We start from the raw sequence: 45,076 nt of genomic DNA, 5'->3' as shown, positions 1-45,076 counted from the left end.
ATGGCTGGGGTACCAGGATTCGAACCTGGGGATGCCAGGATCAAAACCTGGTGCCTTACCGCTTGGCGATACCCCAACAACAAAGAAATGGTAGCTACGACGGGATTCGAACCTGTGACCCCAACATTATGAGTGTTGTGCTCTAACCAACTGAGCTACATAGCCATTGTTAATTTCTTTAATCGTGAATTTTGCAACGTAGGAAGGGAAGTAGATGGCTGGGGTACCAGGATTCGAACCTGGGAATGCCAGGATCAAAACCTGGTGCCTTACCGCTTGGCGATACCCCATCCGGGAAATTCTACTATTGATGATTTAAGATGGCTGGGGTACCAGGATTCGAACCTGGGGATGCCAGGATCAAAACCTGGTGCCTTACCGCTTGGCGATACCCCAATCTTAAATTCAATACTACCGAGAAGGAAAATGGTGCGGGAGACAAGACTTGAACTTGCACACCTTGCGGCGCCAGAACCTAAATCTGGTGCGTCTACCAATTTCGCCACTCCCGCAAATAAATGGTGGCTATGACGGGATTCGAACCTGTGACCCCAACATTATGAGTGTTGTGCTCTAACCAGCTGAGCTACATAGCCATCTTTTTTTTGCTTAACCTTCATCGGCGTTGCGGGGCGCATTATGCTAATTACAGACCCTACAGTCAACAGCTTTTTGCACTATTTTTCAGAAAATGCGTCTGTTTGTTTGTTGAATAATCATTTTGTCGATAAAGCCAGCAAAAAACAACCCTTGATTTGAAATAAATCTGATTTTGACTGTTAGTCTGTTCAAAAAATAACAGGGAGAAATAACCATATTTTGCGAAATTTGATTTTAAATGAAGCAGAGATTATTTGAGAAAATACACATAGATTTTAAATTGTACAATGCCATGGTGAAGGGCCAGCATATTTTTTGATATTGGGTCTCTCAAAGCAAAAAAGCAGGCCTAAACCTGCTTTTATTCATTCATTGAAGAGAGGAAAATTAATTATCAAACAACTTTTGCAGTAATTCGCCATTAAGCATTGCTCGCTTAGTTAAAGCGAATGCGCCAATCGCCGAATTATGGACTAATTGGGAGGTAACAATCGGTAAGTTCTCACGGAAGCCTTTGAGTGCTTGAGTATCAATACAGCTTTGGATAGCGGGCAGTAAAATTTGCTCAGCTTCTGTAATGTCCCCTGCAATCACCACTTTTTCTGGGTTGAACAAGTTAATGGTAATCGCAACGGCTTTACCAATTTGTCGGCCAACGTGTTGAATAACCTCAGTAGCTAGGGGGTCATTTTTATTTGCAGCTTGGCAAATAGAGGAAATCGTGCAAGTTTCCGCGGTTAGCGTGCTGGAATAACCTTGTTCTAAGCGCTGTTTAACGCGTGCTTCAATGGCTTGGTTAGAGGCAATGGTTTCTAAACAACCAAAATTACCGCAGTGGCACAGTTCACCAAGGGGGTCGACTTGAATGTGGCCAATTTCCCCTAAATTACCGCGATGGTTGAGCAAAATCTCTTTATTGATCACAAGGCCTGCTCCAGCACCTCGGTGAATGCGTACTAATAAAGAGTCTTCACAATCCCGCGTAGCACCAAAATAGCTCTCAGCAAGCGCAAGGCTGCGAATATCGTGCCCAACATAACAGGTGATATTGAAATGTGCTTGCAGGTTATCAATCAGGTGCCAGTTGTCCACTTTGATGTGGGGCATATAGAAAATAATGCCGCGATTTGGATTGACCAAGCCAGGGAGAATTATTGAGATAGCGATCAGTTCTTTGATGCGACGGTGATTTTGCTCGATAAAATCTTCGAGGGCGGCAATCAATTTTTGCTCGACAGCTTCTTGAGAAGGCTCAGAGATAGGGTAGTGGCCATCCACAATCATTTTTCCGCCTAAGTCGTACAATGCGATAGTGGCATCATAGCGGCCTAAACGGACACCAATGGTGTGGAAGTTTTTGTGTTCAGAAACAATGGAGATAGCGCGACGGCCCCCAGTGGAGGCCTGCTGGTCAACTTCTTTAATTAAACCGCGTTCGAGTAGCTGGCGAGTGATCTTCGTGACACTGGCTGGGGCAAGCTGGCTTTGCTCCGCTATTTGAATTCTTGATATCGGACCTTGTTGGTCTATCAAGCTATAGACGACAGCACTATTGAGTTGTTTGACGAGGTCAATATTACCAATTTGCTTTAGCGAGTGGCTTTGATTCATTAGCTAGTTACTCATTTTGTAGACTTCCTTTCCGTTTACGTAAGTCGCGAGAATAGTGAAGTCGTGGTTAAATGCGGTCAAATTCGCAATTTTACCCGGAGCAATTGACCCTAAAGTTTCATCAACTCCGATGGCTCTTGCTGGATAGAGCGTTGCCATTCTAAGTGTTTCATCCAATGCGATACCGACATGTTCTACGCTGTTTCTGACTGCTTCAATCATCGTCAGTGACGAACCGCTGAGTGTGCCATTTTCATCAACACATAATCCATCACGATAGTATATGGTTTTACCTGCGAAGATAAAATGATCCATTTCACCAGTTTGAGGATCAATTCCTGCTGGTGCTGTTGCATCCGTCACTAAAATTAATTTATCACCTTTCAGATGCTTACTGTTTCGAATGTTAGCCCATTGGACATGCAGGCCGTCGGCAATAATGCCTGCATACACTTCTGGTGTATCATAAATGGCGCCAACTAAACCTGGACCGCGGCCTGAAATGTATGGCATCGCATTGAAAAGGTGAGTTGAGAAACGGATACCGGCTTTAAAGCCAAGTTTCGCTTCTTCATAGGTCGCATTTGAATGCCCCGCTGAAATCACAATACCCGCTGCTTTTAATTGGCGAATATAATCGAGGTCGACCATTTCAGGCGCTAAGGTGATTTTTGTGATGGCATCGGCGTGGGAGGCCAAATAATCAATCATTTGAGCGGAAGGCTGGCGAATAAATTCAGGGTTATGAGTCCCTTTTTTGATCACATTAATATAAGGACCTTCTAAATGTAGGCCAAGGGCTTGGTTTTTGTGATCTTTTAAATATTCAGTCATGACGTCAATGCCATGTTTCATCAGATCATCAGAGCAAGTGATCAGCGTTGGTAGGTAGCTAGTGCAACCTGTGCGCTCATTGGCTTTTTGCATGATGTCCAAATTTTTCAACGTGACATTTTCTTTATTGTCATTGAATTGAACACCACCGCAGCCGTTAACTTGCAGATCAATAAAACCAGCAGAGAGAATTGCGCCTTGCAAATCGTGTTGTGGAATATTTGCAGGCAGTTCAGAGACAGGGCAAACCTCTTTGATGATTTCACCATCAACGATGACAGCATGGTTATCCAGTCTTTCATGACCTGTATAAATAATGCAATGAGTTAGTGCATACATGGTTTTAAACTCCTGACCTCTGGAAAAATGGGTCACCGACTAGCCGTCGCCAGTCGGGTGATTGATAAATATAATCTTAGTTAAACTTCTCAATAATTTCAGATTCTAGTTGTTTGAAATATTTGAGGGTTTTGACTTTTAATTCGAGCGTTGCAGGTTCATCACACACAATCAGTGCTTTCGGGTGCATTTGCACGCAGCTCACTGTCCACATATGGTTGATGGAACCTTCTATCGCAGCGTGAACTGCATTCGCTTTATTTGCGCCAGTCGCTAACACCATTAATTCTTCTGCGTCCATGAGTGTGGCAACCCCTACCGTTAACGCAAATTTTGGCACTTGGTTGATATCATTATCAAAGAAGCGTGAGTTTGCTTGGCGTGTTTCTGGCGTTAACGTCTTAATACGGGTACGAGAATTCAGTGATGAACCTGGTTCATTGAAAGCGATATGGCCATCATTTCCTACGCCGCCCATGAACAAATTGATTTTGCCGTAAGATTTAATTTTATCTTCATAACGTTGGCATTCCGCATCAACATCAGGGGCATTACCATTGAGTAAGTTGATGTTTTCAGCTTGAATATCAACATGGTTGAAGAAATTATCATGCATGAATGTGTGGTAGCTTTGTGGATGATTAGCTGGGATGCCAATGTATTCATCCATATTAAACGTCACGACATGTTTAAAGCTCACTTTACCAGCTTGATATAAAGCAATCAGTGCTTTATAGGTTGCAAGTGGGGTACCACCTGTTGGTAAACCGAGAACGAACGGGCGTTCAGCCGTTGGGTTGAATGCGTTGATTTTATCGGCGATATATTGCGCGGACCACGTGCCGACATCATGCGCATTGTTTAATGGGATTAGCCTCATGTTTCAATTACCTCTAATAAGTCTGTGAAATCTTTCATATATATGTGTATCCCTGATGTTATGCATTAGATATAGGAATACTCGTTATACTACAAATTTATTACGCGTTGGTGTTGGTATACAGTGCCGTTTAAATGGTTAGCTCCGCATTTTAAACGCGCTGAGAATATACAGGTTAATGGCCTAAATAAGTTATTTTTAATCATAAAATAAGTTTTCAATAATAGCTACTAATTTAGTCAGATCATGAACTCTTTCGTTGACATTTATCACAAATCGCACCTATTTATTTTGCATCGCGAAACAATTAATTTAGACTATGAAATTGATACTCTCAATAACCTAAATTATGATTTAGGTGTGTGAACAAGAAGATCCCGTAAATGGGGCAAAAATAGGGCGATAAAGGGGGAGTTTGTGAATATTCTTAGCTACTTACAGCGGATTGGTAGGGCACTTATGGTGCCAGTTGCTGTACTACCAGCCGCAGCAATCCTAATGGGGATTGGCTATTGGATTGACCCAGATGGTTGGGGCGCTAATAGTGCAATCGCGGCGTTACTGATTAAATCCGGTGCGGCTATTATTGATAATATGTCCGTGCTATTTGCAATTGGTGTTGCGTATGGGATGTCTAAAGATAAGGATGGTGCTGCGGCACTGACCGGTTTTGTCGGCTTCTTAGTGGTGACAACACTGTGTTCTCCTGCATCTTATTCCATGATTATGAATGTTCCTCTGGAAACTGTTCCAGCGGCATTCGGTAAAATTAATAACCAGTTCGTGGGTATCTTAGTTGGGGTACTTTCTGCTGAATTATACAACCGCTACAGTGGTGTTGAATTGCCAAAAGCGTTGTCATTCTTTAGTGGCCGTCGCCTTGTTCCGATTTTAACCTCATTCTTGATGATCATCTTAGCCTTCGTACTGATGTACGTCTGGCCAGTGGTGTATAACGGTTTAGTGTCTTTCGGTGAAAGCATTAAAGATTTAGGTTCTGTCGGTGCGGGTATCTACGCATTCTTTAACCGCTTGTTAATTCCTGTTGGCTTGCACCATGCACTGAACTCGGTGTTCTGGTTTGACGTTGCGGGCATCAATGATATTCCAAACTTCCTTGGTGGGGCTAAATCTATTGAAGCAGGCCTAGCAACGGTTGGTATCACCGGTCGTTACCAAGCTGGTTTCTTCCCAATCATGATGTTTGGTCTACCGGGTGCAGCACTGGCGATTTACCACTGTGCACGCCCTGAAAACAAAGCCAAAGTGGCGGGTATCATGATTGCGGGTGCATTTGCTGCATTCTTCACTGGTATCACTGAACCGCTTGAATTCTCATTCATGTTCGTAGCACCAATCCTGTATGTTATCCACGCACTGTTGACTGGTATTTCTGTGTATATCGCCGCAACAATGGAGTGGATTTCAGGCTTCGGCTTCAGCGCAGGTTTAGTGGATATGCTGCTGCAATCACGTAACCCATTAGCTGTTCAATGGTATATGCTGATTGTTCAAGGCTTAGTCTTCTTCTGCATTTACTACGTGATCTTCCGCTTCATGATCCGCAAATTCAACCTGTTAACCCCAGGTCGTGAAGAAAGCGCGGGCGATGAAACCATTGATGGTTACGATGAAAGCCTTAGCCCTGCCAATACCACGGATAGCGATATCCAAAAAGAAGCACGCCAATATGTTTCTGCGGTAGGCGGTAGCGATAATATTGTCAGTATCGATGCATGTATCACGCGTTTACGTTTAACAGTCAAAGACACCGCAATTGTTAACGACGCGATGACAAAACGTCTTGGTGCTTCTGGTGTGATTCGCCTGAACAAACAAAACGTGCAAGTGATAGTAGGAACCCGTGCTGAATTGGTTGCTAAAGCAATGACGGAAGTGATTGCGAAAGGGCCGATTGCGGGGACTGCGCCAGTTGCAGCTGCGGAAGAGAAAAAAGCAGCCGAGCCAGCGAAAGCGAAAGGCAATGCAATTTTATCCCTTGTTGCGCCAGTCAGTGGACAAGTCTATTCCCTCGATGATGTACCAGATGAAGCGTTCTCTAGCCGCATTGTGGGCGATGGTATTGCCATCAAACCAACCAGCAATGAAGTGTTAGCTCCTGCATCGGGTACCGTGGTGAAAATTTTCGAAACTAACCATGCATTCTGCCTTGAAACTGAAAATGGCGTAGAGCTCATTGTTCATATGGGGATCGATACCGTTGCGCTGAAAGGCGAAGGTTGTGCGCGTTTAGTGGAAGAAGGTGCAGAAGTCACTGCGGGTACACCAATCTTGAAATTAGACTTAGATTTCCTTGAAGCCAATGCTAAATCGATGATCAGCCCAGTTATCATCAGTAATATCGATGATTTCGCAGGTGTCGAGATTTTAGTTGATGGTGAAGTGAAAGCAGGCGAAACCGTTATTTATAATGTACTGAAATAATGCATTAAGCCTGATTTAAGTTTGTGATGATGCCAGCCGATAAAAAGGCTGGCATTTTTTATGGTAGTTATCGAGTAAAAACTTGCGAGATACGGTCGGATTTAATGAAATAACCAATCCACAGCGCGGCACTGAATGTGCTCATGAGTATTTGCTGGTAATCTGTATTGGTTAATTTAGCGCCATAAATTATGGCGATAAAAACGGTAAAATACAGCGTTACGATGAGCGCAAAAATGTAGTAGGAAATCATCACCCATTTAGTCGCTTTTTTCTTATTAAAGAAAAACCAACAAGCGACGAGTGTGATAATGATATAGACAAGTTGTAGCACAATAGCGCCAAGGTAAAATGCAGGAACACCCTGCGTATTTTCGGCATAATAGTTGACAACTTGGACTAATTGGTATGCTCCAAAGATAGACAAAAATGCGGTAATAATTAGCCCTAAAGCTGGCAGATAAAGTACGCCATTAATTTTATGGACTTCCAACTGTTCGCATTCATGACACCAACCAGACTCTTTATTCGCTTCGCGCTCATTACAGTTAATACATTTCATTGGCTTACCCAGCTGTGAATTTTTAGATTTAACTATTATCGGGATATTTTTTGAATAAATGAATTCTTAGTGGCACATTTATTTCACTTAGTTGGTTTAGTCATGTAGGAAATAAGTTAACAATGTTGGCGAAATCTCAAAGCAGGTTGTCGAATCTGCATAAGCAAGGCGGCTTACGCATCGATAAGATATTTTCTCAATGACTGATGAGGAATTTTCTGTGGAACTGCTTCTTTGCTTATTTGGTTTTATTTCGGGGATCACAACCGCGTTATTTGGTTTTGGCGGTGGGTTTATCACGGTTCCACTGTTGTATGCGTTAATTACCTTGGTGTGGGGGCCTCAAAGCGATGCAAGCGCAGTGGCGATGCAAGTTGCAGTGGCAACATCTACGTGTGTGATGATTTTTTCATCAACCCTATCGAGCCGTGCTCATTATCTAAAAGGTAACCTTAGCTGGCCAATTATCAAGCCGTTTATTATTCCCATTTCAATGGGTGGAATACTGGGGGCTATTGTTGCGTTATCAGTAGATAGCGGGTTGATCCGCTGGATATTTATTGCCTATTTAATTATCACGATATTGGATTGCTTTATTCGCCCCGGTTTTATGCAAACGGGGTCGGAAGGGATTAAGGCTTCTCGTGGGGGCATTTTTGCGGATACTCCGATTGGTGTGGTAATAGGTGCGGTGGCAGCATTTTTAGGCGTGGGGGGCAGTGTGATGACTGTTCCACTGATGCGACGCCGCGGTGCCAGTATGATCCAAGCGGCGGCGTTTGCTAACCCATTAACGCTACCGATGGCAATCACAGGGACATTAACTTACTTTTATTTTGCTATTGAAAAACACGTTGACCTCGGCGCGGGTTTCCTTGGCATGATTTACCTCAAAGGCGCGTTGATTCTGATTGCAGCTTCTTGGTTGGGGATCCGTTTTGCTTCATTATTAATGCCTTACCTTAGCGATAAGCGGCATGCACAAAGCTACCCATTGCTGTTGTTAGTGGTGTTAACTGTGATGTTATTGACTTAGAAAGGGTAGACAAATGCCTATTTTTTGTTGTGTTCGCCTCTTTGGTATAGCTTTTATTGGCTAAGTACAATCAAACGGTTGTTTCCTGACGGATTATGGTAGAATATATCTGGTTACTAACCGCTTTTAGCGCGCTTTTGGCATTGAGGAATGATGACAATGAATGAGGCAGATGCTCGCCCAACAAATTTTATCCGTCAGATCATAGATGAAGATCTGGCGAGCGGAAAACACACGTCGGTCCATACCCGTTTTCCACCAGAACCGAATGGCTATTTACACATCGGCCACGCGAAATCAATCTGCTTGAACTTTGGCATTGCAAAGGACTATCAGGGACAGTGCAATTTACGTTTTGACGACACCAACCCGGTTAAAGAAGACGTCGAATACGTTAACTCAATCCAAGAAGACGTCAAATGGTTAGGTTTTGAGTGGACGGGCAATGTTCGTTACTCTTCTGACTATTTTGATACTTTATATCAATATGCAATTGAGCTGATTAAAAAAGGCTTAGCTTACGTTGATGAGCTAAGTGCAGACGAAATTCGTGAATACCGCGGCACATTAAAAGAGCCGGGTAAAAATAGCCCTTACCGTGAACGCCTAATCGAAGACAACCTCACATTATTTGAAAAAATGCGTGATGGTGGCTTTGAAGAAGGTAAAGCGTGCTTACGTGCGAAAATCGACATGGCATCACCATTTATGGTTATGCGTGATCCGGTTTTATATCGTATTAAATTTGCAGAGCATCACCAGTCTGGCAATAAGTGGTGCATTTACCCAATGTATGACTTCACGCATTGTATTTCTGATGCGCTAGAAGGGATCACGCACTCTTTATGTACACTGGAATTCCAAGATAACCGTCGTTTATATGACTGGGTGTTGGATAACATCACGATTGATTGCCATCCGCGTCAGTACGAGTTTTCTCGTCTGAATCTGGAATACACCGTGATGTCTAAGCGTAAGCTGAACCAATTAGTGACAGAAAAACACGTTAACGGTTGGGATGACCCACGTATGTTAACCATTTCTGGCTTACGTCGTCGTGGTTATACCGCAGCATCTATCCGTGAATTCTGCCAACGTATTGGTGTGACAAAGCAAGATAATAACGTTGAAATGGCATCATTAGAGTCGTGCATTCGTGATGACCTGAACGTATCAGCACCGCGCGCTATGGCAGTGATTGACCCAGTGCGTGTGGTGATTGAAAACATGCCAGCGGGCGAAGAAATCTTAACAGCGCCAAACCACCCAAATAACCCTGAGATGGGCACGCGTAAAGTACCGTTTAGCAATGAAATTTATATTGACCGCGCGGATTTCCGTGAAGAAGCAAACCGTCAATTTAAACGTTTAGTGTTAGGTAAAGAAGTGCGCTTACGCAATGCGTATATCATCAAAGCTGAACGTGTGGAAAAAGATGCTGATGGCAACATCACAACCATTTTCTGTACGTATGATGCAGGTACACTGAACAAAGACCCAGCCGATGGCCGTAAAGTGAAAGGCGTTATTCACTGGGTGAGCGTACAGCATGCACTGCCAGCAGAAATTCGCCTGTATGACCGTCTGTTTACTGTGCCAAATCCGGGCGCAGAAGATGATTTCTTATCGGTGATTAACCCAGAATCGTTAGTTGTTCGCCAAGGCTTTGTTGAGCCGAGCTTGAAAGATGCGGTTGCAGAGAAAGCGTATCAGTTTGAGCGTGAAGGGTATTTCTGTGCGGATAATAAGTTAAGCACTCCTGATCATTTGGTGTTTAATAGGACTGTGGGGTTGCGAGATACTTGGGCGAAAATCGAAAACGCTTAATTTGATGTCCCCGTCATACTTTGCACCACAGGGGTGTTGGCTTCATTAAGTTACCCGAGTCACATACTTATGTATGCTCACGGGATAACTTAATTTGCCGCCTACCTGTGGCACAAATTATTTAGGGGACGTGCGGAGTGAAGCCTCTCGTGAGCTGCTACAAATGGCTGCTCAGGAAAACTAAAAAGCCGACAGTTAAATGTCGGCTTTTTTTATGGGAGTTTACAGACTGACAAAACTTATTCGGATTTGCTATCTACTTTGTCTTTCAATAAATCATGTAAATATTGATTGGCGGGGAGCACATTACCTTGGGCATCTTTAACTTGGTAAATTTCGCCGGTAATGGATGATTTTGAGGCAACATTATCAATAAACTGCTCGGTGGTGTTTAGGCGTTTTTCTGTTTTGCGTAATTTTAAACGTAAATGGGATTCTGCATCGGCCGCGTTGTGTTCTGTGCCGTTGCGGGTAAATGTTAAGTTTTGTTGCTTGCCAAGCTCTGTGAGTAAAGACTCAGTGCGCGCTTTTTCTTCTGGGCTTAAAGCGAGCGCTTGAGTTGTTACAAAAATTCCTAAAAAAAGAACTAAGGCAGATGAAAAACGGTTCGATAGTTGGGTTGTTAATGATTGCACGAATTTCTCTCCATAGAAAATAATGGGGAAATTATAGCCAGCCAAAGGTTTTAAACTAGCGGAAAGATTCTGAGAATTCGATGCAAAATTGGCTTATGGCATAAACCGATAGCCAATGCCTGTTTCCGTTAATAAATGAACCGGGCGAGTTGGGTCATTTTCCAATTTCTGCCGTAAGTGACCCATATAAATCCGCAAATAATGGTTATGCTCAATATAGCTTGGTCCCCATACTTGCAATAATAAATGGCGTTGAGTCAATACCTTACCGCTATTAGCAACTAATTCGCTAAGTAAACGAAACTCGATAGGCGTGAGGTGTAACTCTTCATTTTGCTTAGTGACAACCCGGTTAATGAAATCGACAGTAATATCACCAAATTGAAATTGTGAGCTTTCTTGACCTACTTTACCAAAACGGCGCAATGCTACACGAACTCGCGCTAGTAATTCACTGATACCAAAAGGCTTTGTTAGGTAGTCATCCGCGCCTGCATCAAGTGCCGCAACTTTTTGTGATTCTTCTTCGCGAGCAGATAAAACAATAATGGGGATACTGCTCCATTTTCGTAAATCACGAATTAAATCAAGGCCATCACCGTCAGGCAGCCCGAGGTCTAAAATCAGTAAATCCGGTTGCCTTGTGCCCGCTTCAATCAACCCCCGTTGGCAATTCTCAGCCTCGAAAACTTTCCAGCCTTCACCCTCCAATGCAAGTCGGACAAAGCGGCGAATTTCTTTTTCATCTTCAACAATCAGGATTTGATGGCTGCTCACAATCGGGTAATGTCTCCTAAACTTCAGCTTCAATATCAGGGAGTTGCTTTAAAGGTAAAACAAAGTGGAAGCTAGCTCCACCTTTATTATTATTTTGCGCCCAAATTTCCCCTTCGTGTAATTGAATGATTGCACGGCAGATAGCTAGGCCAAGGCCAACTCCGGGGATTGCGGACTCTTTTTGAGCACGGGAAAATTTATCAAAAATTGTTTTTTCTTGCCCATCAGGAATAGCGTTACTGGCATCCCACACTTCAATATGAATTTTCTGCCCTTCAACACGGCCATTGATGCCAATGGGGGTATCTTCATGGCTATATTTTACGGCATTTTCCAATAAATTAATCAATACACGCTCAATTAACATGGCATCGCAATATAACAGCAAATCAGCGGGAATATTAATCTCTAATGGGTGGCTGTGTAACGTGTAATCTAATGTTCTGACTGCGCTGCTGGTTATTTCTTGCAACGATTCCCATGCAAGGTTGGGCTGAATACTGCCTGATTGTAAACGCGCCATATCGAGCAAATTATTCACTAAACGTGACGTGCTAAGCACTTGTTGGCGCATTTGGTTAACTTGTGCGGTCAGAGGGGAATTTTCTGCGGATAAATTCAGCATCAAAATTTCTGTTTGCCCAAATAAAACCGTTAGCGGCGTTTTTAAATCGTGAGAAAGTGCGGCTAGCAAGGAGTTACGCAGCTGCTCGCGTTCAATATCTAATTTGGCGGACTCAGCTTGTTTTGTTAGCTGTAAACGCGAAAGGGCGCTGGCGATCAACCCTGTAAATGTCTGCAACATGCGCTGTTGTTCTGGGATCATCAACTGGCGCAAGTTACGGGGCTCGATGGCTAAGACGGCTAAGGTTTGATCTACCGTTGTGATCGGTTGCAATTGATAAGGCACACTTGGTAGGGTATCTGTTCCTGCTCCTGCGGGCTGACGCTTATCAAAACTCCATTTGGCGATGGCTTTATCAATTTGCATCGGTGTATGCCCATCACATAACAGTGGGAGTAAATCCCCATTTTCATCGGGGACTAATAAACAGCTTTTAGCTTGAAATGCATTATTAAGGAAGTGATAACCAGTTTTGCCGATATCTTGCGTATTGAGTGCTTGCCCTAATTCTTTCGTCATTTCATAGAGATGACGCGTTCGTTGTTCTCGATAGCGAGCAATTCTCGCTTGGTAGCGCATGCCAGCGGTTAGGTTCCCCACAACGACGCCAACAATCAGCATCACGGTAAAGGTTACTAAGTACTGCATGTCCATGATAGCAAGGGAAAAATGGGGTTGGACAAAAAACAGGTCGAAGCTAATAACGTTAACAAGCGCGGCAAAGACAGAAGGGCGACGCCCATAAAATAGGGCAATCAGCACCACACCTAATAAATAGAGTGTTACGAGATTTGCCTTGTCTAAGGCGAGTAAAAATGTTCTAGAAAATAAGGTGATAGCGGCGCACATTACAATCGCCATCAAGTAACCGTTTAAATCGGAACGCCATTTTTCAGAAAATGGTTTTCTTTCAGGTTCTTTATCCCAATCACTTTTTTCTTCAAGTGCAACAATCACTAAATCCAAATCGGGTCCTAATTTCCCTAAACGGTCGGCAAAGCCAGGGCGGAAATTAAGTTTGGGCCATTTACGATGTTTATCGCGTCGACCAATTAATATTTTGCCTAAATTATGCTCTCGTGCATAACGGAGTATGGCTTTTTCTTCCGAAGGGTCGGATAAGGTGGCAGTTTCGGCCCCTAAATCTTGGGCAAGGCGCAGTGCTTTGAGTACGGCGCGACGTTGGGATTCAGGGAGCTGGTGGAGCGTGGGGGTCTCGACATAGACCGCATGCCATACACTGCCAAACTTTGCAGCAAGCCGTGCAGCGGCACGCACCAATTTTTCATTGCCCATATTATGGCCGATACACAATAAAAGTCCGTCACGGGTATGCCAAACAGGGGCTTCCCCTTTGCCGTCACGAAACTCTCGCATTTGGTCATCAACGCGATCAGCGGTGCGGCGCAAAGCCAGCTCTCGAAGTGCGATTAAGTTTCCTTTGCGGAAAAAGTGCTCAATGGCGCGCTCGGCTTGTCCCGGAATATACACTTTGCCTTCTTTCAGGCGCTGGCGTAAATCGTCAGGGGGCAGGTCCACTAACACTACTTCATTGGCAGCATCAAAAATATGATCAGGAACCGTTTCGCGAACACGAATACCCGTAATACTTCCCACGATATCATTCAAGCTTTCAATATGTTGAACGTTAATGGTGGTGAGTACGTCGATGCCTGCATCTAATAGCTCCTCAACGTCTTGCCAGCGTTTTGGGTGACGGCTGCCTGTTGGGTTGCTAAATGCTAACTCATCCATGAGTATGATGGCTGGGTGTCGCGCAATTGCCGCGTCAATATCAAATGCATTTAAACGGCGACCGCGGTGCTGTAATTTTCGGTGTGGCAACACCGATAGCCCGTCCAATAAGGCCGCAGTTTCTTCCCTTTCATGGGTTTCCACCACACCAATAAGGACATCTAACCCTTGTGAACGTAAGCGTTGAGCTTCTTGTAGCATGGCGTAGGTTTTCCCGACACCCGCACAGGCGCCGAAAAAGATTTTTAATTTACCGCGGCCATCTTCATTGGCTTTTACCAATAAATCATCAGGGTTTGGGCGAGCAGGTTCCTGATTTTTCATAACTCACCTTATTAACGTTGGCTATTCATCTGCTGCATATATTCATCAAGTGCCAAATTCAGTTGTAGCACATTCACAACGGGTTCGCCTAAAAAGGGCAGTAAGGCCGTTTCTGTTTGCGCCGTAATTAATGATTTTACGGCTTCTAATGAAATTTGTCTGTTTTTGGCAATACGCGGCGCTTGGTAAATAGCAGCATCAACCGAAATATTTGGATCAAGCCCGCTGGCTGAAGCGGTGAGTAAATCAACAGGAATGGCATTCCCTGCATCTGGGTTCTGAGCACGCAGCAGTTTACTACGTTCTGCCATCGTTTGTTGTAACACGGGGTTACTGACAGCAAGGTTGCTTCCCCCTGAAGCGAGTGGGTTGTATGGTGTTTCCGCGGTTGCGGAAGGACGACCGTGGAAATACCCTTCACTTTGCACATTTTGTCCAATCAATTTGGAACCGACAATATGTGCATCCCGTGTGACTAAAGAGCCTTTTGCTTGCCATGGAAAAAAAGCATTGGCGAGGCCCGTGACCATTAAGGGGTAGGCTATCCCTGTTAACAGAGTTAATACCAATAACATGACAATAGATGAACGGATCATGTTCATAATCAATTCCTTAAATACCAAACAAGCTAATAAACATATCGATCAATTTGATCCCCACGAATGGCACTATCAAGCCACCTAAACCATATAAGCCTAAGTTCCGTTGCAAAAGTGATTGGGAACTCATGGGGCGATAATTCACACCTTTAAGTGCCAATGGGATTAAAAAGACAATAATCAGTGCATTGAATATCACCGCAGAAAGTAAGGCGGATGCAGGTGAATGCAAGTGCATGACATTTAACGCGTTTAGTTGCGGCCATGTCACTGCAAAAGCTGCGGGGATAATGGCAAAATATTTGGCGATATCATTTGCGATACTGAAGGTAGTTAGTGAACCACGGGTCATTAGCATCTGCTTACCAATGTGCACAACTTCAATGAGCTTGGTTGGGTTTGAGTCTAAATCCACCATGTTCCCTGCTTCTTTTGCGGCTTGCGTGCCCGAGTTCATCGCAACAGCAACGTCAGCTTGGGCGAGCGCAGGCGCATCATTGGTCCCGTCGCCAGTCATAGCGACTAACCGGCCTTCAGATTGGTATTGGCGAATAAGCGCTAATTTCGCTTCTGGGGTTGCTTCGGCAAGGAAATCATCGACACCCGCTTCCGCCGCGATGGCTGCGGCAGTTAAGTGGTTGTCCCCCGTAATCATCACCGTTTTGATCCCCATGCTGCGCATTTGGGCAAAGCGTTCTTTCATCCCACCTTTGACGATGTCTTTTAGTGCGACGACACCTAAAACAGCTTGGTCATCAACAACCACTAAAGGCGTTCCCCCTAAATGGGCAACTTTTTCCACAAGTTTATCCGCTTCTTCGGGGAATTTTTGATGATTCGCTTCAACGTAGCGGCGAATAGCATCGGCAGAACCTTTGCGGATCATGCGTTCACCGACGTTAACGCCACTCATACGGGTCATCGCGGAGAATGGCACGAAAGTAGCATTCATTCCGTGAATGTCTCTTTCACGTAAATTGAATTTTTGTTTCGCGAGCACGACGATACTGCGCCCTTCAGGGGTTTCATCGGCAAGAGAAGAGAGCTGCGCTGCATCCGCCAGCTGTTCTTCAGTCACGCCCGTTAACGGCAGAAACTCAGAGGCTTGGCGGTTTCCTAAAGTGATGGTACCCGTTTTATCGAGCAACAAAACATCCACATCGCCCGCGGCTTCGACCGCTCGCCCGCTGGTGGCAATCACATTCGCACCTAACATGCGGCTCATTCCTGCCACACCAATGGAAGAAAGTAACCCGCCAATTGTGGTTGGAATTAAACAAATGAGTAATGCAATCAACACTAATATAGAAACTGCACTGCCTGCCCCTGCATACTCTGCGGCAAATACCGTAAATGGATACAAGGTTGCACAAACTAATACAAAGATAATGGTGAGTGCCGTTAACAAAATAGTTAAGGCGATTTCGTTCGGTGTTTTACGGCGCTGTGCACCTTCGACCATGGAGATCATGCGGTCTAGGAATGTCTCACCGGGGTTCACAGTACATTCAACAATCAACCAGTCAGACAGCACACGCGTCCCGCCTGTTACAGAGGAAAAGTCACCGCCAGATTCACGGATCACCGGAGCCGATTCCCCTGTGATCGCGCTTTCATCCACAGATGCACCGCCTTCGATAACTTCGCCATCGCAAGGAACGGTCTCCCCTGCACGGATCAGGACAATGTCCCCTTTGCGCAGTTGATCAGAGCTGACAATTTCTTGTGTTGCGTCCAATGAAGCCGCAGCAAGTCGTGTGGCATTACTTTGCTGTTTTACCCCTTTCAAACTTTGCGCTTGCGCTTTACTACGGCCTTCAGCTAAAGCTTCCGCAAAGTTGGCGAACAGTACGGTAAACCATAGCCACAGAGTGACCATTCCGCTAAACCATGCACTTCCTTCCGTTAAACCCGCAACCATCGCCGCCCATAATAAGGTGGTAATAAGGCTACCGATGTACACCACAAACATGACGGGGTTACGCCATTGCGCCTGCGGTGTGCATTTTTTCATAGCATCAAGAATCGATTGTTTGATGAGTTTTTTATCAAATAAAGGTGTTTTTTGCTTTTTCATTTTTTTCCCCTGATTATCCCGCAAAACCAATTTGTAGCTGCTCAGCAATTGGACCTAGTGCCAGTGCAGGGACAAAAGTCAGTGCGCCAATAAGGAGGACTGTAAAGATTAATAAGCCAATAAAGAGTGGGCCAGAGGTCGGCAATGTTGCCTGACTTTGTGCTTGGGATTTTTTGAGTGCCATCGAACCCGCGATAGCAAGTACAGGCAAGATGACACCAAAGCGCCCAACAAACATAGCGATAGCAAGTAGCACATTGTAGAACGGGGTGTTGGCACTGAGTCCTGCAAAAGCGCTACCATTGTTATTGGCCGCCGATGAAAAAGCGTATAACACTTCGCTAAAACCGTGGGCTCCTGGGTTTAAAATACCTGCACGTCCTGCATCGGTCATTAAGGCAATAGTTGTACCCAGTAGCACTAAGGTTGGTGTCACTAAAATTGCCAGTGCAACCATCTTCATTTCACGGACTTCAATTTTTTTCCCTAAGTACTCAGGGGTACGGCCAATCATCAGCCCGGCTAGGAAGACAGCCAGTAGAACAAACAGCAACATGCCATATAAACCTGAACCGACACCGCCGAAAACGACTTCACCAATCTGCATTAACCACATTGGTACCATCCCGCCCATTGCGGTAAAGGAATCATGCATCCCATTGACGGCACCACAGGAGGCCGCGGTGGTGACAACGGCATATAAAGCAGAAGAAAGAATACCAAAGCGGCTTTCTTTACCTTCCATATTAGCGCTACTGCTTGCATGCAGTTCACTTAAGAAGGGGTTGCCGACGTACTCAGCTTTAATGACGACAATGGCGGCGATAACAAAAATAATTCCCATGACCCACAACAAGGTATGTCCTTGTTTGTTATCACCCACAGAGCGACCGAAAGCAAAACACAGCGCAGTAGGAATTAAGAATATTGCCAGCATCTGAACAAAGTTACTTAGTGCCGTTGGGTTTTCAAATGGGTGCGAAGAGTTTGAGCCAAAGAAGCCGCCGCCATTGGTTCCCAGCAATTTGATTGCTTCTTGGGATGCCACAGGGCCCATTGGCAACAGTTGTGTTGTGTTATCTAAATTGTCAACTAAGAGGTAGTCAGAAAAGTTTTGAATTACCCCTTGGCTGACAAAAAATAACGCAACGACAATAGCGAGAGGGAACAATAAATAAAAGGTGATACGGTAGATATCGACCCATGCATTGCCCAGTGTTTTACTGCCATGAAGTGAGAAAGCACGGATCAAGGCAAAAACCACGGCAATACCCGTTGAGGCTGAAAGAAAATTTTGCACGGTTAAGCCAGCCATTTGGCTTAAATAGCTTAGGGTGTTTTCGCCACTATAGGATTGCCAGTTGGTATTTGCGACGAAGCTTATCGCAGTATTAAAGGCTAAATCCCAACTCATACCCGCAAAGTGCTGTGGATTGAGTGGCAAGCTACCCTGAAATATTAAAATGGCGAACAACAAAACAAAACCCAGCACATTGAATAACACAATGGCTAAAGCATATTGTCGCCAATTCATTTCGACAGCTGATTTTCCGGGCTGTTTAATACCCGCTAAACGCCAAAGTAATGACTCGCTTGCCATCAAAGGGCGAGGGATATCGCCGTCAATAAGGCGTGCAATCCCATTTCCTAATGGTTTAGCCAAGATAAGTAAGACCAGTAGAAAACTGCCAATCAGTAAAAATGAGGTGGTGGCCATATCAGAAATCCTCCGCGTTAAGCAGGGCGTAAATCAGATAAACCAGCAGTAGAACAACGAGAACTGCCCCAAAAATGGAAAGTAATGACACAGTGTTTTCTCCTTATTATTTCCATGACATAAGGGTAGAGAGTTCGTTGTAAAGAAGCTGATAAAAAGATAGGGCCGGGTGTAAAAAAAGTATAAAAATGCGTATTTTTTCAGCAAGAGAGAAGTTAAAGAGGCGCATTTAGCACGAGATGTACGAATACTTAAAATATAGTTTGTTATTTAAATGTTGTAAAATTGTGTGTTTAAAACAAGTTTTGGTTAAATTTTGTAGTAAAAATACAGAATGATAAGAAATTATTAGTAATACCTTAATTTTAGTGGTCAGATGAGTAGTTTTATTACACAATTTGCGCTATTCTATATTCAGTTAATTAATTATCATATTATCTGTTCGGTTTTAGTCGCTCTGTGGAATAGCTGTATTTGGGGAGTTTTTTAGAGCAAAGCTGGGATCGACAAATAAGTGGCAACTGAAGGAGGATATCGATGTCCACATACCGCGAATATTCCCGTAATCAGGTACTTGCACGCCGCACTGCTGCTGTAACAGCGGGCATTATTGCGTTTCCTGTTATGGTTTTTCACCCGAAAAGAGCTAAATATTACAGTTACTTAAACAAAGTTTGGTCAAAAACAAGCGATAAGCCTGTTTGGCTAGAGCGTTCAGAGAATACGCTCGAAAGCCACCGCTAATCCTGCGGATTAAACCATTGATGATAGCCCCTGCAATAATGCGTTGTGGGGGTTTTGTTTTTTTATATTCCTAACTTCCTTTCCCAATGATGTACTTCAAATAACACAGAAAAAAAGTGTGTTTGCGTTTATGCTTATTGATTATCAGCAAATTACATTCAAAATGGTGTCATAGATTCGCTGTGCAGTAAAAAGGACAACATAATGCATAACTTAAAATTAGAAGAAGTCATCAACAACGAGCTCAAAGTGAATGAGTTTCAAGATTTTGCACCAAATGGATTGCAAGTTGAGGGTCGACCTCATGTGCATAAAGTCATTACTGGCGTGACGGCCTGCCAAGCTTTGCTTGATGTCGCCGTTGAGAAAAAAGCGGATGCGGTGATTGTTCACCATGGCTATTTTTGGAAAAATGAGCCTGCCATTATTAAAGGCATGAAAAAGAACCGTTTAAAAACATTACTCGTAAATGATATTAATTTGTATGGGTACCATCTTCCTTTAGATGCTCATCATCAATTAGGAAACAATACTCAACTGGCCTATATCATGGGTGTACAAGTGAATGGCCAAATCGACCCATTATTGCCATTCGGCTTTTTTGACCAACCAATCACGCCTGCAGAATTAACCGAGCGCTTAGAAACGCGTTTAGGTCGTAAAGTTCTTCATTGTAGTGACAACGCGAAAGATGAAATTCGCCAAATAGCATGGTGTACCGGTGGCGGGCAAGGCTATATTTTGCAAGCGGCAGAGTTTGGTGTTGATGCCTTTGTGACCGGGGAAGTTTCAGAACAAACAATTCATATCGCAAGGGAGATGGGGATCCATTTCTATAGTGCAGGGCACCACGCAACGGAGCGTTATGGGATTAAGGCGCTGACAAGATGGTTAGTTGATGAGCATGGGTTGGATGCCGAGTTTGTCGATATCGATAATCCAGCTTAATTTTCGTCGCCTTTCAAACCACAGCGTTGTTGGCTGCATTCGCGAACCCTAGTCACATACCTATGTATGCTCCTAGGGCTTCGCTCTTTTGCCGCCTAGCTGTGATTCGAAATGCATAGAAAATAGAATTCTCGTCATATTTCGAGCGGTGGCGGCGTTGGCTTCACTCGGCTACATGGGTCACATACTTATGTATGTTCCCCAAGCTATCCTCATTTGCCGCCTAGCCACAACTCGAACTATTTAGAGAATTAAATGTTTATCTAACCTTCGTCATTTTTTTAATCACAGCGTTGTTGGCTGCATTCGCGAACTTTAGTCACATACTTATGTATGTGACCCATGATGACTTCATTTTGCTGCCTTGTTACAGCACCAACTATTTAGAAAAAACCTAGGCTTAAAAGAAAAACGTATTTTAATTTATAGCCATATTTCAAGCTGCACCTGTATTGGCTATCCTCATTTGCCGCCTAGCCACAACACAAACTATTTAGAAAATTATATGTGTTTAATAAAACAATAATTTAACTCGTATAAACGCGATAGCGTAGTGATGCAAGAACGAGAACCAAACTTGAGATAGCGAGCACTAAACCTAAGTGTTGGCTCCAGCCTGCGACCATCAGCCCGATGGCGAGCCCGATATAATAAAGTAAACCTAAAATTGCGCCAGCAGTGCCTTTTCGGTCACTATAACGGTTTAATGCGTGAGCAAGGATGTTCGGGATCGCAATGCCATAGCCAATAACCACGCCAATGACGGGTAAAACGAACCAAACAGAATCCATAAGAACAAAAACCGTACAGCCACTAACCAAAGAAATGGCACTCGATAACTTAACAAGTTGCTCGGATGTGTGTTTTTTAGCCAATAAATGGCGGTTAATCATCGAGCCTAACCCCACTCCAAGTGCCAATAAAATTCCCGTGAAACCAAATTGTTGCTGAGTGAGCATTAATTGTTCAAAACTGAAAGGTGCCAGCTGATAATAGCTAAATAAATTAATGTTGAAAAATGCTATCAAGATCACATTTCTCATAATCTCTTTATCCGTGATCATCCGTAAAAATGTCTCCATAAATGGGATTTTGATCACATTTTCAGGGCGTGTCTCCGGTAATCGATATATTGACCACAGTAAAAGTACGATAGCTAAAATAGCTAAACCAATAAAAACACCACGATAACCCGCCAAGCTGACGAGACCTGCACCCGATAACATGCCTAATGCAGGACTAATGGCCAATGCAATGCCCATAATTGAGAAAACTTTTGCTAATTCATGGCCTTGATAGCTATCACGCATTGCCGTCTGTGTGCCAATTGAGCCCACGGCAGCACCAAAAGCGGCTAACATTCGCAGCAGCAATAACAAATAAAATTGGCTAATAAATAAGGCACCCATTGAGGCAATCCCATAAACCAGTAAACCCGCTAAAACCGTTGGGCGGCGGCCAACCGTATCGCAGGCTCTACCCCAAAATACAACCCCCAATGCAAAGGCAAAGAAATAGAGCGAAAGCGTTTGTGAAGCTTGTTCTGCATTTACTGAAAAAGCGCTCGCAATGTCCGTCAGTGCAGGGCTGTAGATGGTTTCCACAATTTGCGGGAACATCATTAAGGCTACAGCCAGCCATAATGATAGAGGGTGTTTCATGTTCATTTTTCTACTCTGTGTAATAAAAAATAATGGTCTAACCTGTCAATGATGGGCAGTTTAATGGTAATTTAAGTGTCTTATTACAATAATAAAGACTATTAACATCAAAAATCGGACAGTTTATGGCGTGGTTAAATCAAACGGATGAATTTCAAACACATTGGTATCCCGCCCCTGTTTTAGGGATTGCTGCGCAAATGGGGCAGCACGACTCAGGCACGCATACCCATGAAATGGGGCAACTTTTGTTTACCCAGCAAGGGTGCATTCGTATATCCCTAGAAAACCGTCTCTCGCTATTACCCCCTGGTAGGGTGGCATGGATCCCGCCACATGTTCGCCATCGCGCACAAATGCGTGAATCAGTGGGGTATCGGTCAGTTTATCTTGGTGAAGAATATGCCCAAAAACTCGGAAATGAAGTGGTCATTTTGAGCATTTCACCTCTGTTAAGGGAGTTATTAGAGCGTATTGCTATCGCACCCTTTGACAGTGATTGGAAAAAGGGAAGGTTAGCCAATTTATTACCTGTTTTTATTGATGAACTACAAACTGCTACAACCGAACCAACCTTGCTTTCTTTACCGCAAGATAGGCGCTTAAAACGTCTCGATATCGAGCAATTACCCCCTAATTTGAGCCAACTTGCCCAAATTGTCGGCGCTAGCGAAAAGACAATAACCCGTATTTTTTTGAAAGAAACGGGAATGACGTACCAAACATGGCGGCAACAATGGCGGTTTATTAAAGCGATTGAATTATTAGCACAAGAAAAACCATATCATTTTATTGCTCAAGAACTTGGGCTTACCAGTGACAGTGCGTTTATTAGTTTTTTTCGTAAAATGAGCGGAATGACACCAAGAGAGTATCAACGGTAGGAAATGGTTAGTTAAATAAAAAAGACCTTGATAAATCAAGGTCTTGCTTTACGTAGGGATTCGGATTTAACGAAATATTATTTTTTTGCTAATTCAGAGTTGAATTCACGTTTGTCATAACCGGTATACAGCTGGCGAGGACGCGCAATTTTCAGGCCGTCATCGTGCATTTCGTTCCAATGTGCAATCCAACCAATGGTACGCGCAATAGCGAAGATTACGGTGAACATTGAAGATGGAATACCCATTGCTTTCAAGATGATACCTGAGTAGAAGTCAACGTTAGGGTACAGTTTCTTCTCAATGAAGTACGGGTCGTTTAGTGCGATACGTTCCAGCTCCATTGCGACTTCCAGTAAGCTGTCATTCAAGCCAAGTTCATTCAGAACTTCGTGGCAAGTTTCACGCATTACAGTGGCACGTGGGTCGTGGTTTTTGTAAACACGGTGACCAAAGCCCATCAGGCGGAAAGAGTCATTTTTGTCTTTCGCACGTTCGATAAATGCAGGGATGTGCTCAACAGTTTGAATTTCTTCAAGCATGCGTAGGCAAGCTTCGTTAGCACCACCATGAGCAGGCCCCCACAGTGATGCGATACCGGCTGCGATACATGCAAATGGGTTTGCGCCCGATGAACCCGCAGTACGTACCGTTGAAGTTGATGCATTTTGTTCGTGGTCAGCGTGCAGGATTAAGATACGGTCCATTGCGCGCTCAAGAACTGGGTTTACCGTATATTCTTCACATGGTGTAGAGAACATCATGTGCAAGAAGTTACCCGCGTATGACAGATCATTACGTGGATAAACAAAAGGTTGGCCAATAGAATATTTATAACACATTGCTGCAACCGTTGGCATTTTGGACAGCAAGCGATAAGCCGTAATTTCACGGTGGCGTGGGTTGTTAACATCCAGCGCATCGTGATAGAACGCCGCCAGTGCTCCCGTCACACCACATAATACAGCCATTGGGTGTGAGTCACGGCGGAAACCATTAAGCATGCGAGTAATTTGCTCATGGATCATGGTATGGCGAGTCACCGTATTTTTAAATACGTCGTATTGTTCTTGGGTAGGTGCTTCACCGTACAGCAGGATATAACAGACTTCGAGGTAAGAGGCTTCGGTTGCTAGTTGGTCAATAGGGAAACCACGGTGCAGCAAAATGCCTTTATCACCATCGATATAGGTGATTTTTGATTCACAGGATGCAGTAGAAGTAAAACCCGGGTCGTAGGTAAAGAACCCTTTTGAACCTAAAGTTCGGACATCGATAACGTCTTGACCAATGGTAGGGCTTAAAATATCGAGTTCAATATCACCGGCACTACCAGTCATTAGCTTAGCTTTGTTATCAGCCATTTACGGTCTCCTTAGCGCTTGATAATCGACACCCAACAACCCAGAAGCTCAGCGTTATACTGCGTCTTCGTGCATTGTTCTACCGGTATGCTTTGGAAATCAGCTCGCTATCACATAAAACCTGAAATCTGAGACCGACGACAATGTAATTAGGTTGTTTATGAGTGTGTAGATGTTATGTTCTTTTTGTTGTTTTCCCTACAATATCATTATTTGTGGTAAGGGGAACAACTTTCATAACTTTTGTTATTAATACCCATCATAGTTCAAATTGTGGAGTATCTAACATTGCATGTGCACGTTTTTTATTTTTACGGTGAAGTATCAACCGCACCGTTAAGATAATTCTGCCAGACCTATATGTAAGATAAATGTTGAATCATTGTCAAATAAGATAAGCACATTTATACAAAATGTTTAAATCGTGATCCTTCTCACTGTTCGGGCTAAATGTCCCCAAACATTTTGTGTGGGAATTGTAATGGCATTGTGAAGACTTTATACTAGCGGCAGGTCTCCGGATTACCCTGTAGTAGGAGTTCCCAGCGTGATCAGTATGCAACTTTATTTAAACATGATGGATTAGAGTTTGTGTTAAGTTGCATTTTGTACCCCTGTCGCTGTCTGATTTCCACCCCAGGTCCGGAGGATGGAAAATAATAAAGAGCTGTGTGGGCAAAATTGTGAAAAAACAAAGACCTGTCAACCTTGATTTGCAGACGATTCACTTCCCGATCACTGCAATATCTTCGATCTTGCACCGTGTCTCTGGCGTCATTACTCTCATCGCAGTTGGTATTCTGCTTTGGTTGTTAGGGACATCTCTCTCCTCTCCAGAAGGTTTTCAATACGCGTCTGAAATAATGACTGGCTTTTTTGCTAAGTTCATTCTTTGGGGCATCCTAACTGCATTGGCTTACCACATTTGTGGTGGTATCCGTCATATGCTAATGGATTTCGGCTGTGTTGATGAAACCCTTGCTGCTGGTAACTCATCTGCAAAAATTACATTTGTTATTACCGTAATTCTGGCAATTCTGGCGGGGATCTTAGTATGGTAAGTAATGCATCAGCTTTAGGCCGTACTGGTATCCAGGACTGGCTGTTAATCCGTGGCTCTGCGATTATCATCGCACTCTACGTACTCTACATTGTTGGTTTTGTTGCGATTAACGACATTACCTATGAAGTCTGGCGCGGTTTCTTTGCCTCTTCTGTGACGAAAGTATTCACTATCCTCACCTTGTTCTCGATTCTTGTGCATGCGTGGATTGGCATGTGGCAAGTGCTGACTGACTATGTTAAGCCGCTGGCAATTCGCTTAGTGTTGCAATTGGCTATCGTTGTAGGTCTGCTGGCTTATTTAATTTACGGAACAATCGTTGTGTGGGGTGCATAAAATGAATCTGCCAATCAGAGAGTTTGACGCTATCGTTATCGGTGCGGGCGGTGCAGGTATGCGCGCAGCACTTCAAATTTCACAGATGGGCCTATCTTGTGCACTTCTGTCAAAAGTCTTTCCAACCCGTTCTCACACGGTATCAGCGCAAGGTGGTATTACTGTTGCTTTAGGTAACACGCACCCTGATAACTGGGAATGGCACATGTACGATACCGTTAAAGGTTCCGACTACATCGGCGACCAAGACGCTATCGAATATATGTGTAAAACAGGGCCAGAGGCTATCCTCGAATTAGAACATATGGGGTTACCGTTCTCGCGCCTTGACGATGGAAGCATCTATCAACGTCCATTTGGTGGTCAGTCTAAAAACTTTGGTGGCGAGCAAGCAGCACGTACCGCAGCCGCCGCTGACCGTACAGGACACGCACTGTTACATACGCTGTATCAGCAGAACTTAAAAAACCACACCACCATTTTTTCTGAATGGTATGCCCTTGATTTAGTTAAAAACCAAGATGGCGATATTGTGGGTTGTACTGCGATTTGTATGGAAACGGGCGAACTCGTTTACTTCAAAGCGAAAGCAACCATTCTGGCAACAGGTGGTGCAGGCCGTATTTACCAATCAACTACCAATGCCCACATCAATACGGGTGATGGCGTGGGGATGGCAGCGCGTGCTGGCGTACCACTGCAAGATATGGAAATGTGGCAATTCCACCCAACGGGTATCGCAGGGGCTGGGGTTCTGGTCACTGAAGGTTGCCGTGGTGAAGGTGGTTACTTGCTGAATAAAGACGGCGAGCGCTTCATGGAACGTTATGCACCAAACGCGAAAGACCTTGCAGGTCGTGACGTTGTTGCACGTTCAATCATGATTGAAATTCGTGAAGGCCGTGGTTGTGATGGTCCTTGGGGCCCACATGCTAAGCTGAAATTGGATCACTTAGGGAAAGAAGTTCTGGAATCGCGTTTACCGGGTATCCTTGAATTATCACGTACCTTCGCGCACGTTGACCCAATTAAAGAGCCAATTCCTGTCATCCCAACATGTCACTACATGATGGGCGGTATTCCAACGAAAGTTACAGGCCAAGCACTTCGCTATAACGAAAAAGGCGAAGACGAAGTTATCCCAGGCCTGTTCGCTGTGGGTGAAATTGCTTGTGTATCAGTACACGGCGCTAACCGCTTAGGCGGTAACTCACTGCTCGACTTAGTGGTATTTGGTCGTTCTGCAGGTCTGCACCTGAAAGAATCCATCATGGAACAAGGTTCAATGCGTGATGCTTCTGAATCTGACATTGATGCAGCAATGGCTCGCTTTAATCGTTGGGAAGGCGCACGTACTGGCGAAAATCCAACTGAAATCCGTAAAGCACTGCAAACCTGCATGCAGCATAACTTCTCCGTATTCCGTGAAGGTGATGCAATGGCAAAAGGTTTAGAAGAGCTGAAAGTGATTCGCGAACGTCTGCAAAATGCACGCCTTGATGATACGTCGACTGAGTTCAATACGCAGCGTATCGAGTGTTTAGAACTGGATAACCTGATGGAAACTGCTTATGCAACAGCACAAGCTGCAAACTTCCGTACAGAAAGTCGTGGGGCTCACAGCCGCTTTGACTATCCAGAGCGTGATGATGCGAATTGGTTATGTCACTCATTATATTTACCGCAATCTGAAACGATGACGCGTCGTGAAGTTAACATGCAGCCAAAACTGCGTGAAGCCTTCCCACCGAAAATTCGTACCTACTAATGCGTGGTGTTAATCCAGTTGCGGAGAAATAAACTATGAAATTACAATTTTCGATTTATCGCTACAATCCTGATGTGGACAACGCACCACGTATGCAAGATTACACGCTAGAAGTCCCAGAAGGGCGTGACATGATGTTGCTGGATGCGTTAATCCAAATTAAAGAGCAAGACCCAACATTATCCTTCCGTCGTTCTTGTCGTGAAGGGGTATGTGGTTCTGATGGTCTGAACATGAACGGTAAAAACGGGTTGGCTTGTATCACGCCATTATCTGCTTTAATCCGTGGTGGGAAGAAAATTGTCATTCGTCCATTGCCAGGTCTGCCCGTTGTACGTGACCTGATCATCGACATGACTCAGTTCTACACCCAATACGAAAAAATCCGTCCATATCTGATTAATGACAACAAAAATCCACCTGCGCGTGAGAATTTACAAACTCCTGCACAACGTGAAAAACTCGATGGTTTATACGAGTGTATCTTGTGTGCATGTTGTTCGACTTCTTGCCCATCTTTCTGGTGGAATCCGGACAAATTTATTGGTCCAGCAGGCCTGTTAGCGGCATATCGTTTCTTGATTGATAGCCGTGATACTGAAACCGATTCGCGATTAGATGATCTGAACGACGCTTTCAGTGTTTTCCGCTGTCATAGCATCATGAATTGTGTCAATGTATGCCCTAAAGGACTAAATCCAACAAAAGCTATTGGTCATATTAAATCTATGTTGCTAAAACATAGTGCTTAATAGCTAAATTTAACCCGCAGTGCCTTGGTACTGCGGGCTAAAATGGAAATAGCACGAAATAAAAACATAAGTTAAAAATAAAGCGTAAAGTAAATCCAAGATTTTGATTTAAATAGCGCTTAAGGTCACAAAAGCGCGAAAACCAAATACCCATAAAGGTCATCAGAAAGTAACATTGTCATCAATAAAACGTAGCATTAAATAAAACGTTGTAACAACAAAAGCGCAAAAAAGTGAACGTAACGAAAGTAACAGTAAAAAGTAAAAAAAATAGCCAACTGCAAAAGATGAAGAAGACGAAAGCGTAATCTTAGGGGCCTTTAAAAACCGCAGCCAGTTTTTAAAGGTTCCTTAAAAGGGAAACCCTTACTGATAAAGGGCCTCCCAAAGAGAGAACATGCATAAAGCACGTCCAAGAGAACCTTTATCGAGGTCGCTTAAATGCGGCGATTAGTTAACCACGGCGAAAACTAAAGCTTTTAAAGCTTAAGGGATCACAATGCAGAACGGCGTAATGAAGGACTGGCTGGATTCAAGCTTTCTGGCAGGCGCGAACCAGACTTATATAGAACAGCTCTATGAAGATTATCTGACTGACCCTAACTCTGTCGATGCCGAGTGGAAAGCCATTTTTGAGCAACTACCAGGTGCAGCCCTCGGCACCAATGGTGAGCAATTCCACTCCCAAGCGCGCGATTACTTCCGCCGCTTAGCAAAAGACTCTACTCGTTATCACACCTCTGTTAGCGATCCAGCTATCGATGCAAAACAAGTCAAAGTTTTGCAGTTAATTAATGCATTCCGCTTTCGCGGACATCAAAATGCCAACCTTGACCCGTTAGGGCTATGGAATCGCGAATCTGTTCCAGATTTAGACCCAGCTTTCCATAACTTAACGAAAGAAGATTTCAACGAAACCTTCAACGTCGGTTCTTTTGCTATCGGCAAAGAAACCATGAAACTCAGCGAGCTATATGACAACCTGAAACGCATTTACTGCGGTTCAATCGGTGCGGAATATATGCACATCACCAATACAGAAGAAAAACGTTGGATTCAACAACGTCTTGAGTCTGTTGACGTGTCTAAAGTTTTCTCTGCGGATGAGAAAAAACGCTTCCTGTCTGAGCTAACCGCGGCTGAAGGTCTTGAGCGCTACATCGGGGCTAAATTCCCGGGTGCAAAACGTTTCTCATTGGAAGGTGGTGATTCACTGATCCCAATGCTGAAAGACTTAATCCACCACGCTGGCAAACAAGATACTCGCGAAGTTGTGCTGGGTATGGCGCACCGTGGTCGCTTAAACGTACTGGTTAATATCTTAGGTAAAAAACCGGGCGAATTATTTGATGAGTTCGCGGGTAAACACAAAGATCATTCAAGTGCGGGTGACGTTAAATATCACCAAGGTTTCTCGTCTGACTTTGAAACCGCCGGTTCACGTGTTCACTTAGCGCTGGCGTTTAACCCATCGCACCTTGAAATCGTTAGCCCAGTGGTAATCGGTTCTGTACGCGCTCGTCGTGACCGTTTAGATGAAGGTCGCAGTAACATGGTTCTGCCAATCACTATTCACGGTGACTCAGCAGTAACTGGTCAAGGCGTTGTGCAAGAAACCCTGAACATGTCTCAAGCACGTGGTTATGAAGTGGGCGGTACCATGCGTATCGTTATTAACAACCAAATTGGTTTCACCACCTCAAACCCGAAAGATACACGTTCAACAGAATACTGTACTGACATCGTGAAGATGGTTCAGGCGCCAATTTTCCACGTGAATGCGGATGACCCAGAAGCGGTTTCATTTGTCACACGTTTAGCGCTGGACTTCCGTAATACCTTTAAACGCGATGTGATGATCGATTTAGTCTGTTACCGCCGTCATGGTCATAACGAAGCCGATGAGCCAAGTGCAACTCAGCCTGTGATGTACCAAAAAATCAAACAGCACCCAACACCACGTAAAATCTACGCAGACCGCTTAATTGCAGAAAACGTATTGAGTGCAAATGATGTGACAGAAATGGTTAACCTGTACCGCGATGCGTTAGATGCGGGTAACTGTGTGGTTGAAGAGTACCGTGAAATGGGTCTGAACTCATACACATGGGCACCATATCTGAACCATGAATGGGATGCATCCTACAAATCAACAGTTGATATCAAACGCTTAACGGATCTGGCTGTTAAAGTCAGCACTATCCCTGAAGGTGTTGTCGCACAATCTCGTGTTGAGAAAATCTATGCTGACCGCGCAGAAATGGCGAAAGGCAATAAATTACTCGACTGGGGTGCAGCTGAGACTTTAGCGTATGCAACGTTAGTTGATGAAGGCGTTCCAGTGCGTTTATCCGGTGAAGATGCGGGCCGCGGAACCTTCTTCCACCGTCATGCGGTTGTTCACAACCAAACTAACGGTTCTGTCTACGTTCCACTGCAAAACATTCATAACGGCCAAGGCGTGTTCAACGTTTGGGACTCTGTTCTGACTGAAAATGCGGTATTAGCGTTCGAATACGGTTATGCAACGACTGAACCTCGCGCTCTGACCATCTGGGAAGCGCAATTTGGTGACTTTGCTAACTGTGCGCAAGTGGTTATCGACCAATTTATTAGCTCTGGTGAGCAAAAATGGGGTCGTATGTGTGGTCTGGTCATGTTACTGCCTCATGGTTATGAAGGTCAGGGCCCAGAGCACTCATCTGCACGTTTAGAGCGTTACCTGCAACTGTGTGCTGACCAAAATATGCAAGTGTGTGTACCGTCAACACCGGCTCAGGTTTATCACATGTTACGTCGTCAAGCCCTGCGTGGTATGCGTCGTCCTCTGATTGTGATGTCACCTAAATCTCTGTTACGTCACCCATTAGCAGTGTCTAGCATGGAAGAACTGGCAAATGGCACATTTGAACCAGTTATCGGTGAAATCGATGAAATCAATCCGAAAAATGTGAAACGCGTCGTGATGTGTTCAGGTAAAGTTTATTACGATCTGTTAGAACAACGTCGTAAGAATGAACAAACTGATGTGGCTATCGTGCGTATCGAACAGCTATATCCGTTCCCACACGAAGACATCCAAAAAGCGTTGGCGCAATTTACCAGTGTGAAAGACTTTGTATGGTGTCAAGAAGAGCCATTAAACCAAGGCGCTTGGTATTGCAGTCAACATAATTTCCGTGAAGCTATCCCAGCTGGGGCAACTTTACGTTATGCAGGTCGAGCTGCTTCTTCATCTCCAGCAGTTGGCTATGCGTCCGTACACCAAGAGCAACAGAAAGCTCTGGTCAATGACGCTTTGAACATTGAATAATTAAAGGATAGAAAATGAGTAGCGTAGAAATTCTTGTTCCCGATCTTCCTGAGTCCGTTGCCGATGCTACGGTTGCCACATGGCATAAAAAACCAGGTGACAGTGTTCAGCGTGATGAAGTCCTGGTTGAGATCGAAACAGATAAAGTGGTACTGGAAGTGCCAGCGAGCGAAGCGGGCGTATTAGAAGCTATCGTTGAAGACGAAGGCGCAACGGTATTATCTAAACAATTGTTAGGCCGTATTCGTTTAGGCGACAGCACTGGCATTCCTGCGGAAGTGAAAAGCGCGCAAGAAGCAACACCAGCTCAGCGCCAAACTGCGAGTTTAGAAGATGAAAGCAACGATGCGCTGAGCCCAGCAATTCGTCGTCTGATTGCAGAACATGACCTGAACCCTGCGAACATTAAAGGTACGGGTGTTGGCGGTCGTTTAACACGTGAAGATGTTGAAAAACACTTAGCGGCAAACAAATCCGCAGCACCAGCAGCTTCTGCACCAGCTGCGCCACAGGCTCCTTTAGCGCACCGTAGCGAAAAACGTGTTCCAATGACACGTTTACGTAAACGTATCGCAGAGCGTCTGTTAGAAGCGAAAAACACCACAGCAATGTTGACCACGTTCAACGAAATCAACATGCAACCAATCAAAGACTTACGTAAACAGTATGGCGAAGCGTTCGAAAAACGTCACGGCGTACGTTTAGGTTTCATGTCTTTCTATGTTAAAGCGGCGGTTGAAGCACTGAAACGCTATCCAGAAGTGAACGCTTCTATTGATGGCAGTGATGTGGTTTACCATAACTACTTTGATATCAGCATCGCGGTATCAACACCTCGTGGTCTGGTCACCCCAGTACTGCGCGATGTCGATGCAATGAGCATGGCTGATATCGAGAAGAAAATTAAAGAACTGGCTGTTAAAGGTCGTGACGGTAAATTAACTGTTGAAGACTTAAGCGGCGGTAACTTCACTATCACTAATGGTGGCGTATTCGGTTCTCTGATGTCTACACCTATCATTAACCCACCACAGAGCGCAATTTTAGGCATGCATGCCATTAAAGACCGCCCTATGGCTGTAAATGGTAAGGTAGAGATTCTTCCTATGATGTACTTAGCGCTGTCTTATGACCACCGCTTAATCGATGGTAGCGAGTCAGTCGGCTTCTTAGTCGCTATCAAAGATATGCTGGAAGATCCAACTCGTTTACTGCTGGACGTATAGCAACATAACAGGGCAGGGAACAACCTGCCCGGTCTGAAGTAACCGATGCAACCCGTTCGCGGGTTGCTAAATCAGTAACAATTGCAGGAGGCGAATAAACGCCTCTTCAGACTCAATTATGGATAGAACATCATGAATTTACACGAGTACCAGGCAAAACAGTTGTTTGCACGTTATGGGATGCCTGCACCAACAGGTTATGCCTGTTCATCAGTCGCTGAAACCGTCGATGCTGCGAAAAAAATTGGCAACGGCCCATGGGTAATTAAATGCCAAGTTCACGCAGGTGGACGTGGTAAAGCTGGCGGCGTTAAAGTGACCAGCGATATCAATGAAGTTAAAGCCTTTGCAGAAAACTGGTTAGGTAAAAACTTAGTTACCTATCAAACAGATGCAAATGGCCAGCCTGTTAACCAAATTCTGGTTGAAACGGCGACTGACATTGCAAAAGAATTATATTTAGGTGCAGTTGTTGACCGTAGCACCCGTCGTGTTGTTTTCATGGCATCGACTGAAGGTGGCGTGGAAATCGAGAAAGTTGCGGAAGAAACACCGGAACTGATCCACAAAGCGATTATTGACCCACTGACTGGTCCAATGCCTTTCCAAGGCCGTGAATTAGCGTTCAAATTAGGCTTAACAGGTAAACAAGTTAGCCAATTTGCGAAAATCTTCATGGGTCTGGCGACACTGTTCCTTGAGCGTGATTTAGCATTAGCTGAAATCAACCCATTGGTTATCAGCACTGCGGGCGACTTAGTATGCTTAGATGGTAAATTAGGCATCGACAGCAACGCATTATATCGTCAGCCTGAAATCCGTGAACTGCGTGACGAATCTCAAGAAGATGCGCGTGAAGCACAAGCGGCTCAGTGGGAACTGAACTACGTTGCATTAGACGGCAACATCGGTTGTATGGTTAACGGTGCGGGCCTAGCAATGGGTACCATGGACATCGTTAAACTGCACGGTGGTGCACCAGCTAACTTCTTAGACGTTGGCGGTGGCGCGACAAAAGAGCGTGTTACTGAAGCATTTAAAATCATTCTTTCTGATGAAAACGTAAAAGCGGTTTTCGTTAACATCTTTGGTGGTATCGTTCGTTGCGACCTGATTGCAGACGGCATCATTGGTGCAGTTGAAGAAGTTGGCGTAAATGTACCAGTAGTTGTGCGTTTAGAAGGTAACAATGCTGAGTTAGGTGCTAAGAAACTGGCAGACAGCGGCTTGAACATTATCGCTGCAAACAGCCTGACTGACGCAGCTAAAAAAGCAGTAGCAGCAGCGGAGGCTAAATAATGTCTATTTTAATCGATAAAAACACCAAAGTAATTTGCCAAGGTTTCACTGGTGGTCAAGGTACATTCCACTCAGAACAAGCAATTGCTTATGGAACACAAATGGTTGGTGGTGTGACTCCAGGTAAAGGCGGCACAACTCACCTCGGTCTGCCAGTATTTAACACCGTGCGCGAAGCGGTTGAAGCAACAGGCGCAACGGCCTCTGTTATCTACGTTCCAGCACCATTTTGTAAAGATTCTATCTTAGAAGCTATCGATGCAGGCATTAAACTGATCATCACTATCACTGAAGGTATCCCAACGCTGGATATGCTGACTGTTAAAGTGAAATTAGATGAAGCTGGCGTTCGCATGATTGGTCCAAACTGCCCAGGTGTAATCACTCCAGGTCAATGTAAGATTGGTATCCAACCAGGCCACATTCACTTACCAGGTAAAGTGGGTATCGTTTCTCGTTCAGGTACACTGACCTATGAAGCGGTTAAACAAACCACAGATGCAGGTTTAGGCCAATCTACCTGTGTTGGTATCGGTGGTGACCCAATCCCAGGTTCAAACTTTATTGATATTCTGGAAATGTTCCAAGCTGACCCACAAACTGAAGCGATCGTGATGATCGGTGAAATCGGTGGTAACGCAGAAGAAGAAGCGGCAGCGTATATTAAAGAGCACGTGACTAAGCCTGTTGTCGGTTACATCGCGGGTGTGACTGCGCCGAAAGGTAAACGTATGGGTCACGCTGGTGCAATTATCGCTGGTGGTAAAGGTACTGCTGATGAGAAATTTGCTGCATTAGAAGCGGCGGGCGTGAAAACCGTTCGTAGCCTTGCAGATATCGGTGATGCCGTTAAATCATTGCTGAACAAGTAAATGATCTGCTAGGCAACTAGCAACCGTAAGAGACGAAAGCCCGTGCTTATTTGAGCACGGGTTTTTTTATGCCTCGCGTTGGGCTGCACTTATGGGGCCTAACATAATTTCTGTACCACTTATAAGGTTTTCTAAAAAAGAGTGTCTATACTTAAAAAAAATGCACCAGAAAGCGCATTGATGACCGTTATAAGGACAAAAAAGTGCGTGGGTTAGCAAACGATAGGGGAGTGTTCGCACTTTATGCAAAAAATAGCGAAATTGCGGCACATCAAATTTATAACTTTTAGGGGGGAACAATTATCCGAATATAGGGGTTTAGTTGAGTTAGATTCGGATATTAATAAAATTCATAATAACTTTAAAATAAGATACTATTACAAATTAAATATTCTTTTTTGGAGTCCTTAATACAAAGGTTATATTTATTTGTTAACCTTTGGCAAAATTAAGTACATTTATATCAATACCAATAACAGCACATTAACAAGTGAATAACCATTAATTGACTGAAGCTCAGAACAATTAACAAGATGAAAAAAATTGACGTAAATCAATTCATTGGAGCTGGCTTTATTTTGTTAAATTGCTTAAATTGGTGCTCGATCAAATACTCGGTTTTCTATTAAAGAGTATAATTATTGATGTAAATTCAGAATTCAAATCTGAGTCACGTAAAAGAAGTTTATTGTATGTGAAGATAGGCGTACTATTATTATAGTAACGTTCGTTCTTTTAATTTTGTTAATTATTTGTTGTTTTGAGGCATTTTTTGCTGGTAGTTAAGAGGCTTTCTAAAAACATAATTTGGAAGCTGGGTTGCCGCAAGTCGGTGTCTTCCTGCTAGGAGCAAGGAGTCAAGATGTTTGATATTGTCGAACTGTCACGATTACAGTTTGCCTTAACTGCGATGTATCACTTCCTGTTCGTACCATTAACGCTCGGTATGGCGTTTTTGCTTGCGATCATGGAAACGGTATATGTGCTGTCTGGCAAGCAAATTTATAAAGATATGACTAAGTTCTGGGGTAAGTTATTTGGTATTAACTTCGCCCTGGGTGTTGCAACGGGTCTGACTATGGAGTTCCAATTCGGGACTAACTGGTCTTACTACGCGCACTATGTAGGAGATATCTTCGGTGCACCTCTTGCAATCGAAGGTCTGATGGCGTTCTTCTTAGAATCAACGTTCGTCGGTTTATTCTTCTTTGGTTGGGATCGTTTAAGCAAAAAACAACACCTAGCTGTAACATGGTTAGTTGCTTTAGGTTCTAACTTCTCTGCTTTGTGGATCTTGGTTGCGAACGGTTGGATGCAAAACCCAATCGCTGCTGATTTCAACTTCGAAACAATGCGTATGGAAATGGTTAGCTTCTCTGAGCTAGTCTTAAACCCAGTTGCGCAGGTTAAGTTCGTCCACACAGTTGCTGCGGGTTATTGTACCGGTGCAATGTTTATCCTTGGTATTAGCTCTTACTACCTGCTTAAAGGTCGTGATGTTGCTTTTGCTAAACGTTCTTTTGCAATTGCTGCAAGCTTTGGTATTGCTGCCGTTCTGTCTGTTATCGTTCTTGGTGATGAATCAGGTTACGAAATGGGCGACGTTCAGAAAACCAAACTGGCCGCTGTTGAAGCAGAGTGGGAAACCCATGCTCCACCAGCTGCGTTTAACTTAATCGCTTGGCCGGATACTGAGAAGCAAGAAAACAAATTTGCTATCTCAATTCCTTGGGCGATGGGTATCATTGCAACCCGTTCTATCGATACGCCTGTATTAGGTCTGAAAGACCTGATGAAACAGCACGAAGTTCGTATTCGTAACGGTATGGTTGCATATGGTCAGTTACAAGAGCTGTTAGCGGGTAACAAAGATCCTGATTTGCGTGCAGCATTCGAAGCAAGCAAAAAAGATCTGGGTTACGGTCTTCTGTTAAAACAATACGCACCAAATGTGGTTGATGCGACAGAAGCACAGATTCAAAAAGCAGTTAAAGACAGTATTCCGAACGTAGGTCCTCTGTTCTGGGCATTCCGCATCATGGTTGGTGTCGGCTTCCTGTTACTGTTAATCATTAGCTGGGCATTCCTGTCAGTGGTTCGCAACCGTATTGGTCAAAGCAAACTGCTGTTACGTATCGCCTTGATTGGTATCCCATTACCATGGATTGCAATTGAAGCCGGTTGGTTCGTTGCAGAATATGGTCGTCAGCCATGGGCAATTGGTGAAGTGTTACCGGTTTCGGTCGCACACTCTAATTTGACAACTCATGACCTGATCTTCTCTATGGCACTGATCTGTGGTCTGTACACACTGTTCTTAATTGCTGAAATGTTCTTAATGTTCAAATTCGCTCGTAAAGGGCCTAGTAGCCTGAAAACCGGTCGTTATCACTTTGAACAGAAAAACACTTCTGCACACGACGTTCAGTAAATAGGAGCCACTTATGTTTGATTATGAAGTTCTTCGGTTTGTGTGGTGGATCCTTATCGGTGTATTACTGATTGGATTTGCTGTCACGGATGGCTTTGACATGGGCGTTGGCTTCCTATTACCTATCTTAGGTAAAACAGATACTGAACGCCGTATCATGATTAACGCCGTTGCACCGCACTGGGATGGTAACCAAGTTTGGTTAATCACTGCTGGTGGTGCGATGTTCGCTGCATGGCCACAAGTCTATGCTGCGTCATTCTCTGGTTTCTATATCGCTATGATTTTGGTATTAGCTGCATTGTTCTTCCGTCCGGTTGGTTTCGACTACCGTTCAAAACTGGAGAACCCAAAATGGCGTAACATGTGGGACTGGGGTCTGTTTATTGGTGGTTTCGTTCCACCATTAGTTATCGGTGTTGCGTTTGGTAACCTATTATTAGGTGTTCCACTGCAAATTGATAACCAACAGTACTTAACCTATACAGGTAACCTGTTTGGTCTGCTGAACCCGTACGGTCTGTTAGCTGGTGTAGTTGGTTTAATGATGATTGTTACCCAAGGTGCAACTTATCTGCAAATGCGTACTACGGGCGAACTGTACTTACGTGTGCGTAAAGCAACGTATATCTGTGCATTAGTCACTCTGTTAGCCTTTGCGGGCGCAGGCGTTTGGTTAGTGATGGGAATTGATGGCTATGTTGTGACCTCAACACTGGATCACCATGCAGTATCAAACCCACTGAACAAAACAGTCGAAGTGGTTTCAGGTGCTTGGTTGACTAACTTCAACACTTATCCAATCCTGTGGGCTCTGCCTGCACTGGGTCTGGCACTGCCATTACTGACTATGCTGTTCAGTAAAGCAGACAAAAATGGTTGGGCGTTTGTTAGTTCTTCATTAACCATCGCTTGTATCATTTTAACTTGTGGCGTAGCAATGTTCCCATTCATCATGCCTTCAAGCATCATGCCAAATGCAAGCTTGACCATGTGGGATGCGACTTCTAGCCTGTTTACTCTGCAAGTGATGACCGTGGTTGCTATTATCTTTGTTCCAATCGTACTGGCATACACCGCATGGTGTTACTACAAAATGTTTGGTCGTCTGGACAAAAACTTCATCGAAGGCAACAAGCACTCACTGTATTAAGGAGCATAACTATGTGGTATTTCGCCTGGATCCTCGGCACGCTGTTAGCTTGTAGTTTTGCAGTGATTGCAGCATTAGCGTTAGAGCACTCTGAAGACTCTAAAGCCGCTAAAGATGGTGAGTAAGTAATATGCTGGTGGATAAAACCTATCAGCTAATGGATAAGGGGCCGATAAGGGCCCTTATCCTTATTTTAGCTTTAGTAACAGCTGGTGCTGTCATGTGGGACCCGAGCCTATTTGCAGCCAAGACCAGTTCATTCCTTATTTGGCAAGGGCTATTACTCATTTGGGCAACGTGTACGGCGATGATTTTTGGTGTAGGTTTTAAACCGCAAAAAGTGATCTTTCGTGCAATATTTCACCCATTGCCAGCAGCCATCATTCTTATTTGGGGACTTTTTCAAGTCTTTAGATAATTCTAATTGCTAATTGTGGGTCAATGGACCCATAATTATTTTTGATATCTTTACTTTCAAAGTGATTCCAAACTGACACTGTCTTGCGTATAGTGGCACCGTTAATGAATTTAACCTAAGACGGAGTGGTTGATATGTTATTTCGCTGGCCTGTTCGCGTGTATTATGAAGATACAGATGCGGGCGGTGTGGTTTATCACGCGCGCTATTTAGCTTTTTTTGAGCGGGCAAGAACAGAAATGTTGCGAAATAAAGGGATCAACCAGCAAAGTATGCTTACTGAGAACCTTGGCTTTGTTGTGCGTAGCATGACAATTGATTTTGTGAAGGGCGCTCGGTTGGATGACATGTTGGAAGTTGAGACGCAAATTGTTGAAATGAAACGCGCCTCATTAACCTTTCATCAAAGGTTAGTTGATTCGCAAGGTAACCTGCTTTGTGGGGCTAATGCCCTTATTGCTTGTGTGGACACATCAAAAATGAAGCCTACAGCGCTTCCTAAGTCTATTGTCGCGGAGTTTAAACAGTGACTGACATGAATATCCTGGATTTATTCCTAAAAGCGAGCCTTTTGGTTCAGCTCATTATGTTCGTTTTGATCGGTTTTTCTATCGCATCATGGGCGATCATCATTCAAAGAACCAAAATTTTAAATGCCGCTAGCCGTGAAGCAGAGGCATTCGAGGATAAGTTCTGGTCAGGAATCGAGCTATCGCGCTTATACAAAGAAAGCCAAGCGCGTCGCGATGAACTCAGTGGCGCAGAACAAATTTTCCATTCAGGCTTTAAAGAATTTGTTCGTTTACATCAAGCGAATATCCATGCGCCTGATGCCGTGGTTACGGGGGCATCCCGTGCAATGCGTATTTCAATGAATCGTGAATTAGAATCCGTAGAGGCACACATCCCATTCCTAGGTACCGTTGGGTCAATTAGCCCATATATTGGTTTATTTGGTACGGTTTGGGGGATCATGCATGCCTTTATCGCATTAGGTGCGGTTAAACAAGCGACACTGCAAATGGTTGCGCCGGGGATTGCAGAAGCCTTGATCGCAACGGCAATTGGTCTGTTTGCCGCAATTCCAGCGGTAATGGCGTATAACCGCTTAAACCAGCGTGTCAATAAGTTAGAACAAAGCTACGATAACTTTATGGAAGAATTTTTAGCCATCTTGCATCGTCAAGCCTTCTCTGCTGATAAGAAATAATACGGGGAGATAAGCGAATGGCGCGCACAAGTCGCAGACGTGAGCTGAAATCCGAAATTAACATCGTTCCATTGCTGGATGTCTTGTTGGTACTTTTGCTGATCTTTATGGCAACCGCACCCATTATTTCTCAAAGCGTGGAAGTTGAATTACCGGATGCTACAGATACACAGACCGTATCATCAAGTGATAACCCCCCGATTATTTTAGAAGTATCGGGAGTGGGGCAATACAATATGCGCCTTGATGGCGAGGTGTTAGAATTGCTTCCACCAGAACAGATTGCGGCTGAAGCTAAATCTCAATTAGAGAAAAATCCCAAAGCGGTTTTCTTAATTGGGGGAGCAAAAGAAGTGCCTTATGAGGAAGTGATTAAGGCATTGAACATTTTGCACAGTGCAGGGATTAAATCTGTCGGCTTGATGACTCAGCCTATCTAGGCTGAGTTGTTGTGGTTTGAATAAGTCACACATCTTTTTTTGGATACCAGAGTGGGAAAGACAAAAGAGAAAAAAGATAACTTAAATCGGTCACTTGTGATGTCAGTGGTGCTGCACGTCCTGTTGATTGGTTTGATCGTTATAGGCTCTTTAGTTTCCGTCGTCAAACTTGGTGGTGGCGGAGAAGAAGGGACTGTCATCGATGCGGTGATGGTCGACCCCGGCGTGGTTGTTGAGCAATACGAAGAAATGCAAAAACAACAAAACATGGCCAGACAAGCGGCTAAAGAGCGTAAAGAGCAAGAACAGAAGCAAGATGCCGAGCTAAGGGAACAGCAAGAGAAGGAACAAAAACGCCTTCAAAAACTAGAAGAAGAGCGCATTAAAACTGAACGTGATACAGCTGAGCAGCAAAAGCAAGCTGAGGAACAACAGAAAAAAGCGTTAGACGCCGCGAAGAAAGCTAAGGAAGAGCAAAAAATAGCGGAAGAAGCGGCTGCGAAAGCAAAAGCGGAAAAAGAAAAATTAATAAAAGAGCAAGCGGCAGAAAAAGCCAAAGCCGAAGCTCAAGCACAAAAAGAAGCGGAAGCCGCTAAAGCCAAAGCCGAAAAAGAAGCGAAAGAAAAAGCGGAAAAAGAAGCCAAAGAAAAAGCAGAAAAAGAGGCTAAAGTAAAAGCCGATAAAGAAGCTAAAGCTAAGGCAGATAAAGAAGCCAAAGAAAAAGCCGATAAAGAAGCGAAAGCAAAAGCCGCTAAAGCCAAGGCGGAAGCAGCTAAAAATGCCGCGTCAGTTGATGACTTACTGGGTGACTTAACGGCATCGGGTCCGAGCAAAAAAGGCGGCGAAACCGCGGCAGGAACGGGTGGTGGTAAAAAATCAGGTGCTTCTAATGCAGATGTTGATAGCTATGCAGGTAAAGTAAAAGCGGCAATTCAAAGTAAGTTCTATGATTCAGATACGTTTCGTGGACGGACTTGTGATCTGCAATTGAAGCTAGCTCCAGATGGATTGTTAGTTAGTATTACACCAAAAAATAGCCCGACTAATGACGCAGCGTTATGTGATGCGGCAATACGAGCAGCAAAACTTGCTACGATGCCAAAACCGCCTAGCCGCGAGGTCTATGATACATTTAATAAAGCAGGTAGCACTGTTGTGTTTAAGCCTTGATTTTCAATAACTCAGAGCTATCTGTATTGAAAAGTTTATGGCAATAGCATAAATAGTTTGCGTAGTATCTAGTTTTGTTATTATACCTTTGTTAAAATTCAGCGAATTATTGCGGTGGTAAATAATACGCAATAAGGGAGATAAGAATGAAGCAGGCTTTTAAAGTAGTTTTAGGGTTCCTAATGCTATGGGCGACAGTGGCTCAGGCTGAAATACGTATTGAGATCACTGAAGGTGTAAACTCAGCTCAACCAATTGGTGTGGTGCCTTTTAAATGGTCTGGTGCAGGCGCACCGCCACAAGAAGTTGGCCAAATCGTGGGCGCTGATTTACGTAATAGCGGGAAATTTAACCCAATTGAGCCAAGCCGTATGCCTCAACAACCCGGCACTGCATCGGAAGTCATTCCAGATGCGTGGACTGCATTAGGTATTAATGCTGTGGTTGTGGGCCAAGTACAGCCAGCAGCAGATGGTAGCTTTGTGGTTAGCTATCAGTTAGTGGATGTTGCCGCTAATCCGGGTGCTGTATTATCTCAAAACCAATTTAAAGTCACAAAAGAGTGGTTACGCTATGCGGCGCACACTGCAAGTGATGAAGTCTTTGAAAAACTGACAGGCATTCGTGGTGCATTCCGTACACGTATTGCATATGTAGTTGTTAACAAAGGCGGTCAGTATCCATATGAATTACGAGTTTCTGATTACGACGGTTTCAACCAATTTACGGTTCACCGTTCACCAGAGCCTCTAATGTCGCCTGCTTGGTCACCAGACGGTGAAAAACTGGCGTATGTAACTTTTGAAAGCGGTAGTTCAGCACTTGTCATTCAAACATTGTCTTCAGGAGCAGTTCGTCAGGTCGCATCTTTCCCACGTCATAATGGGGCACCTGCATTCTCTCCAGATGGGACAAAATTGGCATTTGCACTGTCTAAAACAGGCAGCCTGAATTTATATGTTATGGACTTAGCAAGTGGGCAAATTCGTCAGGTAACCGATGGTCGCAGTAACAATACTGAGCCAAGCTGGATGCCAGATAGCCAAACTTTGGTCTATACTTCAGATCAGGCGGGGCGCCCGCAGATTTATAAAATGAATATTAATGGTGGCAGTCCGACACGTGTATCTTGGGAAGGAACACAAAATCAGGACGCTGATGTTAGCCCGGATGGTACTTTCTTAGTGATGGTCAGCTCCGGCGGCGGTCAGCAACATGTCGCCAAACAAGATCTGGCAACGAACAACGTTGAATTTTTAACGAAAACGTTCCTAGATGAAACGCCGAGTATCGCACCTAACGGCACTATGGTAATTTATAGCTCCTCTCAAGGCTTGGGGACTATATTGCAGCTAGTTTCGACCGACGGGCGTTTCAAAGCGCGTCTTCCGGCGACTGATGGACAGGTCAAATTCCCTGCCTGGTCTCCGTATCTGTGATGCATAATAATAATGTGTGGCAAAAAATATTAAGGATCAAAACGATGCAACTGAATAAAGTGCTTAAAGGGCTGATGATCGCGTTACCAATCATGGCAGTCGCAGCTTGTAGCTCTAACAAAAACAATGACCAAGATGGCGTAGATACTTCTACTAACCAAACTAACACTGGTCTGTCTGCGGAAGAGCTGGCACGTCAGCAAATGGAACAGCTGCAACAAAACAACACTGTTTACTTTGGCTTTGACAAATACAACGTATCTCCAGAATACGCTGATATGTTAGATGCACACGCAGCATTCCTGCGTAGCAACCCATCTGTACGTGTTGTTGTTGAAGGTCATGCGGATGAGCGTGGTACTCCAGAATACAACATCGCACTGGGCGAGCGTCGTGCTAATGCAGTTAAAATGTACCTGCAAAGCAAAGGTGTTTCTGGTGACCAAGTTTCACTGGTTTCTTACGGTAAAGAAAAACCAGCTGTGTTAGGTCATACTGAAGCAGACTACGCGAAAAACCGTCGTGCAGTCATTGCATACTAATAGATAAGCGAAATTATCTATTATGAACAGTAACTTCAGACACTTACTAGTCGGTCTGTCGTTATTGGTTGGCGTAGCGGCCCCTTGGGCCGCTATTGCCCAAGCGCCAATCAACAATGTCGGATCTGGTTCTCCAGGTGACCGTCTATCCCAACTTGAGACTGCAGTATCTTCTCAAGGTCAAATTCTGTATCAAATTCAACAGCAACTCGCTGATAACCAACGTGATATCGATATGTTACGTGGTCAGATTCAAGAAAGTGAATACAAATTGAATCAAGTCATCGAGCGCCAAAAAGATTTGTACATGCAATTAGACAATGCGGGTGGCGGCAATTCAGCTAACTCAGGTGATGCGCCTGATACTAGCTCAGCAAATACATCATCTTCCTCAAATACGCCAGCGGCAACTGCCAACACAGGTGGAAATGAGAAAGATGATTACAATGCTGCGGTTAAGCTCGCAATGGAAAGCAAGTCAAAAGCTCAAATTGATGACGCTATCGGTGCATTACAAGGTTTTATTAAAGCCTACCCTAAGTCAGGATATCAATCTAACGCCAACTATTGGTTGGGGCAGTTAAACTACAATAAAGGTAGCAAGGACGACGCTGCATTCTACTTTGCCACTGTAGTGAAGCAATATCCAAAATCCCAAAAAAGCAGTGAAGCCTTATATAAAGTTGGGCTAATCATGCAAGACAAGGGACAAAAAGATAAAGCGAAAGCTGTTTACCAACAGGTGTTGAAACAATATCCAAACAGTGCGGGCTCTAAATTAGCTGAAAAAAAGCTAAGTGCACTTTAATATCTAGCCCCGAAGCGATATTACCGAATATTTCGGGGTTATCAGTATGATAAGTGTGCATTCAATCTTTTTTTTGCAAAAAAATCATTGCACCCTCGTCAGAAATCAGTAATATAAGCCGCCGTTGATACGAGAATACGGTTAACCGAAAATCTCGCAAAACAACAAGAAATTTAGTTTTAGATGAGTCGTTAGCTCAGTCGGTAGAGCAGTTGAGTTTTACAAGATGGTTGCAGGTTCAACCCGAAGGGTAAGAAACTGTGACTAGTTAGAAAAGTTTTTAAGATGGGTCGTTAGCTCAGTCGGTAGAGCAGTTGACTTTTAATCAATTGGTCGCAGGTTCGAATCCTGCACGACCCACCATCTAAAACCTGAAGCAGTAAAAAGAAATAATCCAGATGGGTCGTTAGCTCAGTCGGTAGAGCAGTTGACTTTTAATCAATTGGTCGCAGGTTCGAATCCTGCACGACCCACCATCTAAAACCTGAAGCAGTAAAAAGAAATAATCCAGATGGGTCGTTAGCTCAGTCGGTAGAGCAGTTGACTTTTAATCAATTGGTCGCAGGTTCGAATCCTGCACGACCCACCATCT

At 44.1% G+C, this 45,076-nt stretch carries 38 protein-coding genes and 9 tRNA genes; 28 read left to right on the top strand and 19 right to left on the bottom strand.

Translation table 11 applies throughout. The features are described 5' to 3' along the window. Nucleotide 1: 1 nt before the first annotated feature. From AC4IFT_RS20725 to nagB, 9 genes are all read right to left on the bottom strand, one after another. Nucleotides 2-76: transfer RNA gene (locus AC4IFT_RS20725), tRNA-Gln, on the bottom strand. Between the two features lie 12 nt (nt 77-88). Beyond that, a tRNA-Met gene (locus AC4IFT_RS20720) sits at nt 89-165 on the bottom strand. A 50-nt stretch (nt 166-215) separates the two neighbouring features. Further along, a tRNA-Gln gene (locus AC4IFT_RS20715) sits at nt 216-290 on the bottom strand. Nucleotides 291-321: 31 nt separating this feature from the next. Beyond that, nucleotides 322-396: transfer RNA gene (locus tag AC4IFT_RS20710), tRNA-Gln, on the bottom strand. 31 nt (nt 397-427) lie between these two features. Continuing rightward, nucleotides 428-512: transfer RNA gene (locus tag AC4IFT_RS20705), tRNA-Leu, on the bottom strand. Between the two features lie 7 nt (nt 513-519). Further along, nucleotides 520-596 (bottom strand) — tRNA-Met (locus AC4IFT_RS20700). A gap of 391 nt (nt 597-987) precedes the next feature. Further along, nucleotides 988-2,211 (bottom strand): DNA-binding transcriptional regulator NagC, encoded by a 1,224-nt coding sequence (gene nagC / locus AC4IFT_RS20695; RefSeq protein WP_219244317.1) that lies wholly within the window; start codon nt 2,209-2,211, stop codon nt 988-990. 3 nt (nt 2,212-2,214) lie between these two features. Continuing rightward, complete coding sequence (gene nagA, locus AC4IFT_RS20690) at nt 2,215-3,384, bottom strand: N-acetylglucosamine-6-phosphate deacetylase (RefSeq protein WP_490737697.1); 1,170 nt, start codon at nt 3,382-3,384, stop codon at nt 2,215-2,217. Between the two features lie 76 nt (nt 3,385-3,460). Next, nucleotides 3,461-4,264, bottom strand: coding sequence for a glucosamine-6-phosphate deaminase (gene nagB, locus AC4IFT_RS20685; RefSeq protein ID WP_490752585.1), 804 nt, complete (start codon nt 4,262-4,264; stop codon nt 3,461-3,463). A gap of 417 nt (nt 4,265-4,681) precedes the next feature. Between nagB and nagE the strand changes: the two genes are divergently transcribed. After that, complete coding sequence (gene nagE / locus AC4IFT_RS20680) at nt 4,682-6,709, top strand: N-acetylglucosamine-specific PTS transporter subunit IIBC (RefSeq protein WP_490752583.1); 2,028 nt, start codon at nt 4,682-4,684, stop codon at nt 6,707-6,709. A gap of 67 nt (nt 6,710-6,776) precedes the next feature. Here nagE and AC4IFT_RS20675 read toward each other — a convergent pair whose 3' ends face one another. Further along, entirely contained in the window at nt 6,777-7,271 is a 495-nt protein-coding gene (locus AC4IFT_RS20675; protein WP_490752581.1) for a DUF2569 domain-containing protein, read from the bottom strand. A 220-nt stretch (nt 7,272-7,491) separates the two neighbouring features. Here AC4IFT_RS20675 and AC4IFT_RS20670 point away from each other — a divergent pair, with 220 nt between their 5' ends. Further along, entirely contained in the window at nt 7,492-8,307 is an 816-nt protein-coding gene (locus AC4IFT_RS20670; RefSeq protein ID WP_490752579.1) for a sulfite exporter TauE/SafE family protein, read from the top strand. A gap of 159 nt (nt 8,308-8,466) precedes the next feature. After that, nucleotides 8,467-10,134 (top strand): glutamine--tRNA ligase, encoded by a 1,668-nt coding sequence (gene glnS / locus AC4IFT_RS20665; RefSeq protein ID WP_490737707.1) that lies wholly within the window; start codon nt 8,467-8,469, stop codon nt 10,132-10,134. Nucleotides 10,135-10,373: 239 nt separating this feature from the next. On the opposite strand, the gene AC4IFT_RS20660 is transcribed toward glnS, so the two are convergent. The 7 genes from AC4IFT_RS20660 to kdpF form a co-directional block, all read right to left on the bottom strand. After that, a complete protein-coding gene (locus AC4IFT_RS20660; RefSeq protein WP_490752577.1) occupies nt 10,374-10,769 on the bottom strand; it encodes a DUF5329 family protein in 396 nt (131 codons plus the stop codon). A gap of 93 nt (nt 10,770-10,862) precedes the next feature. Next, nucleotides 10,863-11,546 (bottom strand): two-component system response regulator KdpE, encoded by a 684-nt coding sequence (kdpE, locus tag AC4IFT_RS20655; RefSeq protein ID WP_490737173.1) that lies wholly within the window; start codon nt 11,544-11,546, stop codon nt 10,863-10,865. Between the two features lie 16 nt (nt 11,547-11,562). Then, nucleotides 11,563-14,250 carry a two-component system sensor histidine kinase KdpD gene (gene kdpD, locus AC4IFT_RS20650; protein ID WP_490752575.1) on the bottom strand — a complete coding sequence of 896 codons (2,688 nt, stop codon included), beginning with the start codon at nt 14,248-14,250 and terminating at the stop codon, nt 11,563-11,565. 11 nt (nt 14,251-14,261) lie between these two features. Continuing rightward, the gene (kdpC, locus tag AC4IFT_RS20645; protein WP_490737169.1) at nt 14,262-14,852 is read right to left on the bottom strand and encodes a potassium-transporting ATPase subunit KdpC; all 591 of its coding nucleotides are present in this window, start codon (nt 14,850-14,852) and stop codon (nt 14,262-14,264) included. 10 nt (nt 14,853-14,862) lie between these two features. Continuing rightward, nucleotides 14,863-16,926, bottom strand: a complete 2,064-nt coding sequence (kdpB, locus tag AC4IFT_RS20640; protein ID WP_490752573.1) for a potassium-transporting ATPase subunit KdpB — start codon at nt 16,924-16,926, stop codon at nt 14,863-14,865. Nucleotides 16,927-16,939: 13 nt separating this feature from the next. Next, nucleotides 16,940-18,643, bottom strand: coding sequence for a potassium-transporting ATPase subunit KdpA (gene kdpA, locus AC4IFT_RS20635; protein WP_490737165.1), 1,704 nt, complete (start codon nt 18,641-18,643; stop codon nt 16,940-16,942). 1 nt (nt 18,644) lies between these two features. Then, nucleotides 18,645-18,734 carry a K(+)-transporting ATPase subunit F gene (gene kdpF / locus AC4IFT_RS20630; protein ID WP_206085296.1) on the bottom strand — a complete coding sequence of 30 codons (90 nt, stop codon included), beginning with the start codon at nt 18,732-18,734 and terminating at the stop codon, nt 18,645-18,647. Between the two features lie 446 nt (nt 18,735-19,180). Between kdpF and AC4IFT_RS20625 the strand changes: the two genes are divergently transcribed. Next, complete coding sequence (locus AC4IFT_RS20625) at nt 19,181-19,387, top strand: YbfA family protein (RefSeq protein WP_490737163.1); 207 nt, start codon at nt 19,181-19,183, stop codon at nt 19,385-19,387. Between the two features lie 204 nt (nt 19,388-19,591). Then, nucleotides 19,592-20,335: a type 2 GTP cyclohydrolase I gene (locus AC4IFT_RS20620; protein ID WP_490737161.1), complete on the top strand. Its 744-nt coding sequence runs from the start codon at nt 19,592-19,594 to the stop codon at nt 20,333-20,335. Between the two features lie 527 nt (nt 20,336-20,862). Here AC4IFT_RS20620 and AC4IFT_RS20615 read toward each other — a convergent pair. Continuing rightward, nucleotides 20,863-21,996 (bottom strand): multidrug effflux MFS transporter, encoded by a 1,134-nt coding sequence (locus AC4IFT_RS20615; RefSeq protein WP_490752571.1) that lies wholly within the window; start codon nt 21,994-21,996, stop codon nt 20,863-20,865. A 125-nt stretch (nt 21,997-22,121) separates the two neighbouring features. Between AC4IFT_RS20615 and AC4IFT_RS20610 the strand changes: the two genes are divergently transcribed. Then, nucleotides 22,122-22,880 (top strand): AraC family transcriptional regulator, encoded by a 759-nt coding sequence (locus AC4IFT_RS20610; RefSeq protein ID WP_273840276.1) that lies wholly within the window; start codon nt 22,122-22,124, stop codon nt 22,878-22,880. Nucleotides 22,881-22,957: 77 nt separating this feature from the next. Here the strand turns inward: AC4IFT_RS20610 and AC4IFT_RS20605 are convergent, their stop codons facing one another. Beyond that, on the bottom strand, nt 22,958-24,244 hold the full coding sequence (locus AC4IFT_RS20605) for a citrate synthase (RefSeq protein ID WP_206085299.1): 1,287 nt from the start codon (nt 24,242-24,244) through the stop codon (nt 22,958-22,960). 671 nt (nt 24,245-24,915) lie between these two features. On the opposite strand from AC4IFT_RS20605, the gene sdhC reads away from it, so the two are divergent. From sdhC to AC4IFT_RS20495, 22 genes are all read left to right on the top strand, one after another. Continuing rightward, nucleotides 24,916-25,305 (top strand): succinate dehydrogenase cytochrome b556 subunit, encoded by a 390-nt coding sequence (gene sdhC / locus AC4IFT_RS20600; RefSeq protein WP_004909059.1) that lies wholly within the window; start codon nt 24,916-24,918, stop codon nt 25,303-25,305. Beyond that, nucleotides 25,299-25,643 carry a succinate dehydrogenase membrane anchor subunit gene (gene sdhD, locus AC4IFT_RS20595; RefSeq protein ID WP_353243816.1) on the top strand — a complete coding sequence of 115 codons (345 nt, stop codon included), beginning with the start codon at nt 25,299-25,301 and terminating at the stop codon, nt 25,641-25,643. Before sdhC ends, sdhD begins: the two co-directional genes overlap by 7 nt. Nucleotide 25,644: 1 nt before the next feature. Beyond that, nucleotides 25,645-27,411 carry a succinate dehydrogenase flavoprotein subunit gene (gene sdhA, locus AC4IFT_RS20590; protein WP_490752569.1) on the top strand — a complete coding sequence of 589 codons (1,767 nt, stop codon included), beginning with the start codon at nt 25,645-25,647 and terminating at the stop codon, nt 27,409-27,411. Nucleotides 27,412-27,446: 35 nt separating this feature from the next. Continuing rightward, nucleotides 27,447-28,163: a succinate dehydrogenase iron-sulfur subunit gene (locus AC4IFT_RS20585; RefSeq protein WP_004256824.1), complete on the top strand. Its 717-nt coding sequence runs from the start codon at nt 27,447-27,449 to the stop codon at nt 28,161-28,163. A 499-nt stretch (nt 28,164-28,662) separates the two neighbouring features. Continuing rightward, complete coding sequence (gene sucA, locus AC4IFT_RS20580) at nt 28,663-31,476, top strand: 2-oxoglutarate dehydrogenase E1 component (RefSeq protein WP_490752567.1); 2,814 nt, start codon at nt 28,663-28,665, stop codon at nt 31,474-31,476. A gap of 14 nt (nt 31,477-31,490) precedes the next feature. Beyond that, nucleotides 31,491-32,702: a 2-oxoglutarate dehydrogenase complex dihydrolipoyllysine-residue succinyltransferase gene (odhB, locus tag AC4IFT_RS20575; protein WP_353243813.1), complete on the top strand. Its 1,212-nt coding sequence runs from the start codon at nt 31,491-31,493 to the stop codon at nt 32,700-32,702. A 132-nt stretch (nt 32,703-32,834) separates the two neighbouring features. Beyond that, nucleotides 32,835-34,001, top strand: coding sequence for an ADP-forming succinate--CoA ligase subunit beta (gene sucC / locus AC4IFT_RS20570; protein WP_206085302.1), 1,167 nt, complete (start codon nt 32,835-32,837; stop codon nt 33,999-34,001). Beyond that, nucleotides 34,001-34,873: a succinate--CoA ligase subunit alpha gene (gene sucD / locus AC4IFT_RS20565; RefSeq protein ID WP_490737153.1), complete on the top strand. Its 873-nt coding sequence runs from the start codon at nt 34,001-34,003 to the stop codon at nt 34,871-34,873. The genes sucC and sucD overlap by 1 nt, the downstream gene beginning before the upstream one ends. Before the next feature lie 862 nt (nt 34,874-35,735). Next, nucleotides 35,736-37,304, top strand: a complete 1,569-nt coding sequence (gene cydA, locus AC4IFT_RS20560; RefSeq protein ID WP_490737151.1) for a cytochrome ubiquinol oxidase subunit I — start codon at nt 35,736-35,738, stop codon at nt 37,302-37,304. Nucleotides 37,305-37,317: 13 nt separating this feature from the next. Next, nucleotides 37,318-38,457 (top strand): cytochrome d ubiquinol oxidase subunit II, encoded by a 1,140-nt coding sequence (gene cydB, locus AC4IFT_RS20555; RefSeq protein ID WP_219244296.1) that lies wholly within the window; start codon nt 37,318-37,320, stop codon nt 38,455-38,457. Between the two features lie 11 nt (nt 38,458-38,468). After that, the gene (cydX, locus tag AC4IFT_RS20550) at nt 38,469-38,582 is read left to right on the top strand and encodes a cytochrome bd-I oxidase subunit CydX (protein ID WP_004909083.1); all 114 of its coding nucleotides are present in this window, start codon (nt 38,469-38,471) and stop codon (nt 38,580-38,582) included. A 5-nt stretch (nt 38,583-38,587) separates the two neighbouring features. Continuing rightward, complete coding sequence (gene ybgE / locus AC4IFT_RS20545) at nt 38,588-38,875, top strand: cyd operon protein YbgE (protein WP_490737148.1); 288 nt, start codon at nt 38,588-38,590, stop codon at nt 38,873-38,875. Between the two features lie 125 nt (nt 38,876-39,000). Beyond that, entirely contained in the window at nt 39,001-39,405 is a 405-nt protein-coding gene (gene ybgC, locus AC4IFT_RS20540) for a tol-pal system-associated acyl-CoA thioesterase (protein ID WP_219244294.1), read from the top strand. After that, nucleotides 39,402-40,085 carry a Tol-Pal system protein TolQ gene (gene tolQ, locus AC4IFT_RS20535; protein WP_206085308.1) on the top strand — a complete coding sequence of 228 codons (684 nt, stop codon included), beginning with the start codon at nt 39,402-39,404 and terminating at the stop codon, nt 40,083-40,085. The genes ybgC and tolQ overlap by 4 nt, the downstream gene beginning before the upstream one ends. 17 nt (nt 40,086-40,102) lie before the next feature. Next, entirely contained in the window at nt 40,103-40,525 is a 423-nt protein-coding gene (tolR, locus tag AC4IFT_RS20530) for a colicin uptake protein TolR (RefSeq protein ID WP_102138335.1), read from the top strand. Between the two features lie 51 nt (nt 40,526-40,576). Beyond that, the gene (gene tolA, locus AC4IFT_RS20525; protein ID WP_490752565.1) at nt 40,577-41,695 is read left to right on the top strand and encodes a cell envelope integrity protein TolA; all 1,119 of its coding nucleotides are present in this window, start codon (nt 40,577-40,579) and stop codon (nt 41,693-41,695) included. Between the two features lie 146 nt (nt 41,696-41,841). Then, the gene (gene tolB / locus AC4IFT_RS20520) at nt 41,842-43,134 is read left to right on the top strand and encodes a Tol-Pal system beta propeller repeat protein TolB (protein ID WP_206085310.1); all 1,293 of its coding nucleotides are present in this window, start codon (nt 41,842-41,844) and stop codon (nt 43,132-43,134) included. Between the two features lie 44 nt (nt 43,135-43,178). Then, a complete protein-coding gene (gene pal, locus AC4IFT_RS20515) occupies nt 43,179-43,676 on the top strand; it encodes a peptidoglycan-associated lipoprotein Pal (RefSeq protein ID WP_047756402.1) in 498 nt (165 codons plus the stop codon). Between the two features lie 22 nt (nt 43,677-43,698). Then, a complete protein-coding gene (gene cpoB / locus AC4IFT_RS20510; RefSeq protein WP_490737142.1) occupies nt 43,699-44,484 on the top strand; it encodes a cell division protein CpoB in 786 nt (261 codons plus the stop codon). Nucleotides 44,485-44,771: 287 nt separating this feature from the next. After that, nucleotides 44,772-44,847: transfer RNA gene (locus tag AC4IFT_RS20505), tRNA-Lys, on the top strand. 37 nt (nt 44,848-44,884) lie between these two features. Beyond that, a tRNA-Lys gene (locus tag AC4IFT_RS20500) sits at nt 44,885-44,960 on the top strand. Between the two features lie 37 nt (nt 44,961-44,997). Further along, a tRNA-Lys gene (locus AC4IFT_RS20495) sits at nt 44,998-45,073 on the top strand. The last annotated feature ends 3 nt before the right edge of the window (nt 45,074-45,076 follow it).

Source organism: Providencia sp. UF-183 (assembly GCF_058246155.1).
Note: the sequence above shows the minus strand (reverse complement) of the source record. Positions and strands in the feature narration are given on the sequence as shown.

Excerpts from the sequence above, each read along its gene's own strand:
- nagC (WP_219244317.1), bottom strand. The coding sequence starts at position 2,211 with ATGAATCAAAGCCACTCGCTAAAGCAAATTGGTAATATTGACCTCGTC.
- nagA (WP_490737697.1), bottom strand. The coding sequence starts at position 3,384 with ATGTATGCACTAACTCATTGCATTATTTATACAGGTCATGAAAGACTG.
- nagB (WP_490752585.1), bottom strand. The coding sequence starts at position 4,264 with ATGAGGCTAATCCCATTAAACAATGCGCATGATGTCGGCACGTGGTCC.
- AC4IFT_RS20675 (WP_490752581.1), bottom strand. The coding sequence starts at position 7,271 with ATGAAATGTATTAACTGTAATGAGCGCGAAGCGAATAAAGAGTCTGGT.
- glnS (WP_490737707.1), top strand. The coding sequence starts at position 8,467 with ATGAATGAGGCAGATGCTCGCCCAACAAATTTTATCCGTCAGATCATA.
- kdpD (WP_490752575.1), bottom strand. The coding sequence starts at position 14,250 with ATGAAAAATCAGGAACCTGCTCGCCCAAACCCTGATGATTTATTGGTA.
- kdpC (WP_490737169.1), bottom strand. The coding sequence starts at position 14,852 with ATGAACATGATCCGTTCATCTATTGTCATGTTATTGGTATTAACTCTG.
- kdpB (WP_490752573.1), bottom strand. The coding sequence starts at position 16,926 with ATGAAAAAGCAAAAAACACCTTTATTTGATAAAAAACTCATCAAACAA.
- kdpA (WP_490737165.1), bottom strand. The coding sequence starts at position 18,643 with ATGGCCACCACCTCATTTTTACTGATTGGCAGTTTTCTACTGGTCTTA.
- AC4IFT_RS20625 (WP_490737163.1), top strand. The coding sequence starts at position 19,181 with ATGTCCACATACCGCGAATATTCCCGTAATCAGGTACTTGCACGCCGC.
- AC4IFT_RS20620 (WP_490737161.1), top strand. The coding sequence starts at position 19,592 with ATGCATAACTTAAAATTAGAAGAAGTCATCAACAACGAGCTCAAAGTG.
- AC4IFT_RS20615 (WP_490752571.1), bottom strand. The coding sequence starts at position 21,996 with ATGAAACACCCTCTATCATTATGGCTGGCTGTAGCCTTAATGATGTTC.
- AC4IFT_RS20610 (WP_273840276.1), top strand. The coding sequence starts at position 22,122 with ATGGCGTGGTTAAATCAAACGGATGAATTTCAAACACATTGGTATCCC.
- AC4IFT_RS20605 (WP_206085299.1), bottom strand. The coding sequence starts at position 24,244 with ATGGCTGATAACAAAGCTAAGCTAATGACTGGTAGTGCCGGTGATATT.
- sdhD (WP_353243816.1), top strand. The coding sequence starts at position 25,299 with ATGGTAAGTAATGCATCAGCTTTAGGCCGTACTGGTATCCAGGACTGG.
- sdhA (WP_490752569.1), top strand. The coding sequence starts at position 25,645 with ATGAATCTGCCAATCAGAGAGTTTGACGCTATCGTTATCGGTGCGGGC.
- AC4IFT_RS20585 (WP_004256824.1), top strand. The coding sequence starts at position 27,447 with ATGAAATTACAATTTTCGATTTATCGCTACAATCCTGATGTGGACAAC.
- sucA (WP_490752567.1), top strand. The coding sequence starts at position 28,663 with ATGCAGAACGGCGTAATGAAGGACTGGCTGGATTCAAGCTTTCTGGCA.
- odhB (WP_353243813.1), top strand. The coding sequence starts at position 31,491 with ATGAGTAGCGTAGAAATTCTTGTTCCCGATCTTCCTGAGTCCGTTGCC.
- sucC (WP_206085302.1), top strand. The coding sequence starts at position 32,835 with ATGAATTTACACGAGTACCAGGCAAAACAGTTGTTTGCACGTTATGGG.
- sucD (WP_490737153.1), top strand. The coding sequence starts at position 34,001 with ATGTCTATTTTAATCGATAAAAACACCAAAGTAATTTGCCAAGGTTTC.
- cydA (WP_490737151.1), top strand. The coding sequence starts at position 35,736 with ATGTTTGATATTGTCGAACTGTCACGATTACAGTTTGCCTTAACTGCG.
- cydB (WP_219244296.1), top strand. The coding sequence starts at position 37,318 with ATGTTTGATTATGAAGTTCTTCGGTTTGTGTGGTGGATCCTTATCGGT.
- cydX (WP_004909083.1), top strand. The coding sequence starts at position 38,469 with ATGTGGTATTTCGCCTGGATCCTCGGCACGCTGTTAGCTTGTAGTTTT.
- ybgE (WP_490737148.1), top strand. The coding sequence starts at position 38,588 with ATGCTGGTGGATAAAACCTATCAGCTAATGGATAAGGGGCCGATAAGG.
- tolR (WP_102138335.1), top strand. The coding sequence starts at position 40,103 with ATGGCGCGCACAAGTCGCAGACGTGAGCTGAAATCCGAAATTAACATC.
- tolB (WP_206085310.1), top strand. The coding sequence starts at position 41,842 with ATGAAGCAGGCTTTTAAAGTAGTTTTAGGGTTCCTAATGCTATGGGCG.
- pal (WP_047756402.1), top strand. The coding sequence starts at position 43,179 with ATGCAACTGAATAAAGTGCTTAAAGGGCTGATGATCGCGTTACCAATC.
- cpoB (WP_490737142.1), top strand. The coding sequence starts at position 43,699 with ATGAACAGTAACTTCAGACACTTACTAGTCGGTCTGTCGTTATTGGTT.